Source organism: Marinobacter manganoxydans MnI7-9, from assembly GCF_000235625.1.
Taxonomy (GTDB): Bacteria; Pseudomonadota; Gammaproteobacteria; order Pseudomonadales; family Oleiphilaceae; genus Marinobacter; species Marinobacter manganoxydans.
Genome location: NZ_AGTR01000085.1, coordinates 399,852 through 451,260 on the forward strand (window position 1 = coordinate 399,852; position 51,409 = coordinate 451,260).

At 57.8% G+C, this 51,409-nt stretch carries 51 protein-coding genes, 2 pseudogenes and 2 riboswitches (1 of these 55 running past the window's edge); of the genes and pseudogenes, 24 read left to right on the plus strand and 29 right to left on the minus strand.

Annotated elements, in window-relative coordinates:
• Positions 1–1,820, minus strand: the 5' portion of a protein-coding gene (locus KYE_RS20405) for a methyl-accepting chemotaxis protein (RefSeq protein WP_008177264.1). 106 nt of this gene lie to the left of the window's left edge; the window shows 1,820 of its 1,926 coding nt (coding positions 1–1,820); the start codon lies at positions 1,818–1,820; the stop codon falls past the left edge of the window.
• Positions 1,821–2,093: 273 nt separating this feature from the next.
• On the opposite strand from KYE_RS20405, the gene KYE_RS20410 reads away from it, so the two are divergent.
• On the plus strand, positions 2,094–2,708 hold the full coding sequence (locus KYE_RS20410; RefSeq protein WP_008177265.1) for a hypothetical protein: 615 nt from the start codon (positions 2,094–2,096) through the stop codon (positions 2,706–2,708).
• Here the strand turns inward: KYE_RS20410 and KYE_RS20415 are convergent.
• From KYE_RS20415 to KYE_RS20460, 11 genes are all read right to left on the minus strand, one after another.
• Entirely contained in the window at positions 2,705–2,956 is a 252-nt protein-coding gene (locus KYE_RS20415; protein ID WP_008177267.1) for a hypothetical protein, read from the minus strand. The two genes, KYE_RS20410 and KYE_RS20415, sit on opposite strands and share 4 nt — an antisense overlap.
• A gap of 155 nt (positions 2,957–3,111) precedes the next feature.
• Positions 3,112–3,252, minus strand: coding sequence for a hypothetical protein (locus tag KYE_RS21590; protein ID WP_008177269.1), 141 nt, complete (start codon positions 3,250–3,252; stop codon positions 3,112–3,114).
• A 107-nt stretch (positions 3,253–3,359) separates the two neighbouring features.
• Positions 3,360–3,599: a sulfurtransferase TusA family protein gene (locus KYE_RS20420; RefSeq protein ID WP_008177271.1), complete on the minus strand. Its 240-nt coding sequence runs from the start codon at positions 3,597–3,599 to the stop codon at positions 3,360–3,362.
• Positions 3,592–3,717 carry a hypothetical protein gene (locus KYE_RS22200; RefSeq protein WP_008177273.1) on the minus strand — a complete coding sequence of 42 codons (126 nt, stop codon included), beginning with the start codon at positions 3,715–3,717 and terminating at the stop codon, positions 3,592–3,594. The genes KYE_RS20420 and KYE_RS22200 overlap by 8 nt, the downstream gene beginning before the upstream one ends.
• Positions 3,714–4,886 carry a formate dehydrogenase subunit gamma gene (locus KYE_RS20430; protein WP_008177275.1) on the minus strand — a complete coding sequence of 391 codons (1,173 nt, stop codon included), beginning with the start codon at positions 4,884–4,886 and terminating at the stop codon, positions 3,714–3,716. The genes KYE_RS22200 and KYE_RS20430 overlap by 4 nt, the downstream gene beginning before the upstream one ends.
• 87 nt (positions 4,887–4,973) lie before the next feature.
• The gene (gene fdh3B / locus KYE_RS20435; RefSeq protein WP_008177277.1) at positions 4,974–5,582 is read right to left on the minus strand and encodes a formate dehydrogenase FDH3 subunit beta; all 609 of its coding nucleotides are present in this window, start codon (positions 5,580–5,582) and stop codon (positions 4,974–4,976) included.
• 15 nt (positions 5,583–5,597) lie between these two features.
• On the minus strand, positions 5,598–8,483 hold the full coding sequence (locus KYE_RS20440; RefSeq protein ID WP_008177280.1) for a formate dehydrogenase subunit alpha: 2,886 nt from the start codon (positions 8,481–8,483) through the stop codon (positions 5,598–5,600).
• Positions 8,484–8,573: 90 nt separating this feature from the next.
• Positions 8,574–8,765 (minus strand): twin-arginine translocation signal domain-containing protein, encoded by a 192-nt coding sequence (locus KYE_RS20445; RefSeq protein WP_008177284.1) that lies wholly within the window; start codon positions 8,763–8,765, stop codon positions 8,574–8,576.
• Positions 8,766–8,806: 41 nt separating this feature from the next.
• Positions 8,807–9,418: a molecular chaperone gene (locus KYE_RS20450; protein ID WP_008177286.1), complete on the minus strand. Its 612-nt coding sequence runs from the start codon at positions 9,416–9,418 to the stop codon at positions 8,807–8,809.
• 109 nt (positions 9,419–9,527) lie between these two features.
• Complete coding sequence (locus KYE_RS20455; RefSeq protein ID WP_008177287.1) at positions 9,528–10,154, minus strand: DUF3306 domain-containing protein; 627 nt, start codon at positions 10,152–10,154, stop codon at positions 9,528–9,530.
• Positions 10,154–10,732, minus strand: a complete 579-nt coding sequence (locus tag KYE_RS20460; protein ID WP_039882167.1) for a DUF3305 domain-containing protein — start codon at positions 10,730–10,732, stop codon at positions 10,154–10,156. Before KYE_RS20460 ends, KYE_RS20455 begins: the two co-directional genes overlap by 1 nt.
• Before the next feature lie 143 nt (positions 10,733–10,875).
• On the opposite strand from KYE_RS20460, the gene KYE_RS20465 reads away from it, so the two are divergent.
• The 4 genes from KYE_RS20465 to KYE_RS20480 are packed head-to-tail and all read left to right on the plus strand — an operon-like array spanning position 10,876 to position 14,895.
• Positions 10,876–12,855, plus strand: a complete 1,980-nt coding sequence (locus KYE_RS20465; protein WP_008177289.1) for a 4Fe-4S binding protein — start codon at positions 10,876–10,878, stop codon at positions 12,853–12,855.
• Positions 12,856–12,872: 17 nt separating this feature from the next.
• Positions 12,873–13,721 (plus strand): Mrp/NBP35 family ATP-binding protein, encoded by an 849-nt coding sequence (locus KYE_RS20470; RefSeq protein WP_008177290.1) that lies wholly within the window; start codon positions 12,873–12,875, stop codon positions 13,719–13,721.
• Entirely contained in the window at positions 13,718–14,422 is a 705-nt protein-coding gene (locus KYE_RS20475; protein WP_008177292.1) for a biotin/lipoate--protein ligase family protein, read from the plus strand. Before KYE_RS20470 ends, KYE_RS20475 begins: the two co-directional genes overlap by 4 nt.
• The gene (locus KYE_RS20480) at positions 14,419–14,895 is read left to right on the plus strand and encodes a DUF6505 family protein (RefSeq protein ID WP_008177294.1); all 477 of its coding nucleotides are present in this window, start codon (positions 14,419–14,421) and stop codon (positions 14,893–14,895) included. The genes KYE_RS20475 and KYE_RS20480 overlap by 4 nt, the downstream gene beginning before the upstream one ends.
• On the opposite strand, the gene KYE_RS20485 is transcribed toward KYE_RS20480, so the two are convergent.
• From KYE_RS20485 to KYE_RS20515, 7 genes are all read right to left on the minus strand, one after another.
• The gene (locus tag KYE_RS20485) at positions 14,896–16,143 is read right to left on the minus strand and encodes a molybdopterin-binding protein (protein ID WP_008177301.1); all 1,248 of its coding nucleotides are present in this window, start codon (positions 16,141–16,143) and stop codon (positions 14,896–14,898) included. It lies immediately after the preceding gene.
• A 26-nt stretch (positions 16,144–16,169) separates the two neighbouring features.
• Positions 16,170–16,661, minus strand: coding sequence for a molybdopterin-guanine dinucleotide biosynthesis protein B (gene mobB, locus KYE_RS20490; protein WP_008177303.1), 492 nt, complete (start codon positions 16,659–16,661; stop codon positions 16,170–16,172).
• Positions 16,658–17,245, minus strand: a complete 588-nt coding sequence (gene mobA / locus KYE_RS20495; protein WP_008177304.1) for a molybdenum cofactor guanylyltransferase MobA — start codon at positions 17,243–17,245, stop codon at positions 16,658–16,660. Before mobA ends, mobB begins: the two co-directional genes overlap by 4 nt.
• Positions 17,246–17,257: 12 nt before the next feature.
• Positions 17,258–18,127: a formate dehydrogenase accessory sulfurtransferase FdhD gene (locus KYE_RS20500; protein WP_008177305.1), complete on the minus strand. Its 870-nt coding sequence runs from the start codon at positions 18,125–18,127 to the stop codon at positions 17,258–17,260.
• A 182-nt stretch (positions 18,128–18,309) separates the two neighbouring features.
• A complete protein-coding gene (locus KYE_RS20505) occupies positions 18,310–19,116 on the minus strand; it encodes a substrate-binding domain-containing protein (protein ID WP_008177306.1) in 807 nt (268 codons plus the stop codon).
• Positions 19,117–19,184: 68 nt separating this feature from the next.
• Positions 19,185–19,928: an ATP-binding cassette domain-containing protein gene (locus KYE_RS20510; RefSeq protein WP_008177307.1), complete on the minus strand. Its 744-nt coding sequence runs from the start codon at positions 19,926–19,928 to the stop codon at positions 19,185–19,187.
• A complete protein-coding gene (locus KYE_RS20515) occupies positions 19,925–20,623 on the minus strand; it encodes an ABC transporter permease (protein WP_008177308.1) in 699 nt (232 codons plus the stop codon). Before KYE_RS20515 ends, KYE_RS20510 begins: the two co-directional genes overlap by 4 nt.
• A 118-nt stretch (positions 20,624–20,741) precedes the next feature.
• On the opposite strand from KYE_RS20515, the gene KYE_RS20520 reads away from it, so the two are divergent.
• Positions 20,742–21,626 (plus strand): helix-turn-helix transcriptional regulator, encoded by an 885-nt coding sequence (locus tag KYE_RS20520; protein WP_008177309.1) that lies wholly within the window; start codon positions 20,742–20,744, stop codon positions 21,624–21,626.
• A 38-nt stretch (positions 21,627–21,664) separates the two neighbouring features.
• Positions 21,665–22,834 carry a putative sulfate/molybdate transporter gene (locus tag KYE_RS20525; protein ID WP_008177310.1) on the plus strand — a complete coding sequence of 390 codons (1,170 nt, stop codon included), beginning with the start codon at positions 21,665–21,667 and terminating at the stop codon, positions 22,832–22,834.
• Here KYE_RS20525 and KYE_RS21715 read toward each other — a convergent pair.
• Both KYE_RS21715 and KYE_RS22275 read right to left on the minus strand, forming a co-directional pair.
• The gene (locus tag KYE_RS21715) at positions 22,812–23,744 is read right to left on the minus strand and encodes an FAD-binding oxidoreductase (RefSeq protein ID WP_319795866.1); all 933 of its coding nucleotides are present in this window, start codon (positions 23,742–23,744) and stop codon (positions 22,812–22,814) included. The two genes, KYE_RS20525 and KYE_RS21715, sit on opposite strands and share 23 nt — an antisense overlap.
• A 60-nt stretch (positions 23,745–23,804) precedes the next feature.
• Positions 23,805–24,539, minus strand: a pseudogene (locus KYE_RS22275) (FAD-binding oxidoreductase); the annotation flags it as partial.
• Between the two features lie 148 nt (positions 24,540–24,687).
• Between KYE_RS22275 and KYE_RS20535 the strand changes: the two are divergent.
• A complete protein-coding gene (locus KYE_RS20535) occupies positions 24,688–25,080 on the plus strand; it encodes a glutaredoxin family protein (RefSeq protein ID WP_008177321.1) in 393 nt (130 codons plus the stop codon).
• A gap of 42 nt (positions 25,081–25,122) precedes the next feature.
• Here KYE_RS20535 and KYE_RS20540 read toward each other — a convergent pair whose 3' ends face one another.
• From KYE_RS20540 to KYE_RS20565, 6 genes are all read right to left on the minus strand, one after another.
• Entirely contained in the window at positions 25,123–25,593 is a 471-nt protein-coding gene (locus KYE_RS20540; protein WP_008177322.1) for a MarR family winged helix-turn-helix transcriptional regulator, read from the minus strand.
• A 178-nt stretch (positions 25,594–25,771) separates the two neighbouring features.
• Positions 25,772–26,983: an ABC transporter substrate-binding protein gene (locus KYE_RS20545; protein WP_008177323.1), complete on the minus strand. Its 1,212-nt coding sequence runs from the start codon at positions 26,981–26,983 to the stop codon at positions 25,772–25,774.
• A 70-nt stretch (positions 26,984–27,053) separates the two neighbouring features.
• Positions 27,054–28,193, minus strand: coding sequence for a cyclohexanecarboxyl-CoA dehydrogenase (gene aliB / locus KYE_RS20550; protein ID WP_008177324.1), 1,140 nt, complete (start codon positions 28,191–28,193; stop codon positions 27,054–27,056).
• Positions 28,194–28,249: 56 nt separating this feature from the next.
• Complete coding sequence (locus tag KYE_RS20555; RefSeq protein WP_008177325.1) at positions 28,250–29,032, minus strand: enoyl-CoA hydratase-related protein; 783 nt, start codon at positions 29,030–29,032, stop codon at positions 28,250–28,252.
• 32 nt (positions 29,033–29,064) lie between these two features.
• Positions 29,065–29,832: an SDR family NAD(P)-dependent oxidoreductase gene (locus KYE_RS20560; protein WP_008177327.1), complete on the minus strand. Its 768-nt coding sequence runs from the start codon at positions 29,830–29,832 to the stop codon at positions 29,065–29,067.
• A gap of 36 nt (positions 29,833–29,868) precedes the next feature.
• Positions 29,869–31,533, minus strand: a complete 1,665-nt coding sequence (locus KYE_RS20565; protein ID WP_008177330.1) for an AMP-binding protein — start codon at positions 31,531–31,533, stop codon at positions 29,869–29,871.
• Positions 31,534–31,748: 215 nt separating this feature from the next.
• On the opposite strand from KYE_RS20565, the gene KYE_RS20570 reads away from it, so the two are divergent.
• From KYE_RS20570 to codA, 7 genes are all read left to right on the plus strand, one after another.
• Positions 31,749–32,525: an enoyl-CoA hydratase gene (locus KYE_RS20570; protein WP_008177331.1), complete on the plus strand. Its 777-nt coding sequence runs from the start codon at positions 31,749–31,751 to the stop codon at positions 32,523–32,525.
• A 23-nt stretch (positions 32,526–32,548) separates the two neighbouring features.
• Positions 32,549–33,745 (plus strand): acyl-CoA dehydrogenase family protein, encoded by a 1,197-nt coding sequence (locus KYE_RS20575; RefSeq protein WP_008177332.1) that lies wholly within the window; start codon positions 32,549–32,551, stop codon positions 33,743–33,745.
• Between the two features lie 9 nt (positions 33,746–33,754).
• On the plus strand, positions 33,755–34,909 hold the full coding sequence (locus tag KYE_RS20580; protein WP_008177333.1) for an acyl-CoA dehydrogenase family protein: 1,155 nt from the start codon (positions 33,755–33,757) through the stop codon (positions 34,907–34,909).
• A 43-nt stretch (positions 34,910–34,952) separates the two neighbouring features.
• The gene (locus KYE_RS20585; protein ID WP_008177334.1) at positions 34,953–36,134 is read left to right on the plus strand and encodes an acyl-CoA dehydrogenase; all 1,182 of its coding nucleotides are present in this window, start codon (positions 34,953–34,955) and stop codon (positions 36,132–36,134) included.
• Between the two features lie 250 nt (positions 36,135–36,384).
• On the plus strand, positions 36,385–37,668 hold the full coding sequence (gene codB, locus KYE_RS20590) for a cytosine permease (protein WP_008177335.1): 1,284 nt from the start codon (positions 36,385–36,387) through the stop codon (positions 37,666–37,668).
• Positions 37,669–38,373, plus strand: coding sequence for a PucR family transcriptional regulator (locus KYE_RS20595; protein ID WP_008177347.1), 705 nt, complete (start codon positions 37,669–37,671; stop codon positions 38,371–38,373).
• Between the two features lie 33 nt (positions 38,374–38,406).
• A complete protein-coding gene (codA, locus tag KYE_RS20600; protein WP_008177348.1) occupies positions 38,407–39,636 on the plus strand; it encodes a cytosine deaminase in 1,230 nt (409 codons plus the stop codon).
• Positions 39,637–39,706: 70 nt separating this feature from the next.
• Here the strand turns inward: codA and KYE_RS20605 are convergent, their stop codons facing one another.
• Positions 39,707–40,264, minus strand: coding sequence for an NADPH-dependent FMN reductase (locus KYE_RS20605; RefSeq protein WP_008177349.1), 558 nt, complete (start codon positions 40,262–40,264; stop codon positions 39,707–39,709).
• A 195-nt stretch (positions 40,265–40,459) separates the two neighbouring features.
• Positions 40,460–40,545, plus strand: a riboswitch (glycine riboswitch).
• Positions 40,546–40,644, plus strand: a riboswitch (glycine riboswitch).
• 40 nt (positions 40,645–40,684) lie between these two features.
• On the opposite strand from KYE_RS20605, the gene KYE_RS20610 reads away from it, so the two are divergent.
• The 5 genes from KYE_RS20610 to KYE_RS20630 all read left to right on the plus strand — a co-directional run bounded on the left by KYE_RS20610 (position 40,685) and on the right by KYE_RS20630 (position 44,776).
• Entirely contained in the window at positions 40,685–41,284 is a 600-nt protein-coding gene (locus tag KYE_RS20610) for a trimeric intracellular cation channel family protein (RefSeq protein ID WP_227497903.1), read from the plus strand.
• A gap of 318 nt (positions 41,285–41,602) precedes the next feature.
• Positions 41,603–41,989 (plus strand): nucleoside diphosphate kinase regulator, encoded by a 387-nt coding sequence (rnk, locus tag KYE_RS20615; RefSeq protein ID WP_008177352.1) that lies wholly within the window; start codon positions 41,603–41,605, stop codon positions 41,987–41,989.
• A 13-nt stretch (positions 41,990–42,002) separates the two neighbouring features.
• On the plus strand, positions 42,003–43,349 hold the full coding sequence (gdhA, locus tag KYE_RS20620) for an NADP-specific glutamate dehydrogenase (protein ID WP_008177353.1): 1,347 nt from the start codon (positions 42,003–42,005) through the stop codon (positions 43,347–43,349).
• Positions 43,350–43,439: 90 nt separating this feature from the next.
• A complete protein-coding gene (locus tag KYE_RS20625; protein ID WP_050898359.1) occupies positions 43,440–44,375 on the plus strand; it encodes an EamA family transporter in 936 nt (311 codons plus the stop codon).
• Positions 44,376–44,473: 98 nt separating this feature from the next.
• Positions 44,474–44,776, plus strand: coding sequence for a monooxygenase (locus tag KYE_RS20630; protein WP_008177357.1), 303 nt, complete (start codon positions 44,474–44,476; stop codon positions 44,774–44,776).
• Between the two features lie 66 nt (positions 44,777–44,842).
• On the opposite strand, the gene KYE_RS20635 is transcribed toward KYE_RS20630, so the two are convergent.
• Entirely contained in the window at positions 44,843–45,739 is an 897-nt protein-coding gene (locus KYE_RS20635; protein WP_008177359.1) for a LysR family transcriptional regulator, read from the minus strand.
• A 144-nt stretch (positions 45,740–45,883) separates the two neighbouring features.
• On the opposite strand from KYE_RS20635, the gene KYE_RS20640 reads away from it, so the two are divergent.
• From KYE_RS20640 to KYE_RS20660, 4 genes and pseudogenes are all read left to right on the plus strand, one after another.
• The gene (locus tag KYE_RS20640; protein WP_008177360.1) at positions 45,884–47,863 is read left to right on the plus strand and encodes an alkyl/aryl-sulfatase; all 1,980 of its coding nucleotides are present in this window, start codon (positions 45,884–45,886) and stop codon (positions 47,861–47,863) included.
• Positions 47,860–48,798, plus strand: a complete 939-nt coding sequence (locus tag KYE_RS20645) for a GMC family oxidoreductase (protein WP_008177363.1) — start codon at positions 47,860–47,862, stop codon at positions 48,796–48,798. Before KYE_RS20640 ends, KYE_RS20645 begins: the two co-directional genes overlap by 4 nt.
• 47 nt (positions 48,799–48,845) lie before the next feature.
• Positions 48,846–50,416: pseudogene (locus KYE_RS20655) on the plus strand (IS3 family transposase).
• A gap of 93 nt (positions 50,417–50,509) precedes the next feature.
• Positions 50,510–51,172, plus strand: coding sequence for a GMC family oxidoreductase (locus KYE_RS20660; protein WP_008177369.1), 663 nt, complete (start codon positions 50,510–50,512; stop codon positions 51,170–51,172).
• Positions 51,173–51,409 lie beyond the last annotated feature (237 nt).

The window sequence follows — 51,409 nt, forward strand, 5'->3', positions numbered from 1 at the left end:
ATTTGCCGAATGTGCTCAAGGCGCTGGTTGATGTCCTCAGAAACCTGGCTCTGCTGCTCGGCGGCGCTTGCCATTTCAATGTTGGTGTCCCGAATGGTTCGAACGCCCTCGCGCAGTGCCTCGATCGCGTTGCCGGTTTCGCGGATCATGTCGTTGGTTTCAGTTGCTAGCTGACTGCCCACCTCAATAACGTCGGTAACACCGGCAACGCCTTCCTGCAGGTGATTGATCTGGTCCTGGATCTCTTTGATGGACTCCTGGGTCCGACGGGCCAGGTTTCTGACTTCGTCTGACACCACCGCAAAACCTCTGCCGTGTTCTCCGGCTCGCGCTGCCTCAATCGCTGCATTAAGCGCCAGGAGATTAGTCTGTTCCGAAATGTTTTCTATGACGGAAAGAATATTGCCGATGTTATCCGATGCAGCTCTCAGCGAAGCACTGGTTTGCACTGAGCTCTGGTTGTTGTCGAGCTGGCTCTGTATTTTCGCCGTGGTTTTGGCAATGAGCGATTGGCCACTTTCGGCCAGACCATCCGCCTCTTTGGCAATGTTTTCAGCCCTGGAGGCGCTTTCGGCAACAGTTTGAGCGGTTGCTGTCATCTCATTCATGGCGGTTGCAACCTGCTCGGTCTCCTCGGTTTGTTGCGAGACGACGGTGGCGGAGTCTGATGCTATGCCCCTTAGACTCGACGAGGCCTCAAGCAGGCTTTCCGAGGATCTTTTGGTTTCTGAAATTGTAGTTTGTAACCGGTCTAGCAAGCGATCGAAGCCTTGGGCCATGACGTCCAATTCGCTCTTGCCGGTTGCATTGAACCTCACCGTCAGGTCGCCTTCGCCGCTGGCAATGTCGTTGATGGCATCGATCATTTTTTGGAGAGGTCGAGCCACAACCAGTTGTGCCAGGGCACTCAGGCAGCCGATCAGCACCAGTCCGCCGATCAAAATTGCCATGACCGTCTTGATGGTCTGATTGCGAACCATGGCTGCCACTTCGTCTTCCGAGTAGCCGGTGATAATCTGGTACCCCCAGGCATCGAACGCAGTACGTGCAAGGTTCCAGTCTTCCGGCTCAGATTCCAGCAGGTTTTGCAGTGGATCGGACTCAATGGAGCTGGAGTGCATGCGCAGTCGATTCTTGTCGTCCACCAGGGCGAGAAATCCTCTTTCCAGCAGGCTGGATGAGGTGATGGCCGCTTCAAGTTCTTCAAGGTCCGCTGAATAGCCCACATACCAGATGCCGATAATCTGGTTTGAGGCGTTACGGATAGGGCTGTAAGCGGTGAGGTAGGGATTGCCGAGAATATCGACCTGTCCGAAGTAGGCTTCGCCCCGGCTAATGGCCTGCCCGGCCGCGCCCGCCATATTCAGTTTGGTGCCGATGGCACGGGATCCATCGTCTTTCTTTACGTTTGTGGAAACCCTGACAAAGTCCTGTCCATCCCTGACGAATAGAGTGGCTGTGCCGTCCATGATCCCGGTTATGCCATCCACCAGGTCAAAGTTGTTGTTGATCATGGTGTCGCCGAGAAACAGTGCCGGAACGGGTTTGCCTGCGACCGGTTCGGTTCCCTGGATCCTGGCGGCTCCGAGTTGCTGGCCGCGTTCAATGAGCAGATTCAGCGAATTCTTCACCCGTTTTGACATGAGCTCGTCGGTGATGGAGAGCATTCCGGTGATCTCCTCGACAAGATCACTCTGCCTTTCAGCGACATCTGCCGTGATCGTTTTCTGCGTGTTTAAAGCGATCACAACGCTTGCGAGTATTGCGATGACCAGCAGAACAGCGGCAATCGAGACGATGAACAGTTTTCTGATAGACATGCTGATTCCCCAGAATCTATAAGCTTTACGGACTATTGGAGCACGCAAATTACTGCGATCTTTTTTTATATCGGCCGGGATCGATGCTTCCTTAATCATTATTGCGTCATTCGTGAATCATTCCAGAGATTACGACGCATATGTGCTGCCAAAAGAGCGGAAATGTCGCTCGGCAGGCACAGGCCTGGCTGCGGATTTGTAAAACCTTCTTGCAATCACCATATTTCTGCGTCCACGAAATGATCCACCGATGGGGCTCGAGCCTATCGTTCAATGGCCATTGCTGGACGACCCGTGCAAGAAGTGAAAACCGGAAAAGACCGAGGCAAAGAATTGGATTGTGAAAAAAAAGGCGCCTTCCTGGCTAGAAGGAAAAAGCATTCGACCCTGACCGCTGGGGTTTATTACCCGAAACCCGAAGCCATTGCGGCCGACTACTGGGGTGTCTTTGTTGATAATACGCCCTACATACTATTGGTGCCTGACGAAGATCGCAGTGCTCGCGAAAAGGCCGAGCGGCTGGCTGAATCAGCTAACTTCCGAACGTTGCTTGAAGCAACCCTGACAGCCTGTGAGCGGATTGAGGCGAAACCTGTTGATGGCCGCGCTGTGGATTGGGCCGAAAAGCTCACCGTGATCAGCGCCAGTCGCTCCGGAGACGTTGAGACGGGAACAAGAGAAATCGGCGAGATCAGGGCAATCCTGATGCCCGGTTGTCATCAGGCCGTGGCAGACACCCTGTGCATCGACGATACGCTGGCGACTGTGATCGATTCGAAATTTCCGCGAGTTTCGAATTTTGACGATCTTCCAGAACTTTCGGATCGAGACGTGAAAATGTCGCTGGGTAACCTGGAAGCCCGCAAGCATCCACGAGGTGGTCACTAGGGGCAGGTGCTCGCCGGGATTTCCGGAGTTTCCTGGAGGGGAATTGCGCAATCTTCCGGCAATGCGTCGGTCAGCTGCATCAGCAGATCTGTTGTGTGGCTCATCTGCTCGCTGAGTTGACTGTAATCAGTGCTCTGCTGATTCTCTGACTGCTGAGCGGCAAGCTGGTACTGCTTTTCGAGGATCAGGTCCTGCAGGAATCTTATTTGCCGGGCAGTCAGAATTACCGGTCGACTGTTGTCGCTCATTGTTTGGCCTTTTAGTCTGTATTAAATAGAAATGAGGGTAGGCTTACGGTGGTTTGCTTGCTATGGATCTGACGTTCCCGTGTTACATCAATGATCACGCTATTCCAGCATATGTCTCCGTTTTCACGCTGTTTGGGAGTGCCGGTACCACTCAGTCATTTCACAACACCGGATGCTGACTTGATCCGCCACTCGTGCCTCCAGAAGGTCATGGTTTCCGCAGCACCAGGAATCGACCGGGCCAGTCCCTCGACATTTTCAGGCATCATCATTTCCCACAGTGGGTCTGAACTCATCGGAATTCCAATTATTAGGAGTCCTAATTTAAGATAGGGGGTTGGCGCCTGATTTTCCAAGAGGGCGTGGTGAAGTGTAGGAAAGGATTGACGATTTCGATGCCGTTTTATGCCAGGGAAATGCGGTAACGAGTGACGCCAGCTTCTTCTTCTCTGGTCCATTCAATCCGGTGGCCGGTGATATCACAGAGGGCCTGAAGGTCCTTTCGGCCGGTGGGGTCATCTGCCAGGAAATCGACGAGTGTTCCGCTGGGCAGGTCTTTGGTCCGTTTTTTGAAGCGCAAGATGGGGAGAGGACATACCAGACCGACAGCGTCGATCTGGTATACCCCGGACTGATCAGTCAAGGCGAACGCTCTCAGAGCTGGTTTGCGCTGCCGAGGACCAACCAAATTGGTTCAGCACCATTGGTGCAGCCGTGGCAATGAGCAGGGCCGCGATAAAAGCCGAAATCATTACCTTCACGACGAACCTCCTTTGCCTTGTTTGGCTTCAACCTCAGCGACCCACAGATCGTGGTGTTGACGAGCCCATTCGAGATCAACCTGGCCGTTACCCATAGCGTCGAAGGCACCTTCCATGCCGACCGAGCCGATGTAGATGTGGGCAATGATGGCCAGCATCATCACGAACGCCACGATAGAGTGCCAGATGTTGGCATACTGCATCTCTTCGTGCGGCGTCAGCACTGTCGGCAAATCCGTTCCCAAAACAGTGTTCACGACGCCAAACGTCTTGGCAAACATTGGAATTTCAAACGGAAACAACAATGACAGGCCCGACAACGAGACTGAAAAACCCAGCAACATCACGGTCCAGAAAACAATTTTCTGACCGGCGTTGAACTTCCTCGCTGACGGATGGGCGTTGGTGAAGATGCCGCCGCCCACTTTGAGCCACTGCCAATCGAGCTTGTTGGGGATGTTGTGCGCCACCCACATGAAGAAGGTCATCACCAGCCCCAACATAAAGGCCCACGCAATGTTGTTGTGAAGCCATTTGGAGCCGGCAGCCAGAGTGGCAAAGGCCTCGGGCCCCATAACCGGAATGAGGAAACTGCGACCCATCAAGGTGATTAACCCCGTTATAGCTAATGCGACAAACGAGCCCGCCAACAGCCAGTGACCAAATCGTTCGATGGCTTTGAATCGTTCAACCGTGGTGCCCGCAGGGCCGCCTGTGATTTTGATTCTTCCGCGCACAAAATAGAACACTGCCAGTAGCGCAATGATAGCCAGGATTGCACTGCCACCGTAAGTGATGACCGGCCCCTCTCGTAACTTGTACCAGGGTATGCCTCCGTCCTGGATCAGGACGTCAGCGGCAGGCCCCCGGGCCTGGGTACTGGGGTCAATCTTGTTGTATCGAATGGCACGATAGATGTCGGAATCCGAGCGCCCTCCCAGGGTGCCGAGTCGACCACTGATCGGTGCCGCATTGGCAGGATTACCCAGGTTTTCCGAGCGAAAAGACTCGTCAATTTCCAACTGTTTTTGACGAGCCAGGATGTCTTCCAGGGTTTGAGCACCCCCGGTAGACGTGCGATCAACCGCGGGGGCCTCTTGCGCCCAGACAGGATTAAACACCAGTGTCGCCAGTGCAAGGACGACAGCACCTAACAACTTACGCTTCATGCGAGCACCCCAAAAGAATCAAGAAGAAGAGTTCGTTGCCGCCATGAGTTTTGCGGGGCCCGGGGGGCCCCGAAACTCATGGCGGGCTTAAGGGACCTTCTTCCCATAGGCCGTGCCCCATCCCCAGGCGCCGGAACCGAAACCACGGCTCACCACACGCTGGCGATAGATGTCTGCCACCTCGCTGCCATCACCGGCCAGCAGCGCTTTGGTCGAGCACATTTCGGCACAGATTGGCAGCTTGCCCTCGGCAATGCGGTTGCGGCCGTACTTGGTGAACTCAGCTGTTGAATTGTCTTCTTCAGGGCCGCCTGCACAGAACGTGCATTTGTCCATCTTGCCCCGGCTGCCAAAGTTGCCCGCCTGGGGGAACTGAGGCGCACCGAAGGGGCAGGCATAAAAACAATACCCACAACCAATACACAGATCCTTGGAGTGCAACACGATACCGTCTTCGGTCTGGTAGAAGACATCCACAGGGCAAACGGCCATACAAGGCGCGTCTGAACAGTGCATGCAAGCTACCGAGATCGAGCGTTCGCCAGGCTTACCATCTCCGATGGTCACCACGCGCCGGCGGTTGATACCCCAGGGGACTTCATTCTCATTCTTACAGGCCGTTACGCAAGCATTACATTCGATGCAGCGTTCGGCATCGACCAGGAATTTTGCGCGTGCTTTTCCCTCAAGTGCCATGATTTACACCTCTTGTTATGCCGGCATAATCGAACACAGGGTGGCTTTGGTCTCTTGCATCTGCGTGACCGAGTCATACCCGTATGTTTGAACCGTGTTGGTGGATTCGCCCAGAACGATGGGGTCTGCGCCCTTGGGATACTTGTCCCTCAGGTCCTTGCCTTGATAGTGCCCGCCAAAGTGGAATGGCATGAAGGCCACCCCCTCTCCGACACGTTCGGTCACCATGGCCTTGACCTTGATCCGCGCGCCTTCGGGGCCGGAAACCCAGACATCATTGCCGTCACGGATGTTCAGGTTGTTGGCATCGCGTGGGTTAACCTCGATGAACATTTCCTGTTGCAATTCAGCCAGCCAGGGGTTTGAGCGAGTCTCATCACCACCACCCTCATATTCGACCAGACGGCCGGAGGTAAGGATGATCGGGAACTCCTTGCTGAAGTCGTTCTTCTGAATGGACTCGTACAGGGTAGGCACCCGCCAGAAAGTCTTGTCTTCGTATGTCGGGTAATCCTTAACCAAATCACGACGGTTGGTATATAGCGGTTCGCGATGCAGCGGTATCGGATCCGGGAAGTTCCAGACCACGGTGCGGGCCTTGGCATTACCGAAAGGTGCGCACTCGTGCTTGATTGCCACACGTTGAATGCCGCCAGACAGGTCTGTCTTCCAGTTGGTTTCCGGGCCGGCCACGGCTTCAATACTGGCCCGCTCCTCAGCCGTCAGATCGCCATCCCAGCCCAGATCCATTAGCATCTGCATGGTGAATTCCGGGTAGCCGTCCTTGATCTCGGAGTTCTTCGAGTAGACGCCATCTGCCAACAGGCTTTCGCCATCACGCTCGACTCCGAAGCGGGCCCGGAACGTCAGGCCGCCTTCGGAAACCGGCAACGACATGTCGTACAGGTTGGCAGTGCCCGGATGGTTCATCTCCGGTGTGCCCCATGAAGGCCACGGTAAGCCGTAGAAATCACCATCACAAGGTCCACCGACTGCACGCAGCGTAGTCTTGTCGAAGTGGTGCTGATATTTCATGTGCTTCTTGAGGCGCTCAGGGGACTGGCCGGTGTAGCCAATGGTCCACATGCCACGGTTGAACTCGCGGGTGATGTCCTCAATCGACGGTTCGTCTCCATCAATGGCAATGTTGCGGAACATGCGATCGGTGAAGCCGAACTTGTCCGCAAACAGCTTCATGATTTCATGATCGACCTTGGAGTCGAACAGCGGCTCTACTACTTTTTCTCGCCACTGCAGAGAACGGTTCGACGCGGTTACCGAGCCGTAGGTTTCGAACTGGGTGGTCGTGGGCAGCAGGTAGGCACCCTCTTTGCGATCGTGGAGTACGGCAGAAACGGTCGGGAAGGGATCCACTACAACCAACAGGTCGAGCTTTTCCATCGCTTCCTTCATTTCCGTCATACGGGTCTGGGAGTTGGGCGCGTGGCCCCACAGCACCATGGCCCGGGTGTTGTCTGGCTGCTCCAGGTTCTCTTTGGCTTCCAGGACACCGTCAATCCATCGGGATACCGTAATGCCTTTCTCGTTCATCATGGCTTTGGATTTGCCGTTCTTGTCCCACACGGCAAAGCGGCCTTTCAGGTAGTCCAGATCCTCTTCCCAGACTCTTGACCAGTGGGCCCAGGCGCCAGCGGACAGACCATAATAGCCGGGCAGAGTGTCGGCGAGCACGCCCAAGTCGGTAGCACCCTGAACGTTGTCGTGCCCCCGGAAGATGTTGGTGCCACCGCCAGCAACGCCCATGTTGCCCAGTGCCAGTTGGAGAATGCAGTAGGCCCGGGTGTTGTTGTTACCATTGGTGTGCTGGGTACCACCCATGCACCAAATAACGGTACCCGGGCGGTTGTTGACCAGAGTGCGGGCCACACGCTCGAGTTGAGCGCCCGGAGCGCCGGTTACACGCTCGACTTCTTCCGGATTCCAGCGTTTTACTTCCTCACGAATCTCATCCATGCCCCACACCCGGGTGCGGATGAACTCTTTGTCTTCCCAACCGTTTTCGAAAATGTGCCAAAGTATGCCCCAGACCAGCGCAACGTCGGAGCCCGGACGAAAACGGACGAACTCATCGGCGTGCGCGGCAGTGCGTGTGAAACGCGGATCGCAGACGATGAGAGGTGCGTTATTCTCTTCCTTCGCCTTAAGCACATGTAACAGCGAGACCGGGTGCGCTTCGGCAGGGTTACCCCCGATGATGAAGATGGCTTTGGAGTTGTGGATGTCGTTGTAGGAATTGGTCATTGCGCCGTAGCCCCAGGTATTGGCTACGCCGGCGACGGTGGTGGAGTGGCAGATACGAGCCTGGTGGTCCACGTTGTTGGTGCCCCAGTAGGCCGCAAACTTACGGAACAGGTAGGCCTGCTCGTTGTTGAACTTTGCGCTGCCCAGCCAGTAGACCGAATCGGGACCGCTTTGCTCACGAATTTCGAGCATCTTGTCGCCGATTTCGTTGATGGCGGTATCCCAGGAAATCTTCTGCCACTGGCCGTTGACCATTTTCATGGGCGACTTGAGACGACGCTCGCCGTGGGCATGCTCCCGTACGGAAGCGCCTTTGGCGCAGTGAGCACCCAGATTGAAGGGGCTGTCCCAGCCTGGTTCCTGCCCGATCCATGTTCCATTCTGCACTTCAGCCTCGACCGTGCAGCCTACCGAACAGTGCGTACAAACGGATTTTTTGACGACGACTTCGCCACCCCCGGTCGTTGGGGCCGCAGCTTCAACCCGTCCCGATGACAGCGACAGTGCGGCCAGACCACCCACTGCCACGCCAGACGTTGTCAGGAACTGACGACGGTCCAGAGTCTTGGCAGCGAGAGAAGAAAGCAAAGAGCCTGCACGGGAGCCTTTCGCTACCCCGTTGGTCTTCTTCCTTAACATGTCGTTTACCTCTCTCTTTATTATTCTCGTTTTTTCGGAAAGCTGAATCTCTCAAGGGCCTTTCGCAACCTCGATCAACTCAAATCCCCGTTAAAAGCGAGCCGATTCGAAATACTTACGTGTGTGTTCGGTATCACGTAAACCGCGGCTTTTCGGCGCGTCTTGTCTGACGACCTCCGCTGCGGCGTTCGGTGCAACCGTCATTGCCACCGCAGCCGGTGCTGCAGCAGCGGCCATTTGCAGGAAACGGCGACGGCTGTTTTCACGCTTCGGGTTGTCCATTGGACACCTCCCCCTGGGTTTATGGGACCTTGAGATCCCGGTTACTGAATTGCAAAGGCGTCGGCTTCTACCGCCATGAAGGCTCGACCGAGCGAACCCACTGGTGCGTAAAAAATGGCGCTTTGCGCTTCTTCCAAGTCGGTAAAAAACAAGGCTGCCCACTTTGCCAGGTGGGCATCAAAAAATGCTTTTTGCGACGGCAGTCCGCTGTCGCATGGAAATTCCCCGGTGATGATGCCCGCCATGATTTCGCAGAGGGTGCCGATGTGATCTTCCGGCTCCTTTACGTCGCTGCGGGATTTGATACCGCGGGTCATGAGATCCGTACGCAGCTCCGCCAGGGGCTTCTCATTCAGGAAGCCAGTGAGGTAGTAGCTGGCATAGGGGAGCAGTTCTCCGCGACCGAGTCCGACAAACAGATTGTTGAACTCTCTCTCGGCGTCATATGGGTTGGTGCGTTCGGCGAGGGCTGCCAAGTTTTTGCAGGCCGAACCGAGGGGCGTCTCGTCGCCTTGTAATGAAGCCAGCCCCTTCAGCAATTCACTGGAGGGCGGGTCTACAAGCAGGACGCCAAGCAGCTGATAGATCTGGGCCCTGGCACGATCTTCTTCAGAGATCGAACGCGGGCACTGGATTTCCGCAGTGTTACTCAATTCCTGTTCCTTCTAATTATTATGTGCGGCCTGTCACGCTATTCTAGTACACAATCCAGAATATTGGCCTGACCGACCTTTAATTTGCTAATAGCTGAAACGTATTCTGCTAATAGTCAAAACGCATACGAGGACGGAATCGTGGTTCCGGCTCCTCTTCCGAGTAGGTCGCCTCTTCTTGGGCAAGCTGCTGCTCGGGAAGTTCCGTCGGCGTTGCCATATCTTCCAGTTCGGGACTGTCCTCAGAATCCGGTTCCTCGGCGGTTGTGGAATCAGACTCTGCCAACGATGAGACTGCCTGCTTTTCCGACTGATCGTCCACGACGTCCGCGGCTTTTTTGGCTTTGTCGACGAGCCCCTCTCCAACCTTGTATAAAGTTTTCACCGTCTGTCCGGCCGTCGAGGCCAGTGTGTAGTCCTCATCGTAATCATTGAGGCCGTCCAGAACGGCCAGTACCGGGTTGGATTTCCAGAGTCCCCTCAGGGCCTTGCGGCGGAGGAACTCCGGAATTTCCTTGCGCATGAAACCGGTGATGTCCGTACCCAGTTCAATGTTTTCCGGGTCAGGCAGGCCATACTTCTCTAGCAGCTCGTGTTCCGGCAATGCTTCATTGATTGCCAGTTCCTGCTCCTCCGGGGCTGGCTCAGTCTCGATAACCGGAGGAGGGGATGGTTCCGGGCGCTTGGCGGCTTCGGCCTTCTTGCGAGCCCAACGCTGGAGTCTTGATTCGGCCATTACTGAATTCTCGGCTTTTTGATGTTCGCAGGGGCACGGTAAACGTCGCTTTCCTGGCGAATGCGCGGGTCGCCCTTGGCGTCCTCAACGCCATCCACGCGGACTTCGTCGCGACGACGTTTTTTGAACGGCTCCTCGATATAGTGCATATCGATAAACTCTTTTATCCAGGCTGCAAGGGATTCAGGAATAGGAACCGCCTCGACAATGCTTTCGCCACTGTCGAGGGCATCCAGAGCCTCATGGGCGCTGGCTGTGACGGTGCTGACAACCCACCCGGACGGCGACTGGCTCGTTACATCTTTGTCCAGGATGATCCAGACCGAAGGGGCAGCCATGTTCAGGGAGACCAGATAGCCTTCAACATCGGCCCGGAACAGCTCCATCGTAACCGTGCCCGCGTGGTAATCGACCACGTCGCCCTCGCGAACCATTTCTTTCCAGAACGCCTCAGGCGCCCCCGGTATGACGGCAACAGGCTTCCAGATAACCTTTGCCCAACGAGTGACCCCCGGAGACCGGCGAACGACGGCGCCGACCTTCAATTCGCGTTGCCATTGATCTGTACGACTACTCATGGTGCTTCTCATTTTTTGTAATAGCGTAAAAATAGCAGGGCACAAACGATTATCCAATTGTCCAAAAGATAATGCCTGTGGCATGCTCGAAAAGCGATACGGAAACGTACACGTATAAAAACAACGAAAGAGTCAAACTCCTGATGACGGCATCCAAGACCCTATTACTATGTAGCTGCGACAAATCACAGACCTTCGATTCAGAGGCCCTGCGCAAAGCCGCGGCCGCGGATCAGGTCATCGCAGTGGATCAACTGTGCGGCAACGAAATGAGTATTGCCGCCGAGCACCTGGGCGCCAGCAGTGACGTGCTTATTGCCTGTGGCCAGCAGGCGGCTTTTTTCGAGCGCCTTGCGGAGGACGTTTACGCCGAGACCCAGCACTCAGCGCCGCTCCAATCCATTGATATCCGGGATCGCGCCGGCTGGAGTGCCCCCGACGCGAAGCCCGAACGGTTGCACGCCAAGCAGGCCGCCCTGGTTGCCGCTGCCCAGCTGCCGGCACCAATGGCGCCGGCAAAAACCATCCAGTCCAGCGGCGTGTGCTGCATTGTGGGTCCCACCGAACAGGCCATAAGGATGGCCGGACTGGTGCAGGACGAACTGGGCGTGACCTGCATTGTTAATGATGCCGGCCCGATCCAGCTGCCATCTGCTGCCTACGACGTGGCCAAAGGGCAGTTGACGGGCGCCTACGGCGCACTGGGCAATTTCAAGCTGGAATTTGCGCACCTGCAACCCCTGCATCCGGCCGGTCGCGGTGAGCTGGGTTATGAGGCAGCCAAGCCCACCGCCCGCAGCGAATGCGACGTGTTCATCGATCTGCGTGGCGGTGCCCCGGCATTTCCCAGCCACGAGAAGCGCAACGGTTACTTCTGGGCCGACCCGAAGAAGACCGGCGAGCTGGAGCGCATTGCCCTGACGGCCAGGGAAATGGTGGGTGAGTTCGAAAAAACCGTGTACTTCAGGCTCGAAGAGTCGCTCTGCGCGCACTCCCGGGCCAACAAGCCCGGTTGTACCCGTTGCCTGGATGTATGCCCGACGGAAGCCATTTTCTCCTTTGGCGACCATATTCAGATCGATTCGGACATTTGCGCCGGCTGTGGCTCCTGCGCCGCCGTTTGTCCCACCTCTGCGGTGACCATGAATGAGACGCCATTCGAGGCGATCACCAAGGCTGTTGAAGTGATGGCCAAGGTCTATCGCGAGCATACTCACGAATCGCCACGCCTGGTGTTCCATACCCTGGAGGCTGGCACAGAGGCCATTGCCAACCTGGCCCGCTACGATAATGGCCTCGCGGATGATCTGATCCCGATGGGGCTCGAGCATGTCGACCGGATTGGGCACGCTGAAATCATGGCGGCGTTCGGCGCCGGCTACGCCGAGGTTCTGATCCTTGCGGACAATGAGCTGGATCGCCGGGCGGTGACTGCGGAAGTGGAACTGGCCCAGGCCATGCTCAAAGGCACCCACAACTCGCCGAGCCGGGTGCGGGTCATTTCCGCCATCGAACTCTGCGATGCGGGTGACAATGCCGGGCGAGTGAGCGATCCGGTTCTGCTGGTTGGCGGTCGCCGGGATATCACACGGGTGACAGTGGCTGCGATGTCGGACAAGATCGAAGAGCCGATTCCGCTCCCTGTAGGCGCGCCATACGGTGCGATCGAAATTGATTCCGATAAATGCACGCTCTGCCTTGCCTGTGTATCACTCTGCCCGACGGGCGCCCTTGGTGACCACCCGGATCGCCCCGAGGTCCAGTTCACGGAAAACGCCTGTGTCCAGTGTGGTATCTGCGAGAGTACCTGCCCTGAGACCGCCATCACCCTGAAGCCCCAGCTGGATGTGTCCAAGGCGGCGCTGAGTGCCCGGGCATTGCACGGTGAGGAGCCATTCGAATGCATCAAGTGCGGAACCCCGTTCGGCGTTGCCAGCACCATTAACCGGATCGTCGAGAAACTGGAAAACCAGCACTGGATGTACAAGAACTCTGATAACGTGCAGCTGATCAAGATGTGCGACGACTGTCGGGTCAAATCCCAGTTCCATGGTGACAACGCACCCATGGCGGCCGGTGAACGCCCCAGGGTCCGCACCAGTGATGATTATCTGGACAGCTAAAAACAACAGGACACATCATGGTTGAGTACACCGAAGTAGGAAAAAAACCGAACCTGATCGGAACCGACGCTCCCCGGCCTCAGGACAAAAACCCCAGGGGCGTTGATCGGATCATCGCCATCGCCTCGGGCAAGGGTGGCGTTGGCAAATCCACCGTGTCGTCCAACCTGGCGGTTGCCCTGGCCTCGAAAGGTCTCAAGGTCGGCCTGCTGGACGCCGACGTCTACGGCCCGAGCCAGCCCCGCATGCTGGGGGTTTCCGGTCGGCCGTCCAGCCCGGATGGAAGCACCATCCTGCCGCTGAGAAACCACGGCGTAACGCTGATGTCCCTGGGCCTGATGGCCCCGGAAGACGAAGCCATCGTTTGGCGCGGGCCGATGCTGATGGGCGCCTTGCAACAGATGATGAACCAGGTGGAATGGGGACGGCTGGATGTGCTGCTGGTGGATCTGCCGCCGGGCACGGGCGATGTCCAGATGACCCTGAGCCAGAAGTTCTTTGTTGCAGGAGCGGTTATCGTCTCGACGCCCCAGGACATCGCCCTGATGGATGCCCGCAAGGGTATTGATATGTTCAAGCGGATGGATGTGCCGCTGTTCGGGTTGATTGAAAACATGGCCTCGTTTATCTGCGATGGCTGCGGCAAAGAGCACCATCCGTTCGGACACGGTGGCGCGCGGGCGGAAGCCGAGAAACTCGGTTCGCCGTTCCTGGGAGAGATTCCGCTGGATCTCGATATCCGGGTGGGATCGGATGGCGGAGTGCCGATTGTGGTATCCAAGCCGGATAGTCCCCAGGCGCAAGCGTTCCAGCGCATCGCCGATGAAATTGTTGCCTCTGACGTCTACGCCCGGGCCATCCAATGATCGATACACCCCAGTTCCCACCGTTACTGACCGGGGAGGTGGTACCCAGGCACACCGACCCTTTTGACAAGGCCGTGAGCCGGGCCATTGCGGGCGTTGACTCCGGCACGGTGTTCTACTCCGAGCAAGGCGACAGCCTGCGTGCGGCCCTGGTGCTGGCGCCGGAAACACCCCTGGAAGAGGCCATTCAGGCGGTCTATGTCGCCCAGATAGGTCTGGCCGAGAGTCTGGGTGCTCTGGCCCCGCCCGAAGTCCCCGTACACTTTGTATGGCCCGACCGCATCAAGGTCAACGGAGCTGTCTGCGGAAGCGTCCGGTTTGCTGCGGACGTGTCTGATCCGAAAGCGCATCCTAACTGGTTGGTCATTGGCGTTGAGGTGCCCTTTATCCCGATGACCGACGAGCCGGGAGAAAATCCGAACGAAACCTGTCTGTACGAAGAAGGCTGCGTTGAAATCACGCCCATGGCCCTGTTGGAAAGCTGGTCCAAACACACGCTGTTGTGGCTGACCTACTTTATGGACAGTGGCTTCGAGCGGGTGCACAACGAATGGCGGCCCCGCTGTGACACGTTGGGCAAGACAATCGAACGGCCCCGGCCCGGACTTTTTGTTGGCCTGGATGAGAAAGGCCGGATGCTGTTGCGTCAGGATGTGATGACCGAGACATTGAGCTTGATTGAATTCGCGGAGCACGTATGAAGCTGGCCCGAACCCTGCAATTGGATATATCGGACGAGAACGTATTTGAAAAGCCTGCGCCCAGCGGCGAATGGGCGATCTCCGGTGGCTTCGAGTTTTCCAACTGGACCGAAGCAGACCTGAAAGGGAAAGCCCGCCAGGCGTTCACTAATGGCTGGTACAGCATTGAGTCTGGCGGCCGCGCCAGTTTCGTGGGTGTATGCAATATCACCGAGCCGGAACTGGAGCAGGTGCGACGAACCCTCGCCCAGACATTTGTTGACCATTATGGCGCGCCGAGTATTGATGCTGCCTATCCGGTGGCCTGTGCAGAAATCGATCAGATGCGCAACATGTGTGAAGACTTCGAGGACAACACCTTGCTGATGGTCAGCCGCACGCTGACCGAGCTGGGTGTCGAGGAAACCTACCGTTCCCGGGGGCCGCAGGATGCTTCACTGGAGGCCTTTGCGGTGCACGGCAGCGTTGACTGATTACAGCCCGAAGCTGCCGTAGGGAATAAACCGCACGGGGGTGCCCGGCTCTATCTGCTGGGCGCTTTCATCCAGTTCCATCAGTCCGTCGGACCAGGCCAGGCCGGTCACCCGGCCGGAGCCTTCCGAACCGAACACCTCAACCTGCCCATCCCGAACCCGTGCCCGCAGCATCTCGCTGCGCCCGGGTTTTTTGTTCTTGGAAAAATTGGCCGGCATCACATAGGCCTGTGGCTCAAACCATTCCGCGCCTGCCAACAACGCCATGGCCGGAGCACCAAACCGCAGGGCACAGACCCAGGCGGCCACCGGATTACCCGGCAGCCCAACGACCGGCGTGCCCTGGAACATGGCGAGCGCCAGAGGCCGGCCGGGTTTAATGGCGATGCGCCAGTTGCTGATGTCGCCATGGGCTTTCAGTGTTTTTGACACGTGGTCTTCGTCGCCGGCAGACACGCCACCGCTGGTCAGGATCAGGTCGCAGTGTTCCGCGCCGCGCTCAAGCGCTGCTTTCACCTCTTCGGCCCGGTCCAGCGCATGGCCTAGATCCACGAGCTCGTAGCCCAGTTGCGAAACCAGGGCGCTGAGCATAGGGCGGTTGGCGTCGTAAATCTGCCAGTCGGTAACAGTTGCCCCGACCGGTTTCACTTCATCACCAGTGGACAGCACACCAACTCGCAGTCGTTGATAGATGTCGACGGATTCCACGCCCACGCTGGCTAGTACCGAAATCTGGGTCGGGCTCAGGCGGGTTCCGGTTGTGAGGATCTTGTCCTTTGCCTTTATGTCTTCTCCGGCTTTGCGGGCATTGGCGCCTGCTTTTAGCGTGCCGTTCAGGTGCAGATGGCCATCCGCGACATCGCAGTCTTCTTCCAGAACCACGGTATCTGTGCCGGCTGGAATGACCGCTCCGGTCAGAATCCGGATTGCGTGGCCTTCGGGCACCTGGCCTGTGTATGGCTCACCGGCGGCACTGCGACCTTCGACCAGGGGTAGGGTGCAGGGCACGTCCGTCACCGGTCCGGCCAGGGCATAGCCGTCGACGGCGGAATTGTTGCTTGGGGGATGAGCCCGGGGCGCATGGACATCGTTTGCCAGGATGCGGCCGTTTACCTGGGAGAGGGGAACGGCGCGCTCAATCTCCACCACAGGATGTAACCGTGAACGCAAACGCTCAAGGGCCTCTTCAACCGGGGTCCAGTTGACGCCGGGGGGTAGGGCAAAGCAGTCGTTGCGAAGCGGTTTCATGGATCTTCGGCTCCTGGTTGGGCTGTTCAGGCTGGCTGACGGTTGAGAATAAAATCAGCGATGGCGGGGATATCGTTGATGTCGAACACGGGTCCCGAGAACTCGGCAGCGTAGTCCGACGCCACGGCAACAATGCTCGGATCCTCGGTGAACAGCGGTGACCGCGAACCCTCCCGCCGGTGCACCTCGATCTTGGCGTGGGAGTGGGTCTTGAAACCCTCCACCACCACCCAGTCGCAGGGGCCCAGCCGGGACAGTAATTCGTCCAGCGTTGGCTCTGTTGCCCCCCGGAGTTCGTGCATGATCGCGAAGCGCTGACCACCGGCCAGTATGACCTCACGGGCACCGGCGTCCCGGTGCTTGTAGCTGTCTGTTCCGGGCTGATCCACATCCACCATGTGGTGGGCATGCTTGATCGAGTTGACCGTTAGCCCTCTGCTGGAGAGCTCCCGAATCAGAGCCGCGGCCAGTGTGGTCTTTCCGGAGTTTTTCCAACCTACGATGCCTATTACGTTCACTTCAGGTGCTGCTCCGCCCAGGCCAGATCGTCCGGCGTATTGATGTTGAAAAAGTCGCCCTCGTCGAACACTACCAGGGTTTCGCCCTGGGCCTGTGTCCACTGGCGGATCTTGCGCACGCCATCGTTCAGGGCGGCTCGCAGATCATGCCGCAAAGCGACCTGCCAGCGGCCGAAGGTCGGCTGGGGCAGCCGGCCCCGTTCGGGGTCCGGCGTGGCCGCCAGCACCACCGGGGTGTCATGTTCAGCCAGCCTGACAGCCAGATCCCTGGGAAAGGACGGAGTATCGGCCGCAACGCTGATCAGCCAGTCATGGCCCTGTTCGGCGGCCCAGTCCATGCCCGCGAGCACGCCTGCCAGCGGCCCCGGAAAACCCTCGATGGAATCGGCCACTACCGGCAACCCCAGGTCGTCAAACCGGCTTGAATCGCCGTTGGCATTCAACACCACGGCGTCGACCTGAGGCGTGATCCGCTCAATTACCCGCTGGATCAGTGACTGGTCGCCGAGCATGAGCCGGCCTTTGTCGCCGCCGCCCATGCGGTTTGCCTGGCCGCCCGCCAGGATGACTGCACAATCAGTCATGCAGTGCCTCCATTAATCATTCTGAGCGCCTTTGCGACGCAGCTTCTTGTCTTCATCGGGTACCTGCGACAAGTCCTGATCGAACACCAGACGATGCTGGCCGCTCAGGCAGGTGAATTTCTTGCCTCGCATCCGTCCGATCAGAGTCAGTCCGACCTGCCGGGCGATATCAACGCCCCAGGCGGTGAAACCCGAGCGGCTGATCAGCGTGGGAATGCCCATCAGCGATGTCTTGATCACCATTTCCGAGGTCAGTCGTCCGGTGGTGTAGAGGACCTTGTCGGCCGCAGAAATGTTGTTCAGGTGCATCCAGCCGGCAATTTTATCGACCGCGTTGTGCCGTCCAACGTCCTCCATGTAGGCCAGGATTGTCTGGCCCTGGCAAAGCGCGGTGCCATGAATGGCGCCGGTTTCCATGTACAGGCTGGGCGTGTGGTTGATCTGATAGGAGAGATCGTAAAAGCTGCTGGTGTGTACCGGGGTGTCCGGTAGCGACAGCCCTTCGAGGCCCGCCATCATGTCGCCGAAGACCGTGCCCACGGCGCAGCCGGAGGTACGGGTTTTCTTCTCCAGCTTGTCCTCAACATCGGTAACGCCCGCCGTGCGCACCACCGCGACCTCAAGTTCCTCGTCGAAATCGATCCCGGTGACCTGATCGCTCTCTTTCAGCATGCCCTGGTTCAACAGGAAGCCAAGGGCCAGATACTCCGGGTGATCGCCAATGGTCATGGCGGTGACGATTTCCTGACTGTTCAGGTAGATCGTCAGGGGGCGTTCCTCGATCACGCTGATCGATTTGGCCTCGCCGTTTTCGTCAACACCCTCCACCGGCCGGGACAGTCGGGGATCTTTGGGATCGGGAAGTATGGGATCAATCGTCATTTTTGTTGTAGCCGTTTCGTGAATGCCGCGGAATGGAATATCTACGGAGATTGCCAGAGATTAGCCTATTTGGCATTGGGGAAAAACAGCTGCCTTACACCAATAAAAAACCCCGGCAGCGCCGGGGTTCAGGTAATACAGGGTTAGACAGGGTGAGGCCAGTGACCCTTGGCCCTGCTGAATTACTTGGCGTTCGGGAAAAACAGTTGCTGTCCATCCACCTTGAAGTCGGCAATCGCTTGCTGACCTTCTTCGGAGATTAGCCAGTTGTGCCATTTCGCGGCCATCTCATGCTTGAGGTGCGGGTGCTTCTCTTCAGAAAGCAGCAGGCTGCCGTACTGGTTGAACAGCACTTTGTCACCTTCGAAGAGCAGCTTCAGGTTCTGGCGGTTTTCAAACGCGACCCAGGTTGCGCGGTCTGACATCACATAGGCATCCATGGCGGCGGCAGTGTTCAGGGTCGGGCCCATGCCGCTGCCCAGTTCGCGATACCAGCTGCCGCCCGGTTCAACACCGGCACTTTCCCACAGGCGAAGTTCTGCACGGTTGGTGCCACTGTCGTCACCACGAGAGGCAAACGGTGCCTCTGCTTCGGCAATGGCAGACAGCGCTTCAGCGGCGGTTTTCGCTGCGCTGATGTTGGCCGGATCATCGGCAGGGCCAATTAATACAAAGTCGTTGTACATCACGTCGGCCCGCTCTGTGGCGTAGCCGTTCTCCACAAAACGTTTTTCGCCGGCGGTGTCGTGCACCAGAAGGCTGTCGGCATCACCACGGCGGGCGATTTCGAAGGCCTGGCCGGTACCAACGGCGACAACGCGCACTTCGATGCCAGTGGCGTCCTCGAACTTTGGCAGGATCGAATCAAACAGGCCCGAGTTCTCGGTTGAGGTTGTCGAGGCCAGCGTTATGTAATCTTCGGCGTGGGCGCTGAAGGCCAGGCCCACGGTAGTGACGGCTGCAAGAACCAGGTTAAGGGTCTTTTTCATTTTGTTTTCTCCTTTTGGTATTCATTCACCAAGAAATCGGTGGTCCGATGCGGTTTCTTATTGGTGGGTCAGGCTACGAGCTCGCCGTTGAGATAGGCCTGTGCCTGCCGCGAGACCGGGGCACGGAAAAACATGTCCGCTGGTGTGTGTTCCTGTACCTTGCCTTCCGAAAGAAACAGGACATCGCCGGCCAGTCGCCGGGCCTGGTGGAGATCGTGGGTGGTCATTACGACGCGTGTACCCTGCTTGTGAAATTCCTGTACGGCGAGTTCCACGGCCTTAATCGCGGCAGGATCCAGTGCGGAGGTGGGTTCATCCAGAAACAACACTGCCGGTGAAAGCGACCAGGCACGTGCCAGTGCCAGGCGTTGTTTCTCGCCGCCGGACAGCACCCGCGCAGGCGTGTCGGCGCAGGAGGAGAGGCCAAACCGGGCCAGGGCTTCGAGAGCCAGCTCTGTGCGCAACTTGCGTGGCACATTGTTGACCGCCAGTGCGTGCCGGAGGTTGGCCAGCGCCGAACGGCGCAAAAGGATCGGCGTCTGGAAAACCATGGCCTGGCGGGGCGCGCTGGCGCCTGACCAGCTCACGGCGCCCTCCGTCGGTGTGAGCAGTCCGTGCGCCAGTCGCAGCATGAGGCTTTTGCCGGCGCCATTGGGGCCCATCACCAGCGTGGGGCCGGGTCCGTCAAGCTTGAACGAACAGGGGCCAAAAAGCCGGTGGCCGAAAGGGTTGAACTCGACGCTCTCGAATTGCAGCGACGGCGGTGCACTGAGTTCGATCGGGTTGTTAACGGGCACGTTCAGTGAAGTCATCCCATGCGCCTTTTAGCCGTTTCACTCAAAATGTAGGCCGTGGCGTTGATCACCATGACCAGTGTCAGAAGGACAATGCCCAGGCCCAACGCCAGGGGCAGGGCACCCTTGCTTGTCTCCAGCACAATGGCCGTGGTCATGACCCGGGTCACGCCATCAATATTGCCGCCTACCATCATGACAGCGCCCACTTCTGCGCTGGCCCGGCCGAACCCTGCGAGCAGAACAGTCAGCAAGGCAAAGCGGGCGTCCCACAACAGGGTGGGCATCATCCGCGCCCGGGACATGCCCAGCGATACGAACTGTTCCCGGTACTCACCCAGTAACTCCTCCACTTTCTGGCGCGAGAGCGCGGCGAGAATGGGCAATACCAGTATCACCTGCGCAATCACCATGGCGCTGGGCGTGAACAGAAGGCCCAGTTCACCCAGAGGTCCGGCCCGCGATAACAGCAGGTAAACGCCGAGCCCGGCCACAACCGGAGGCAACCCCATCAAGGCATTCAGCGCAACAACCACACCGCCGCGCCCGGGGAATTGCCACAATGCAACTGCCGCACCCAGGGGAAACCCCAAAAACGCCGCTATCAGGACCGCCAGAAGCGAAACCTGTAGCGAAAGCACCACGATCTGGTACAGCGAAGCGTCGAGGTTCACCAGTAGCGACAGCGCCACGTAAAACGCATTTTCTTCCACAGCTGCGTCTCCTTTAATGTTGAGCATCGTGGCGTTTTTAACTACGCTTTGCACAGCATGCTGAAAAATATGCAGTCAAAAACAGCCTGATGCTTTACCTGATCCTCCGGAGATTCTGATGCCCCTTCCCGCCTACCTCACTACGGCCGAGGCTGCTGAGTATCTGCGCCTGAAAGAACGCAAGGTCTATGATCTCGTCAGCCAGGGTGTTATTCCCTGCGTTCGGGTCACAGGAAAGCTATTGTTCCCGCGCCAGCGTATTGATTTGTGGTTGATGAACCACCTTGAAGGTGACGATGCGATCAGTGCTCCAACGCTGCCGGTGCTAGTGGGTAGCCAGGACCCGCTGCTGGAGTGGGCGGTAAAGGAGAGCAACGCCGAGCTTGCCATGTTGTGCCAGGGTAGCGGCGATGGGGTTCAGCGCCTGGTGGACGGGCGCGCGATGGTCGCTGGCATGCACATCTGGCACGCGGAGAGTGAGCGATACAACGATCCGGCCACCCTGGGTTTGACTGGCATGAGGGACCTGGTGCTGATTCGCTGGGCCAAGCGCCAGCAGGGGCTCCTCCTGGCGCCCGGCAACCCTCACGGACTCACGCGGCTTGAGGATATCGCCCGACCAGGCCTTCGCCTTGCCCACCGCCAGCCCGATGCCGGTGTCAGCCATCTGCTGCAGGGGCTGCTTGCCCGCCATCGTATAGATGGCAGTCAGCTTACCTGGGCCGCCCATCCCTCGCTCAGTGAGGACGATCTGGCACTGGCCATTCGCCAGGGGGAGGCGGATGTGGGCGTGGGTATTGAAGCGGCTGCCAGGCGCCAGGGGCTGGCATTTATTCCCCTGCAGCAGGAGCACTTTGACCTGGCCATGCGCAGGCGCCATTACTTCGAGCCGGCCATGCAGCGTTTGCTGGAGTTCGCCCGTTGCGAGCGTTTTGTTCAGCGCGCCGAGGCGTTGGGGGGGTATGATATAAGTGAGCTTGGTAAAGTGATGTATAACGCTTGAACCACAACAATAAACAGACCAATCAGGCAGGAGCCCGCATGGGTTCGACCGGAATGCAAGGTTCGAACGGACACAAGCGTTCGGCCGGAAAGAATCTTATTCACGAACTCAGTGGTGCGCTGGGGGATATCGGCACCTTGCTGCCGCTGAGTCTCGGGGCCATTGGCGTGGCAGGACTGGCGCCGGTACCGGTGCTGCTGGGGTTTGCCGTCTTCTATATCGCGACCGGGCTTTATTATCGCCTGCCAGTACCCGTGCAGCCCATGAAAGCGGTGGCCGCGCTCCTGCTTACCACCCAGGTCAGTGCCCAGAGCCTTATCGCCAGTGGCGTTCTGATCGGTGCCATTCTCTTGCTTCTGGGTTCAACCGGGTGGATCAACCGGGCGGCCCGCCTGGTGCCGGGGTCGGTGCTGAGCGGCCTTCAGCTGGGGCTGGGTTTGTTGTTAGCCAGCATGAGCCTGGAACTGATGGCCACTTCTCTGCCGTTGGGCCTCGTTATCCTTGCGTTGCTGGCCATCACCCTGAAACTTTTCCCCAGTTGGCCTGCGGCACTGCTGGGCCTTGCTCTGGCCATGGTTCTCGGGGCCCTGCTAGGTTCGCCCGGGCTGCCGTTGCCGGCTGATCCGGCGATCTTTTCTATGCCCCAGTTGCCGTCAATGGATGAATGGCAGCAAGGCTTTTCCATCCTGGTGCTGCCACAACTGGCGCTGACCATCACCAACGCCATCGTTCTGACGGCCCTGGTGGTTGGGGATTATTTCGGGGATCAGTCACACCGGGTCTCGCCAGCACGTCTGTCGGTGACAACAGGCCTGGCCAATCTCTTCCTGGTACCGTTCGGTGCGCTGCCCATGTGCCACGGCGCGGGTGGTGTGGCGGCTCATTACCGCTTCGGCGCCAGGACTGGCCTGGCGCCGGTTCTGTTGGGCACCGGTTTGCTCCTGATCGCATTCGTGCCCGGCGGTCTGTCGTTCATCGCCGCCGTTCCCGCGGCCGGTCTCGGTGCCCTGCTAATGGTGGCGGCTGTCGAGCTTGGCCTGACCAAGCGTCTCTGGGTCGCCAAACCTTCCTGTTGGCCAGTGATCGGGATAACGGCACTGGTCACCTTCTGGGCCGATCCGTTTTTCGGATTCCTGGCCGGGGTTGCTTCGGAGACTTTCAGGGCCGCCTGGGTGCGGGGAAGGATTAGCGGTGCTCATCAGGACTGAGAGCATCGTCCGAATCGGATAACACACCCCGAATGCCAACGTTTTTATCCTGCGGATCAAACAAAGCGCCCGGATTCAGGATGCCCTGAGGATCCAGGAAGTGCTTGCCCGCCGCCAGGGTCTGACGAAACAGCGGTGATGTCTGCTGCTCATAGCCAAAGCGATGATCCCGGCCAACGGCGTGGTGATGTGTGACGGTAGCGCCTTGCTCGGCCAGCACTTCCATGGAGATGCGCTTGAGCTGTTTCCACTTTTCCAGGGCCTTGCCCAGATCGCCGGTAGTGTCGCCCACGCAATAAAACGTGAAATAGGGCGCAGGCCCGTCCGGGTAAACATGGGTAAAGCGGCAGGAGAATGAAAATGGTCGTTGCGTGATCTCGCGAAGCGCGGACTCCATGGTTGATCTTACTGCCTTGTAAAGGCTCGGGAACCTGTCCCAGGTGATCGCGGTTTCGAAGGTGTCGGCAATCATGCCCATGGCGGTTAATCGATTGCGCCAGTAGGGCATTCGGATAAAGGCATTTCTCCAGGACTCGGCTTCGCTGGACCCTTTTTCTGCATGATCCGGGTTATAGCTAATGCCATCTTTTTGCAGAACACCGCCATGTTCTTCGGCAATGGCGACGGCCCGCTCGATTTTCTGGTCTTGCGGATGATCTGCGGATTCGAAACCAAGAACCAGAATGGCGCAGGGTTTGTCAGCGATCCGGTTGATCACCACTTCGGCCTCATCCAGTAGACGGCAATTCGACGGGAATAAACCCGATTGCGCGATCTGTCTGACAGCATCGACACCGTTCATGAAGCGATCAAAGCGGACGGACGCCGTGGCCCGCCACTTTGGTCGATGCTGTAATCGCATGGTGGCTTCGGTAATGATCCCCAGCGTACCTTCTGAGCCACAGATCATGCGGTCTGCCGAAGGGCCCGCGCCTGAGCCGGGCAGAGCGCGGGTCTCGATGATGCCTTTTGGCGTGACCAGCCGGGTTGCTTCCACCATGTCTTCGATGTGCGTGTATACGGTCGCAAAATGGCCGCCAGCGCGGGTTGCCAGCATGCCGCCCAGACTCACGAACGGAAAGCTCTGTGGCTAATGGCGCAGTGTCAAACCATGTTGCTTCAGTTGCCGCTCGAGATCCGGGCCTTTGATTCCTGCCTGGATCCGGGCGCGACGACTGATAGGATCAATCTCCAGAATCTGGTTCAGGTTTTCCATATCGACACTGATCGTCGCCTGGTAGGTGTCGCCAACATCGGGCTCAACGCCGCCGCAGACACTGGTGCCGCCACCGAACGGGATCAGTGCAATATTGTCTTCGGCCGCATAGCGAAACAGTTGCTGGATATCGTCTTCCGTCTTGGGAAAGGCGACGGCATCGGGCGGGTTGGGCACTTTCCGCATCAGCATCCTGGCCATGTCGGCGTAGGACTTCCCGTAGCTGTGCACCAGGCGGTCGTAGTTCGTAGTGGAAATGATGTCTGAGAGATGCTCGGGAACAGAAAGCAACCGGGATGCTGGGAGGTCAAAGTCTTCAACCTTTGGTGGCTCAATCTCCACCAGGCCTTCCGGCACCAACATTTTCGTAACGGTCTCGATCATGGCGTGTTCTTCGGGATGCAGATCCTCATCCGCATAGCCCCAACCCCAGAATCGCAGGGGTTTGCGCAGAGATTTGGTGCCGGACTCAGACATCGGATTCTCCATCAATGAGGGGTCTGCCCCCGTTACTCTGAACACTTCATCTGTTGAAATGATATCCTCGTACACCGCTATCAAGTACGCAAATCAATCCTGAATGCCGACATCGTTCAGGCCGACTTTTACCAAGAAACCCGGAGTTTGAGTCTTACTCATGAGAGTTATTATTCGCTATTTTTTTCGCACCCTGCGTCTGGTACTGACGCCCTTCATGCTGCTCAGTGAAAAGCTCAGCACGCCTGAAAGCGTGACCCGCAGTGCTGAAGAGCAAGCCCGCGCCGACGAGGCCAGCAAAAATCTCGCCCTGTACCAGTTCAAGGCCTGCCCGTTCTGCATCAAGGTAAGAAAGGAAATCGCACGGCTCGGTCTGAACATTGAAACCCGCGACGCCCAGCATGACCCGGAACATCGTGCGGCGCTGGAAGCCGGCGGCGGCCAAATCAAGGTGCCCTGCCTGAAGATTCATCAGGAGGATGGCAGTGATCGTTGGCTGTATGAGTCTGGCGAGATCAAGGCGTGGCTACAGGAGCGGTTTGAGCCGGCCTGATTGCCGTTGCTGATTTTTGGAGAGGGCGTTAGCTAGTCACGATCATTCCCCTGGGATGTTCGATTCCAGGGATATGTCGATGAGTTCATGCTGAAGCTTTTTCAGAAGGTGAAGCAGGCTGACGCCGTCATCAAAACTCATCCCCTGCATGGCCTGTCTGTAAAATTCGGCAATAGTGTCCTGAAGTCGATTCCAGAAAGTGCGGCCAGATTCGGTAAGAACCACGAGTCGAGCTCGGCGATCCTGGGGATCCGGTATCCGAACAACATGCCCGTCTCGTTCCATTCGTTTGAGCACGCCATCGAGGTTTTGGCGACTGACGTAGAGGTACTCTTTCAGTTGGTTGAATGAGGTGCCATCTTCGAATCCTTCTCGAGATAATGCACCCAGTACTGCCCACTGCACGGCGCTGATGCCCATTTCATTCTGAACCTGGCGTTGCAGGATGTTTCCTGTCTGGAACAGACGGAAAAACAGGCGGTTGGGGATGCCTCCGGATTCGTTGACGATCATTTCGTATCCCGTTGGTAAAGAATGGTTCGCAAGACGTTTGAGTCTATTCATCAACGATATCTTCACATAGATCCGGGGTGATCTTCCGCATTTTCTTGGGTCACGCCGGAGGAGCAGGGCACTGTGAATCCGGAGTTTCCTGAGATCTCGCAGGAAACTCCGTAGTCGCAGTCTTCACTCAGTTGGTGATCAGCTTGCACTTGCTCTCGGAAAGCGGTCGGAACGCTTCGTCGCCGGGAATAGTTCGAACGATCTTGTACAGATCCCACTCGCCGGTAGATTCTTCCGGAGTTTTCACCTGAGCCAGAAACATGTCATGAACCATGCGGCCGTCCTCACGGATACGACCGTTTTTGGCAAACATGTCGTTGATCGGAGTCTCTATCAGATGCTGGCGGACAGTTTGGGAGTCATCCGAGCCAGTAGCTTCCACCGCCTTCAGGTATTGCATCGTGCTGGAGTAGATGCCCGCATGCACCATGGTTGGACGGGTGCCGGTCTCTTCCATGAAACGATCAGACCATTCACGAGTCTCGTCGTTCATGTCCCAGTACCAACCGGTAGTAAGCTGCAGCCCCTGAGCCGCCTGGGGACCGAGAGCGTGTATGTCACTGATAAATACGACAAGCCCGGCAATGGTCTGGCCTGACTGGGTAATACCGAATTCTGCCGCAGTGGTGATCGCATTGGTGGTATCTGCACCGGCGTTTGCCAGAGCGATGACATCGGCGCCAGAAGCCTGGGCCTGCAAAATAAATGAAGAGAAGTCAGGAGTCGGGAATGGATGGCGGATGCTTCCCAGAATCTTACCACCATTGGCTTCTACAACCCGTGTGACGTCCGCCTCCATGGCATGACCGAAGGCATAGTCTGCGGTCAATATGTACCAGGATTTGCCGCCTTCCTGAACGATTGCGGTTGGAGTGCCAATGGACAGTGCGTAGGTGTCATAGACGTACTGAATATGATTTGGGGTGCAGTGTTCGTTGGTGATGCTTGAGGCTGCGGAGCCGGAGATCAGTCCCAGTTTGTTGTTCTCCTCAAGGATCTTCGTGGTGGCGATTGTCACAGAAGAGGCCACCAACCCGCCAACCATGTCGACTCCGTCATTCTCTACCCAGCGTCGCACGGTGCTGGAGGCAACGTCCGGGCTGTTGCGGTCGTCAGCACTGACTACCTCAATCGCGGCATTGTTGACCTTGCCACCAAAATCAGCAACCGCCATTTCCATCGCCGTCAAACCATTCGGGCCGGCAAGGTCACGGTACGTGCCGGACATGTCAGCGAGATACCCAAGCTTAACCGTATCTCCAGATATGGCAGCCTGGGCACTGCCTGCCATAAGAATTGAGGCAACGACTGAGGGCAGAATCTTTTTTGTATTTTTCATTGTTCCATCTCCGCTACGAAACTTGTTTTGGTTTGGGTTCTTGTTGCTTTTGTCAGGTTGATCAGTTTGATTACTTCGGTAGGTATTCCTTCGCGATGATGTTTTTCATGATCTGGGCTGTGCCATCGCCAATCTGAAGACCAAGAACATCTCTCAGGCGCTGGGCAAACGGCAGGTCCTCACCCCAACCGGTGTGACCGTGGGCCAGCAGGCACTGTTTAACCACATCAAAGGCCAATTTCGGCCCCCACCATTTATTCATGGCGGCTTCGGCGTTATGGGGCAGGTTGTTGTCCTTGAGCCATAGTGCGTGGTAGCACTGCATGCGGGCCGCATGAACATAGGTCTGGTATTCCGCCAGCGGATGGGTCAGGCCCTGGAACGCGGACAGGTTCTGGCCGAAGGCGGTTCGCTCGGTCAGCCACTGCCAGGTTTCATCCAGGGATTGTTGCGCGACGGCCAGGCACTGCAGGCCGATCAGGGCACGGCTGTAATCAAAACCCTGCATGACCTGTTTGAAGCCTTTACCCTCGTCGCCCATCATGTTGACGGCGGGCACTTCCACGTTATCGAAGAAAATCGAGCCGCGACCGATGGCGCGCTGGCCGTTGTCCTCGAACCGGGTGGTGGTGATGCCCGGGCTGTCCATGGGCACCAGGAACGCACTGATGCCGGAGGCGCGCTGCTCTACCGTGCCGGTGCGGGCGAACACCACCGCCACGTCGGCCTGGTCGGCCATGGAGATGGAGGTTTTCTCGCCGTTGAGCACGTACACGTCGCCCTTCTTCTCCGCCTTCAGGCGCAAGTTGGCAGCGTCGGAACCGCCGTGGGGTTCAGTCAGGGCAATGCACGCCACCTTCTGGCCGGAGGTCATGCCGTGCAGCCACTCCTTCGCCAGGTCCGGCGCGGCGTGGCTGGCAATGATCTGTCCGTTCAGGGAAGTCAGCAGGGGGATGTAGCCAACGTTGAAATCTCCTTTGGAGATTTCCTCGATGATCAGGCCACTGGTAACACAGTCCATGCCGCTGCCGCCGAACTCTTCCGGCAGTTCGCCACCAAGCAGCCCCATCTCGCCGAGCTGGCGGATGACATCCTTTTCGATGACGCCTTCCTGATCCCGCTTGCGATAGCCCGGAGCCAGCACCTCGGCGCTGAAGCGGGCCACAACGTCGCGAATCGCGTTCTGTTCTTCATTGAATCCGAAATTCATGGTGTTCTCCGGGAGTGTCTATGCCCCGGTGACGGGTGGCCACCGGGTCGGTCTGCTTACTTGTAGAATTTCCGGAAGTCCGGCTTGCGCTTTTCCTTGAAGGCTTTCACGCCTTCTTTGGACTCTTCGGTGTCGTAATACAGGCTCAATGCCTGCATCCCAAGGGCACCGATGCCGGCAATGTTGTCGCTGTCGGCATTGAACGAGCGCTTGGCGATGGTGAGAGCGGTGGGGCTCTTCTCAAGGATTTCCTCACACCACTTCTGCACTTCCTCATCCAGCTGCTCCGGTGGCACCACGGCGTTGACCAGGCCCCAATCCAGTGCCTGCTGTGCACTGTACTTGCGGCACAGGTACCAGATTTCCCGGGCGCGCTTCTCACCCACGACCCGCGCCAGGTAGGCGGTACCGAAGCCGGGATCGACGGAGCCGACCTTGGGGCCGACCTGGCCGAAAATGGCCGTTTCCGAGGCGATGCTCAGGTCACAGATCACGTGCAGCACGTGGCCACCGCCGATGGCGAAGCCGTTGACCCGGGCAATCACCGGCTTGGGTACTTCCCGGATGGTGCGTTGCAGCTCTTCCACGGGCAGGCCAATTAGACCGCGGCCGTCGTACTGGCCTTCGTGGGCGCCCTGGTCGCCGCCGGTGCAGAAGGCTTTTTCACCAGCCCCGGTGAACACGATGACGCCGATGTCCTTGTTCCAGCCGGCGCGGTTGAAGGCGTCTAGAAGCTCCATGCAGGTCTGGCCACGGAAGGCGTTGTAGCGCTCCGGACGGTTGATGGTGATGGTGGCAATGCCGTCGGTTTCGTCGTACAGGATATCTTCGTAATTCATGATCTGTTCTCCGTGTTCGTGAAAATGGGCGCTTAGCCGGCCATGGTCAGGCCGCCGGACACGCTGATCACCTGGCCGGTGATGAAGTTGGCGTCGTCACTGGCCAGCAGGGCGATGATGCCGGGGTAGTCTTCCGGTTGGGCCAGGCGCTTCATGGGCACCGCGTTGCGGAAGGCTTCCAGTAGCTTCTCGGGATTTGGGGCGGTTTCCGCCACGCCCTTGAGCAGCGCGGTGTCGGTGGGGCCGGGGCAGACCACGTTCAGGCACACGTTCTTGGTGGCCAGTTCCCGGGCCACGGTTTTGCTGAAGCCCACCAGGCCGGCCTTGCAGGCGGCGTAGACGGATTCACCGGAGGAGCCGACCCGGGCGGCGTCAGAGGCCACGTTGATGACCTTGCCACCACCGGCAGCGATCATTTTCGGCAGCACCACGTGGTGCATGTTGAGGGCGCCGGTGAGGTTCACTGCAATCAGCTGGTCCCAGAGCTTGGGCTCGGTTTTCAGGAACGGCATGAAGCGGTCGAAACCGGCGTTGTTGACCAGCACCGTGGGCACGCCCAGATCGCTTTCGATAGCCGCCACCGTCTCGGTAATAGCCGCATAATTGGTGATATCGGCGGCGTAGGCGCGGGCCTTGCCACCGGCTTCGGTGATCAGGTCCACCGTGGCCTGGGCTGTGGCTTCGTCACGGTCCAGAACCGCAACCAGGCTGCCTTCTTCGGCGAAGCGCAGGGATACGGCGCGGCCGATGCCGCCACCACCACCGGTAACAATGACTGTTTTTCCGTTAAGACCTTTCATCGGTTGTTCTCCTGTTGCTCAGAGTAATGGGTCGGGTCAGGCGCGTTTGGCCGGCTCCAGGCGCACTTCTTTCGCCTGTTCCCGCAGTTTGAATTTCTGGATCTTGCCGGATGCGGTGCGAGGCATGGCCTCGATCACTTCCAGGTACTCGGGCAGGTAGTTTTTGGACAGTTGCTGCTCGGTCAGATAGGTCTTGACCTGGTCCAGGGTAAGGTCGGTGGCGTTCTCGTCGAGGGTGACGTAGGCGCACAGGCGCTCACCCAGGCGCTCGTCCGGGCAACCCACCAGGGCTACATCGACAATGCCGGGGAACTTGTAGAGCAGGTTCTCCACCTCCACGACCGGAATGTTCTCGCCGCCGCGGATGACCACATCCTTGGTGCGGCCGGTGATGCGGATGTAGCCGTCCTTGTCTATGCGTGCAAGGTCCCCGGTATTGAACCAACCGGCTTCGTCCACGCCATAGAGTTCGGGGCGCTTGAGGTAGCCGACAAACAGGCTGGAGCCCCGAACCAGCAGGCTGCCTTCCTCACCGGCAGGCAGTTCGTTGCCCTGGAAGTCGGTGACTTTCACGTCCATGTAGGGCAGGGCCTTGCCGTCGGACTGGCTGGCCCGCTCGGCGGGATCTTCCGGGCAGGTCATGGTGACCGCGCCGTTCTCGGTCATGCCCCAGGCCGAGACAATCTTTGCCTTCAGAACCTTGCCGGCCTGTTCCACCACGGCACTGGGGATGGGGGCGCCGGCTGAGACAAAGATCCGCAGGGAATCCAGTTCGCCCTCGTGCTTGGGTGCGGTTTTCACCAGATCCGCCAGGAACGGTGTGGCGGCCATGGTGAAGGCCGGCTTCTCGGCGGCAATCACCTTGCAGACGTAGTCTGCGTCCCAGATGTCCTGGAGGATGGCGGTGGTGCCCAGGTAAATGGGCATCATGATGCCGTACATGAAGCCGGTCTGGTGGGCCACCGGGGAGGCCATTAACACCTTGTCGTCCGAGCTCAGGTGCAGGCGGTCGGCGTAAGGACGCACATTGGAAAACAGGGTGTTGGAGGAGTGCATGACCCCCTTGGGTTCGCCGGTGGTACCGGAGGTGTAAAGGATCTGGATGGCGTCGTCGGCGGTGAGTTGGCGCTCGGCAAACAGGGCCTTGGTGTCTTGCTTTTCTTCCCAGGGGGTCTCCGTGAGACGTTGTTCAAAGCTACGCTCGCCCTCTCCCCCGATGACCAGCAGGGTTTCGAGATCCGGCAGCTCCCCCCGAATACCGTCAATCATGGCCTCGTAGTCAAAGCCACGAAAGACCTTTGGTATTACCAGCAGTTTGGCCTCGCCATGCTTGAGCATGAAGCGCAGTTCCCGCTCCCGGAAAATAGGCATGAGCGGATTCAGAATCGCGCCGATGCGCATGCAGGCCAGATGCAGGGCGGTGGTCTGCCACCAGTTCGGTAGCTGGCAGGCCACCACGTCGCCTTTACCGATGCCCATGCCGGCCAGGCCGGCCGCCATGCGGGTGACTTTGTTATTGAGTTGCCGATAAGTGAGGGCGGTGCGGGTGTCGCTGGTGACCTGGTAGCCGACGATGGCTTCCCGGTCTGGAGTGCTGGCGACTGCCTGATCCAGGTAGTCGGTAATGAGTTTGTCGTTCCAGGCGCCGCTTTCCAGCATGGCGTCACGGCGTTCCGGATTGAGAGTGATGCCTGTATCCATCTGATTCACCTGTTGTGTCCGGTTTGTTTTTGTTGGGTGGCCAGCCCGCATAAGCAGGTCGTTGCCTTGTCAGTTTCAACATACGCCTTCTCAAAATATTATGTCAACATGTTGCCTTAAAAAATATTCGGGTGTAGCCTCTGAAAATCGGACAAATAAGCTTCCATAGCTTTTATAAAGAAGTAATAAGAAAAAATCTGTTAGTGGAGGTGGTTATGGAGTACAGCAACATATTGCTTGAAAAGCACGACGCTGTGGCCCTGGTCAGACTCAACCGACCAGAGGTCTACAACGCGTTGAACAACGCGCTGATGAACGAACTGACTTCCGCTCTGGAAGTCCTGGAAGCGGATGAGGCCATCCGCGCCGTTGTCATTACCGGCAACGAGAAAGCCTTTGCCGCCGGCGCGGATATTGCCGAAGTCCATGCCCTGGACTTTTCCCGGGCCTACCGTGAGCGCTTCATCTCCGCCAATTGGGAAACCGTGACCCGATGCCGAAAGCCGGTGATTGCCGCGGTGGCCGGCCTGGCACTCGGCGGTGGCTGTGAACTGGCGATGATGTGTGACCTGCTGATAGCCGCCGATAACGCCCGCTTCGGCCAGCCGGAAGTGAAGATTGGCACCCTGCCCGGAGCCGGTGGTACCCAGCGGCTGGCCCGGGCCATTGGCAAGGCCAAGACTATGGACCTGTGCCTGACCGGTCGAATGATGGATGCGCAGGAAGCTGAGCGCAGTGGTCTGGTCAGCCGGGTCGTGCCAACTGACGATCTGCTTGATACGGCCATGGCGGTAGCAGGGGAAATCGCCGGCTATTCGCAGATGGCCACCATGATCAACAAGGATGCGGTTAATCAGGCGTTCGAGACCCCTTTGAGAGCGGGCGTTGAATACGAACGCCGGCTGCTGTGGTCCAGTTTTTCCAGCGAGGATCGAAGCGAGGGTATGACTGCTTTTCTCGAGAAACGTCAGCCCCAGTGGAAGCACCGTTAACCTTTACAAGCTCAGGAGCGATTATGGATATTCATTTCACCCCCGAAGAGCTGGCTTTCCGCAGTGAGGTGCGGGCGTTTCTGGGACAGAATCTGCCGGCCGACCTTGCAGAGAATGTCCGTCTGGGCCGTCGACTTGCCAAAGAGGATCATCAGCGCTGGCAGAAGATTCTTAACCAGAAGGGTTGGTATGCCGTCAACTGGCCGGTCGAGCATGGCGGTACCGACTGGTCCGTGGTGCAGAAGCACATTTTTGACGAGGAGTGCGCCGCCGCTGGAGCGCCCAGATTGGTGGCGTTCGGCGTCAACATGGTGGCACCGGTAATCATCAAGTTCGGCACCCAGACCCAGAAGGATTACTACCTGCCGCGGATTCTGCGCAGCGAGGACTGGTGGTGCCAGGGCTATTCCGAGCCCGGCGCCGGCTCCGACCTGGCCAGCCTGAAAACCCGCGCCGAGCGGGATGGCGATCATTACCTAGTCAACGGTCAAAAGACCTGGACCACCCTGGGCCAACATGCCAACCGGATCTTCTGCCTGGTTCGCACCGATCCTTCCGCCAAGAAGCAGGAGGGCATCTCCTTCCTGCTGATCGACATGGATACGCCAGGCATTACTGTGCGCCCGATCATCACCCTCGATGGTGAACACGAGGTCAACGAGGTGTTCTTCGACAACGTTCGGGTGCCGGTGGAAAACCTGGTTGGTGAGGAGAACAAGGGCTGGACCTGTGCCAAGTATCTGCTCACCCACGAGCGTACTGGCCAGGCCGGTATCGGCCAGTCAAAAGCGGCGCTGTCACACCTCAAGCAGATTGCCAGTGCCGAGACGGTGGCCGGCCAATCACTGATTGACGATCCCCTGTTCCGCGCCCGGATTGCCGAGTTGGAAATGCGCCTGCTGGCGGTGGGGATGAGCACCCTTCGCATTCTGGCCGCCACCCGCGATGGTGGGGTGCCAGGGGCGGAGAGCTCGTTGCTGAAGATTCAGGGCTCGGAGATCCGTCAGGCGATCACCGATCTGATGCGCAAGGCGCTCGGGCCGAACGCGCTGCCGTTCCTGGAGCCGGAGCTGGAACCCGACTTCCATGGCGAGCCGTTGTATCAGGATTACGGCGCGTCGCCGGCCAGCCAGTACTTCAATCTGCGCAAGCTGTCTATCTACGGCGGGTCCAACGAAATTCAGAAGAACATCATCGCCAAGCTGGTTCTGGAGCTGTAGGAGGGGACTATGAATTTTGAACTGAACGAAGAGCAACAGATGCTGGCTGATACGGTCGAGCGTCTGGTCCGCAACACCTACAGTTTTGAGCAGCGGGAGGCATTCTACCAGAGCCCCCGGGGTTACAGCCCGGAGTTCTGGCGCCAGTTGTCAGAGCTGGGCATTACCTCGGTGCCAATCGCTGCCGAGTACGAAGGCTTCGGCGGCACAGGCGTGGAAAACATGCTGGTGATGAAGGAGCTCGGCCGGGGCCTGTGTCTTGAGCCGTACCTGCATTCCCAGATCTATGCTGCCGGCCTGTTTGAGCAACTGGGTTCCGCCGAACAGCGGCAGTCGATTCTGCCAGCGGTGGCGGCAGGCGAGCGTCTGTTGACGGTGGCCGACGAGGAAGCAGGTAGCCATTACCATCCGGAGGCGATTGAATGCCAGGCGGTGCCCTGTGAACGGGGCTGGCGTCTGAGCGGCCGCAAACGGGTAGTGATCGGCGGCGAGCTTGCCCACACCATCCTGGTCACTGCCCGGATGAGTGATGGTGAAGGTGTAAGCCTGTTTCTGCTGGACCCGGCGGCTGAGGGTGTTTCGCGCACCAGCTACCCCTGCATAGACGGCCCAAGGGCCTGTGATCTTGCACTGGCGGATGTCTACGTCGAGGCGGACAGCCTGCTCGGACCGGCGGGTAAGGCCGCGCCGGCGCTGGCCTATCAGCGTGGCCGTGCGGTTGCCGCGCAGTGCGCCGAGGCGGTAGGCAGTATGGAGGAGGCCTTCCGGCTGACTCTGGACTACCTGAAAACGCGCCAGCAGTTCGGCTCACCGATTGGCCGCTTCCAGGCGCTTCAGCACCGGATGGCGGAAATGCGCGGCGAACTCGAGCTGGCGCGCTCCATGACCATTCTTGCAGCCTGTGTGGCAGACGACCCGGATTCGGAAAGTCGCAGCCGACGGCTTGCTGCTGCCAAGTTCACCGTGGCCCGGGCGTCGCAGCTGATTGCCGAGCAGTCTGTCCAGTTGCACGGCGGTATTGGTATGACCTGGGAATATTCACTGGCCCACCACGCCAAGCGCCTGGTGATGCTGACTCATCAGTTCGGGGATGACGACTTCCACCTCGGACAGTATTCGGCCCTGCTGGAGATACCCCGGCAGGCTTCACAGCAGGTGGCCTGACCACCCGCCATCAAGACAAGATCAACAATCGGAGACAACCGACATGGCCAACCAAGCAAGTTTCAATTGGGAAGACCCGCTGTTGCTGGACCAGCAACTGACCGAAGACGAGCGTATGGTGCGCGAGAGTGCTCGCCAGTTTGCCGAAAGTAAGCTCCGGCCCCGGGTGCTGGAAGCCTTCCGCAACGAACAGACCGACCCGGAGATCTTCCGGGAGATGGGCGAGACAGGCCTGCTGGGATGTACCATTCCCGAGCAATACGGCGGTAGCGGCCTGAATTACGTGTGTTATGGCCTGATCGCTCGCGAGGTGGAGCGGGTGGATTCCGGTTACCGGTCCATGATGAGTGTGCAGTCATCTCTGGTGATGGTGCCCATCTACGAATTCGGTAATGAGGAAACCCGCCAGAAGTATCTGCCCAAACTCGCTTCCGGAGAATGGATCGGGTGTTTCGGGTTGACCGAACCAGACCATGGCTCCGATCCCGGCAACATGGCGGCCCGCGCCCGCAAGGTGGACGGCGGTTACCGTCTGACCGGCAGCAAGATGTGGATCACTAACAGCCCGATCGCTGACGTGTTCGTGGTCTGGGCCAAGGACGACGACGGCGCAATTCGCGGCTTTGTGCTTGAGAAAGGCTGGGAGGGCCTGAGTGCCCCGGCTATTCACGGCAAGGTAGGGCTGCGGGCCTCGATCACCGGTGAAATCGTGATGGACGGCGTGTTTGTGCCGGAAGAAAATGCCTTCCCGGACGTGCGGGGGCTGAAGGGGCCGTTCACCTGTCTGAACTCCGCCCGCTACGGTATTTCCTGGGGTTCCCTCGGAGCTGCCGAAGACTGCTGGCACACCGCTCGTCAGTATGTGCTGGACCGCAAGCAGTTCGGCCGGCCCCTGGCCGCCAACCAGCTGATCCAGAAAAAGCTGGCAGATATGCAGACCGACATCACCCTGGCCCTGCAAGGCTGCCTGCGTCTTGGTCGGATGAAGGATGAGGGCACGGCTGCCGTCGAGATCACTTCCATCATGAAGCGCAATTCCTGCGGCAAGGCCCTGGATGTTGCCCGCCTGGCCAGGGATATGCTCGGGGGGAACGGAATCAGTGATGAATTCGGGGTGGCGCGACATCTGGTGAATCTGGAAGTGGTGAATACCTATGAAGGCACTCACGATGTGCACGCTCTGATTCTGGGTCGAGCCCAGACCGGTATTCAGGCGTTCTTTTGATCATTCCCATCCAGGATTGCCGGTATTGCAGGGTCTGGTCTTTGGGCAGTCCTGCACTGAAATGAGCGTTGGCCTGCTTTTTTGCACCAGGTCAGGGCGAACCCGGGATGCGACTACATCCTGACCTGGCGTGATTGTGCAAAGTGCACAGGTCAGGTGTCATCCACTCTCTCAAATCATGGCCGTGAGGACCACATGGCACAGACGTTGCCATCTTTCTCTCGTGTTTTCATCAAAGAGAGACAAGGCAATGACCTCACAAGTGACTCCTCAGGAACAGGACTACCCGCTCAGCCCGGTGCCCATGGATCAGCGTCGCAGTATCTGGTCCATGGGCCTGGTTCTGCTTGGCTTCACCTTTTTCACCGCCACCATGTGGGCGGGCGGCAGTATCGGTGTTGCATTCGATTTTTCAACGATGCTGCTGGTGCTGGCAGCCGGTAACCTTCTTCTGGGTACCTACGCCGCCATTCTTGGCTACATCGCTGCAAAATCGGGGCTGAATACGGCCCTGATGTCCCGTTTTACCTTCGGTGAGCTGGGTAGCAAACTCTCCGACTTCATCCTGGGCTTTACCCAGATCGGCTGGTACGCCTGGGGCACGGCGACCATGGCCATTCTCCTGGTCAAGCTGACGGGCTTGCCCGAGAGCTGGACCACGCCGCTGATGGTGGTGTTCGGTTTCGGCTTCTGTATCACCGCGTTCATTGGCTACAAGGGGCTGGAAATGCTGTCCCGCTTTGCGGTGCCGGCGATGATTATTTTGGTAGCGGTGAGTATGACAATCGCCACCTCGGACGCCGGTGGATTTTCGGGATTACTCGCCATTACCCCCTCAGACGAAATGACCGTAGCTGCGGCCATTACCATGGTGTTCGGCACTTTCGTCAGTGGAGGCACCCAGGCTACCAACTGGACCCGTTTTGCCAAATCCGGAAAAACGGCGGTCATTGCGACCCTACTGGCGTTCTTCCTCGGTAATGGACTGATGACGCTGATTGGCGCCTTTGGTGCTCTGGTTTACCAGCAGGCGGATATCGTCGATATCATGGTGGCGCAGGGGCTGGCGACCCTGGGTATTCTCATGCTCTTCCTGAATCTTTGGACAACGCAGGATAATACCGTATACAACTTCGCCGTGGCCGGCTGCAATATGATTCGAACCCGCCGGCGCAAGCTGGTGACAGTGGGCGGTGCCGCCATCGGCACAGTGCTGGCTGTTCTGGGTATGTATGAGTGGCTTATCCCGTTCCTGGTGTTGCTTGGAACCTTCATTCCGCCCATTGGCGGCGTCATCATGGCCAGCTATTTCATTGGCTATAAGCGCGAGTACCCGTCACTCGAAACGGCGACCTTGCCCGCGTTCAATATTCCCGGGCTGGCGGCCTATGCCATAGGCTCGGCAGCGGCCTATACCTCGCCATGGATCGCGCCGATTGTTGGCGTACTGGTTGCCGCGGCCAGTTATGGTGTAGTGCTTGTGGTCAGTGAGGCCGTTCGTGATCGCCGGGCCCAGGTTCTGGGAGCGGTGTAAATGGCCCTGACGTGCCGTGACATTCCGGAGCTCCCTGGCCTTGGGGCCATCCATCTGCGGGGTGGGAGTTCCGGCGCAGACAACACGGTGCGCTGGCCTTATCTGGCGGAGAACCGGTCTTTCACCAACTGGGTCAGGGGTGGCGAGCTGGTATTTGTCACCGGTATCAGCCGCCACCGCAGCCCGGCCAATCTGGCCGAGTGCCTCTATGAAGGTCGGGACTGCGGTATATCGGGGCTGGTTGTGCTGACCGGCGATGCCTACATCGGGCAGCTACCGGCCATGTTAAGTCGTCTGGCGGATGAGCTGGCCATGCCGTTGTTTGAGCAGCCTTACTCGCTGCCAATGGTGGATGTGACCGAAACCATCGCCCGGGCGATTGTCGCATCGGAGCGGTCGCAAGAGCCCCGGGAAGGCGGGCTGGCGGAGGCGCTGATAGCCGGTATCGGCAGTCATCAGCTCGAAGGACTTATCCGGCAGTACCTGCCTGAGGTGGAAGCCGGGTTGCTGGACAGTAGTCGAGATCTCCTGGAGGTATGGCTTCAGGAGCGTGGAAACCAGTGCGCCATGGCTGAAGCCCTTGGCTGCCATAGAAATACCATCCGGAACCGGATGAATCGGTTGGTCGCGGAGATGCCTCCGGAGTCTGAACCGAATGAATATTTCAAAACCCTGGTGCTGGCCCATCTGTTGTCGCGGCCATGATTCAAGCCAGCGGAAAATCTGTGTGGAGATGTTATGAGTGAAAATCTGAACGCTATTACCAATGCTCGGTTGCAGGGCCGTGAGGGGTTATTCCGGCTGACCATCACCGATGGAAAATTCAGCAGTGTCACGGCGCAGGATGCGACTGAAAGCGTTGCCGAGAACCAGCTGGACGCCGGCGGAAATCTGGTCGCTCCTCCTTTCGTGGAGCCGCACATCCACCTGGATGCGGCCATGACCGCCGGCGAGCCACGCTGGAACCAGAGTGGTACCTTGTTTGAAGGTATCGAGTGTTGGTCTGAGCGCAAAGCCAGCCTGACTCACGACGACGTGATCGGTCGGGCCGAACAGACGTTGAAGCTGTTTGCCGATAACGGCATTCAGCACGTCCGCACCCACGTGGACGTGACGGACCCCAAGCTGACAGGGCTGAAGGCCATGCTGGAAGTGCGTGAGCGTATGGCTGACACAGTAGACCTGCAGATTGTCGCTTTTCCCCAGGAAGGTCTCTGGTCATTTCCCCAGGGCAAGGAGCTGATGGAAGAGGCGGTTCGTCTGGGGGCCGATGTGGTCGGTGGCATTCCCCATTTCGAATTCACTCGAGATTACGGCGTTGAATCGGTTCAATGGCTGGTGGCGTTGGCCCACAAAAACGACCTTCTCGTAGACGTGCATTGCGACGAGATCGACGATCCCGAATCCCGATTCCTGGAAGTGCTCGCTGCCGAGGCGCTCAAGCTGGATTATGGCTCACGGGTCACCGCCAGCCATACCTGTGCCATGGGCTCGTACAACGACCATTACTGCAGCCGGCTGTTCCGCCTGTTGAAGAAATCCGGCCTGCGCTTCCTGTCGATGCCCACCGAAAGCCTGCACCTGCAGGGCCGCTTCGATGGTTATCCGAAACGTCGTGGCCTGACCCGGGTTCCGGAACTGCTGGATGCGGGACTGAAGGTGGCCTTCGGCCAGGATTCCATCCGCGATCCCTGGTATCCACTGGGCAACGGCAACATGCTCCGTACCCTGGACGTAGGCCTGCACGCCTGCCACATGCTGGGCATGGGTTGGATTGATCGGTCGCTGGAGCTGATCACCGACAACGGTGCTGCAGCATTGGATCTGGACGAATACGGCATCGAGGAGGGACTTCCGGCTCGCTGTGTTGTTCTGCAGGGGCAGTCGCCCTACGAGGTGCTGTTGGGCCAGTTGCCGGTTGCCGCGTCTATTCGTGATGGCCGTGTTCTGATAAACCGGCAGGGTTGATGCCCGTTGAAGTAGAAGCTACAGATTCCCCGGTTTGCTAACCGGGGAATCTGCTCAACTACTCTGGTGTTCAGCGTAGCGACTTCAGGGCCGTTGCCCATTTCGCCATTTCGTCCAGCATGGCATTGGCAGAGCCGGTGTGATGCTCGGCAGGGAGGAAGTTGCGCTGGTCATCCAGTTTCTCCCACGGCATCTGCACCATTACTCCTTCCACCATCGGCATCATTTTCAGCGTAGTAACCAGCTGCTTGGCAACCTGGGCTGAACGGAGTCCACCGGAAACACCGCCGTAGCTGACAAACCCGCAAGGCTTATAGTTCCACTCGTTGTATACGTAGTTCAACGCGTTCGTGAACGATGGCGGCGGGCAAAAATTGTACTCGGGAATGACGAAGACGTAGGCATCTGCCTTATTTACGCTCGCTGACCAGGCTTTGGTGTGCTCATGCTCATATTTCTGCATGCGAGGATGGTTGGCCTCGTCGTAAACCGGAAGCTTGAACTCAGCTAGATCGACCAGTTCGCTGGAAAACGTTCCCTGGTCATTGACCAGAGAATTGAACCAGTGGGCAATGGAAGGGCCGATTCGGCCGGGGCGCGTGCTGCAGATGATGGTTTGTAGTTTCATGGGGTGTCCTTAGATAGCGGCCACAAGCCGTCGAAGGCTGCTTAGTGAATCCGTGTAGGAATGTCTGCTTGGAAAAGCAGCATAAAGGGCGCCTCTTCAAAAAGATAACGGAGTAACCAGTAAGAATTAGTCAAAAATTCTGAGCCTATCAGCCCGCCGCCTCGCTCGACGTTAGCTTCCTATCTCTCTATAATGCCCGGTCTCGCAGGAGAGTGGGCCGTTGGCCCCGCCGAAGGCGCAAACTCCCATAAACGCTCAGGCACAGGTACTGCGAGCATCATCTAACGCCGTCTGGAGAGCGACTGCCACCGCAGTCCACCGAAGGGGCAAGCAGAGCCAGGCTCTGTAAACTCTCAGGTATCAGGGACAGGGGGAGAGGCCACAGAAACTCAGGAGTCCTGTGTGCTGACCTCTATCTATATGATTGCCATTACCGCCGAAGCCATGTCGGGAGCCCTCACCGCCGGGCGGAGGAACATGGATCTGTTTGGTGTCGCTGTAATTGCGTTTTTTACCGCCCTTGGTGGCGGAACTGTCCGGGACATTCTTCTGGGTAATTTCCCAGTCACCTGGACCCAGCACCCTCGCTATATCTACATGACCATTACCGGTGGCCTGGTCACCATCGTGATTGCGCGCTTCATGCGGCATCTGCATCAGTTGTTTCTGGTTCTGGATGCCATAGGTCTGGTGGCTTTTACGGTTATTGGCTGCAATGTCGCGCTCAAGCTGGGCTATGACACCGTGGTGGTGGTCATGGCCGGCATCACAACAGGGATCTTTGGCGGTATCATCCGGGATATCTTATGTAACCGCACCCCGCAGGTGCTGCGCCACGAACTCTACGCCAGCGTTTCACTGATGGTGGCTTTCCTGTACCTGACCTTGCTTCGCCAAGGGGTGGGCGAGAATGTCACTCTTTTGGCCGCTTTCAGTCTCGGGCTGCTTCTGCGTATGGCGGCCATTCGCTGGGGGTTGTCGTTGCCAGTATTCAGCTATTCGCAGACACGCTGGGAATGAGCGCGATGTGGGTTTGAGAAAGCCCTCGAATTGTGGGCATGGTCTAGCCTCAGACCTTTTCATCGTTTCATTTCCTCGTGAACTGAGCTAACGTAGCTTGCTAAGATTTTTCCTTTTTCAGAGTCGCTGAGTTTCAAAATGAAAACCGGTTTTTACTTCATCCATTCCGTTTTATCAGCGGCGGCATTTCTGGCTGCCGGGCCTCGCCGTATTTGCCATTCCTTTCGCTGAATTCGTCGAATCCCTCGTCGAATTCGGCGAAACCCTCTGAACACATCCCCTAACTGAACCTTGCCTTGCGGGCCTATAGGAGTCGGTATGTCCGAACGTCCAGCTATTTATGTCTTAGAACAGGATTTTGATCGTTTATCTGCGATGTTGGAGAAACAGCTACATGGCACTGAAACAGCCGAAGCGCTTGCGCTCGAGCTTGATAGAGCAACTCTGGTTGATGCCGAAAAGCTGCCTTCCGGCACCGTCACCATGAATTCTCTGGTCCATTTTAAAAATGAGAGTAACGACGCCGAGTACACGAAGAGACTCGTGTACTCGACCCCGCGAGACGGAAGCGAGGAGTGTGTATCCGTCCTGGCTCCGGCGGGTGCAGCCTTGCTGGGTCTTCGGGTAGGCGATCGTATTGATTGGCCTTTGGCTGGAAAGAACCAGCTGCGTCTGAAAATTATCCATGTGACTCACGCAAACTGAACGAGGAAGATGCATGCACCAGAAAGCCCCCCTTGACCAGCTGTATGAGCAGGTCGTCCTGAGAAATCCCGCGGAACCTGAATTTCATCAGGCCGTTCTGGAAGTTCTCGACTCGCTGGCGCCGGTGATTGCCAAGCATCCCGAGTATAAGGAAGCGAAGCTCCTTGAGCGTATTTGCGAACCAGAGCGGCAAATCATTTTCAGGGTCCCCTGGGTGGATGACTCTGGTACCGTGCAGATCAACCGGGGGTTTCGCGTTGAATTCAACTCGGCCCTTGGGCCCTACAAGGGGGGCTTGCGGTTCCATCCTTCCGTCAATCTGGGCGTGGTGAAATTTCTGGGTTTCGAGCAGATCTTCAAGAACTCTCTGAGCGGTATGCCGATCGGCGGAGGCAAGGGTGGTTCCGACTTTGATCCCAAGGGCCGATCTGACAATGAGATCATGCGGTTTTGCCAATCCTTCATGACCGAACTGTATCGGCATATTGGCGAGTACACCGACGTGCCAGCAGGCGACATCGGCGTAGGAGCCAGGGAGATTGGTTTTCTGTTCGGGCAATACAAGCGCCTCACCAACCGTTACGAATCTGGCGTGCTGACTGGTAAGGGCCTCGGATGGGGCGGTGCTCGTGTGCGCAAGGAAGCGACAGGTTACGGAACGGTTTATTTTGTCCGGGAGATGCTGGCGGCTCAAGGTTCCGATCTGGAGGGCAAGGACGTGGTAGTTTCCGGCTCCGGGAACGTCGCAATTTATGCGATGGAGAAGGTTCAGCAGTTTGGGGGCAGGGTGATCGCCTGCTCCGATTCCAGTGGCTACGTTTACGACCCGGCCGGAATCGATGTTGGGCTGGTTCGCCAGATCAAAGAGACGGAACGCGGCCGAATCAGCGATTATGCCGCCCGGCGGCAGAATGGAAGCGATTACGTGCGCGGGGCGTCCATTTGGGAACTGTCCTGTCAGGTAGCCCTGCCGTGCGCCACTCAGAACGAGGTGACCGGGGGCGACGCGAAGGCGTTGATTCGCAATGGCGTCCTGGCGGTTGCTGAAGGTGCCAATATGCCGTGCACTCCAGACGCGGTGAAGTTGTTCCGCGACGCCGGCATTTTATTTGGTCCTGCAAAAGCGGCTAATGCCGGTGGCGTGGCTACCAGCGCGCTGGAAATGCAGCAGAACGCCTCCCGGGACTCCTGGAGTTTCGATTACAGCGAACACCGCCTTAAGGACATCATGATCGAAATTCACCGCTCCTGTTTTGAAACCGCTGAAGAATACGGCCGGCCGGGAGACTACGTATTTGGCGCCAATACCACAGGCTTTTGCCGGGTTGCTGATGCGATGCTGGCGTTTGGGGTTATTTAAATAGTCTGGAGGCGCCTTCTGTTCGTGTAGCGCAGGCCTGCCCTTTGCCGAGGCGGGACTAAACGGGGTATTCATTAATTCAGAGGTAGCATGACTTCAGTATCGAGATCCGGAGTCTTTTTACTATCCGCAGCGTTCTCCGCAGTTTTTATGGGAACGATCGGTGCCATTTCGGTCTATGCGGGGGTGGGGGCCGAGACGGTTACCTTCTATAGGCTCTTCATTGGGGCCGTTTTGGTGGCGGTTTATCTGCTGGCAACCAGGCAACACAGCAAGATCTTTATGTGGCCCGGTATGAAGGTGTTGGTAACCGGTGCTTTCCTGGCGGGTTTCGTGATGTTTTACATCCTGGCAATGGATTACACCAGTATGGCGAACGCTGTTTTGGTGCTTTATCTGGCACCAGTGACGGCCTCTGTGGCGGCTCATTTCTTTCTCGGAGAGCGCCTCACCTCGGCCAGTGTTGGATTGGTCGGATTCGCGCTGCTGGGCTTCGCCATGATGATGGAATTCAACTTCAACCTGAGTGGACGGGCAGAAGAAGCCATCGGTCTGGCCTATGCTTTCTGCGCCATGCTCTGTTACTCGGCGTTTATGTTAACCAATCGTTCCATGGATGACCGTGTTCATGTGTTCAGCCGCAGTGGTTACCAGATGCTCGCTGGTGCTTTGTGCATGTTGCCGCTGGTGCTGCTGGAGAGCGAAGTCATTTCCGGCGCGCAGTGGGGGTGGTTGATTGCTGCCGGTATTCTGCCGGGTTTCCTGGCCATCCTGTTGGCCGTTATCGCTCTGAGGTCTCTGCCCGCGGCCACGTTCGGCACCCTGGCTTATCTGGAGCCCATTACCGTTGTGGCGCTTGCGTGGATACTGTTTGATCAGGGCCTGAATAGCCTCCAGCTGGCCGGCTGCGCCCTGATCATTCTGGCGGGTATTGCGCAGGCGTTGCTGCTGAACCGACGTTCAGAAGCTGAGGAGATACCGGGAGTGCTTGCGGATCTGGATTCCACGGTGTCGGGAGAGAGTTGAAGTTCCGGGAAATGGCTTGTGGGCCAGAAAATGACGCCTGCCTGCACTAGTGTGGGTTAGGGCTATGATGCATTGATGAACTCAGGAGGACGTGAACGATGAGAACCCTGCTACAGTTGGATTTTCCTTACGACGGCCCGTTTGGCGATGAGATGGCGAGTGCGATGGCCGAGCTTGCCGAGTCTATTGCCAGGGAGCCGGGGTTTCTCTGGAAGATTTGGACAGAAAATCCCGACTCCTGCGAGGCGGGCGGTATCTATCTCTTCGAAGATGAGAGCAGTGCAAGGGCCTATCTGAACAAGCATACGGCCCGGCTGAAAGAATTCGGTGTGCCGAAGGTCAACGGCAAAGTGTTCCAGGTGAACGAGGCCCTTTCCGCCATTGATCACGGTCCGGTCTGAATCATGTTGGCCCCTGCTTCACAAACCTGGCTTTCTGGAATGCGCCTTAAATGCCATGTTCCTGGTTCATTTCAGTTTTGCGAATTCCAGAACCATGGAATGGAACTTGGCTGCCGCCGGTGAAAGCGGCCTCCCGCAACGCTGCAAGACACCATAGCGGGTCCGAAGAGTCTCAATCCCGGATACAGAAACGGTTGTCACCTTTCCGCTATCAAGCAAATCGGCCACTATAGGTCTGGGTGCGATACTGATGGCCTTGCTGCCAGTAACAATGGCCGCAAGCATGGCAATATTGTCGCACTCGATTCTTCGTTTCAGCCCCCCTTGTTGCGCGCTCATGGCCTGAATATTCCGTTCCATATCTTCAGGAACACGTGTCATGGCTATTGGATAATCGAGTAAATCTCCCCATACCACCCCCGTCGCCTGAGCCAACGGGTGATCATGACGACAAAACACAACAACTTCGGGCTGCGGCAAGTGGGTTATTTCCAGATCGGGATCGCCAGACAACTCGCCGGTATCGGCCACAAAGAGCTCTATCTCATGGTCCAACAGCGCAAGGCGTAAATCCTGCCAGTTATCTGTCCGAATGTTGAGGCGGATTCCCGGATACTGATCCACAAACCGGGCACAGACCTTATCCATCAGTGCCAGCGCCGGGTAGGGGCCGGTTCCGATATTCAATTCGCCTGTCTCAAGCTCGTCGATGGCCTCGACTTCCTGTCTTAAAGATTCTGCCGCTGCCAGCAGGCCCCGGACGTGGGGTAGAGCGGCTCGCCCGTGCGCGGTCAAAACCACCCCGAAGCGCCCCCGATCGAACAGTCTGGCCCCGAGTTGGCGCTCCAGTTCCTGGATGCTGCGACTTAAAGCCGGTTGAGACAGGTGCACGACTTCCGAGGCGCGGGCAAAACTGCCGCACTCAACTAACGCCATGAAATGCCGGATGTGTCGTGTGTCCATGGCACTATATCTATGCGTTTTGCGCATATTAAGTCAAGAAACATTGCATTGGATGAACGGAACACCTCGCTTCAAACTGCAGTTACGTGGCGCACGATTCGAAACCAACAAAACCCAGGTGCCGCCAAAAAGAGGAGATTCCGCATGCTACCCCTATTCAAGAAGGCCATGCTGACAGCGTTCGGTGCCGGTTTACTGTTCCCGATGATCGCTCAGGCCGAAACCTCCAAGCCGGCAACGGACGTGACGGCACAGTTAAACCAGGCGGTACTGAATGAGCTGCCGTTTTCCGATACCCGTTCGTTTGAGGACGCTCGCCGTGGCTTCTTGGGTGCGTTGCCTGATGGCAGGGTGCTGGATAATGAAGGTCACGTGGCCTGGGACATGGCGCCCTACGCCTTCCTGCAGGCCGATGCCGCTCCGGATTCAGTCAATCCAAGCCTGTGGCGCATGGCGCAACTGAATGCGATCCATGGGCTGTTCGAAGTGGTCGAAGGCATGTACCAGGTCCGCAACATGGATCTGTCCAATATGACCATCATTGAGGGTGACAGCGGCCTGATCATCATCGACCCCCTTCTGACTCCCGCGACGGCGAGCGCCGGTCTGGAACTCTATTACCAGCATCGAAGCAGAAAGCCCGTGGTGGCAGTGCTTTACACACACAACCATGCGGATCATTTCGGGGGTGTGAAGGGTGTCGTTAATGAGGAGGATGTTCGAGCCGGGAAGGTCCGGATCTATGCTCCAGAGGGGTTTATGGAGCATGCAATTGCAGAGAATGTGATTGCCGGCAACGCCATGACCCGTCGCGCCACCTACCAGTTCGGCGCTGGTTTGACTCCGGGCGTGAGAGGTCATGTCGACACCGGGCTTGGCAAGGCACTGGGTAGCGGTGGGCTCAGCCTTATTGCTCCCACCGATACCGTGCCTGACAACGCCAACCTGACCATCGATGGTATCGAGATTGACTTCCAGATGGCGCACGGCACCGAAGCCGAATCTGAGATGATGATGTATTTCCCTCAGTTCCGTGTGCTCAACACCGCCGAGATCACAAGTCAGCACCTGCATAACATCTACACCATCCGCGGAGCCGCCATTCGCGACGCCAGTTCCTGGTCCAGGTTTATCGACAAGGTACTGGTTCGCTTCGCTGATCGCACGGACATTCTGGTGGCCCAGCATCACTGGCCGATCTGGAACCCGGAAGACATCACGCATTTTCTGGAAGTTCAAAGGGACCTGTACAAGTATATCCATGATCAGACGGTTCGTATGATGAACCGTGGCATGTTGCCAGGCGATATTGCTGAAAACCTGCAGTTACCTGAAAGCCTGAACCAGGAATGGTCAGCGCGCGGTTATTACGGAACCGTCAGCCACAATGCCCGCGGTGTATATCAGCGCTACATGGGTTGGTATGACGCCAATCCCGCCAACCTTAACCCTTTGCCACCTCGTGAAGAATCGAGACGCACCATCGACTACATGGGCGGTGAGGCAGAAGTGCTCCGAAAGGCCCGCGAAGATTTTGCGGACGGCGACTATCGCTGGGTTGCATCAGTGATGCGAGATCTCGTGTATGCCAACCCTGAAAACCGTGAAGCGCGCGAACTGGGCGCGGACGCTCTGGAGCAGCTTGGTTACCAGGCCGAGGCGGGCACCTGGCGTAGCGCCTACCTCGTTGGTGCGCACGAATTGCGCCACGGCCTAATCACGCCGAAACATGTGGGGCTGCAGCCAGACCTGATGCAGGCACTGCAAATCAGTATGTTTTTTGATTCGATGGCAGTAAGGATTGACCCGGAAAAAGCCGCCGGAGAGCATCTGGTGATCAACTGGTCTATTACCGACCAGGGTGAGGATTATCGGCTGAACCTTCAGAACGCCACGCTGACCCATCGGTCGGGGGAGCTGGACGAGCGTGCCCACGCCAGTGTGAGTATGCACCGAGCGGTACTGGATAATATCCTTCTTCAAAAAACCAGCTTCCCGGAGGCGGTGGAGTCTGGCGAGATCCAGGTCGAGGGGGCAGTGGATGCCTTCTTTGGCCTGCTGCAAATGCTGGAAAAACCACCAGCAAACTTCTCCATCATTGAACCGGTGGGGGAAAAACCGTGAACGAGAATTTTGATTACATCGTGGTCGGTGCCGGCTCTGCCGGTAGCGTACTGGCGGATCGGCTTTCAGCCGATGGCAGATACTCGGTCTGCATACTGGAGGCGGGGCCGGGTGGGGATTCGTTCACGATCCGGACGCCGGGCGCCTTTGCCGCCCACATGTTTCTCAAGAAGTACAACTGGGCATTCAACGCCAGGCCCGACCAGAAACTGCGAGATGGTGAGCCCTTGTTTACCCCCAGGGGAAAAGGGCTTGGTGGTAGTTCGTCAATAAACGGCATGCTCTACGTGCGCGGTCAGAAAGAGGACTACGACGAGTGGGAGGCACTCGGTAATGAAGGCTGGGGCTATCGGGAGATGTTGCCTTACTTCATAAAATCGGAACACCACGAGACGCTTTCCGGAACCCCTTATCACGGCAAAGGTGGCAACCTTCACATCAGTGCACCGGAAACAGCGGAGTACCCGATGTCCGAAGCTTTCGTAGATGCGGCACGGCAGGCCGGTTTTCCCTGCAACAGCGATTTTAACGGCGCCAACCAGGAAGGCGTGGGCTATTTCCACCTGAACATCAAGAATGGCCGTCGATTCGGTGCCGCCGACGCCTATTTGAAGCCGGCCATGACTCGCCAGAACCTGACTGTATTCACCGACGCACAGGCGAAAAAAGTGGTGTTCGAGGGCAAACGGTCTGTTGCGGTAGAGCTCCGCCACAAGGGCAGAGATCGGGTGTTGCGGGCAAACCGGGAAATCATTCTAAGCGGTGGAGCGATCAACTCGCCCCAGTTGCTTCAGCTTTCCGGCATCGGAGACCGCGACATCCTGGAAAACCTGGGTATTCGGGGCCTGCACGAATTACCGGGAGTGGGTAAGAATCTTCAGGAGCATGTGGACGCCTGCGTCCTGGCCCCCTCTGTCAGCCTAGTTGTCCAGTAGGCGGTTTCGTCTGAATTTAACCAATCAGGGGCGGCATGGGAGCATTCATGCCACGTTATTCCGAAGAACGAAAAGCCGCAGTGTTGAAGAAACTATTACCTCCGCAGAACCGAAGTGTCGTGTCGGTGGCGGCGGAGGAAGGCATATCGGATGTGACTCTGTATAGTTGGTTAAAACAGTGTCGACAACAAGGAATGCCCGTGCCAGGTAATCGCAATACCGGGGAAGACTGGTCCCCCGAAGCCAAGCTGGCCGTTGTAGTGGAAACGGCCTCGATGTCTGAAGCCGAACTTAGCGCCTATTGCCGCGAGAAAGGCTTGTATCCAGAACAGGTACAGCGCTGGAAAGAAGCCTGCCTCCAGGGTGCTGGCATGCAGGAAGACCGGGATAAAGCGGCTCAGAAGCAGAAACGAGAGTCCCGGAAAACCATCAAAAAACTGAAGGCGGAAGTGCGCCGCAAAGACAAGGCTCTGGCTGAGACCACCTCATTGCTGGTGCTGTCAAAAAAGCTCGAAGCCTTGTACGGCGAAGATCCGGACAGCAGCGAGGACGACTGACGCCGCTGGACGAACGTGCAAGGCTCCTGGAGCTGTTTGATGAAGCCGTTGCCGGTGGTGCAGCCCGATATAAGGTCGCAGAGCTGGTGGATATCAGCGAGCGCACATTGAAGCGCTGGCGCAGTCCCGGCGGTCGGGTGGCTGAAGATCGCCGTCCTGATGCGGAGCGGGTTGAACAGCCCCATAAACTCACCCAGGCCGAGGAGTTGGCCATTCTGAGTGCTTGCAATCAACCTCAGTACCGGAGTTCGCCACCGTCACAGATCGTGCCGTCACTGGCTGACAAAGGGGTCTATCTGGCCTCTGAGTCGTCGTTTTATCGGGTACTGAAAAAGCACCAGCAACAGAATTATAGGGGGCGCATGAAGCCGCCTCGCAAGGTACCGGAGCCAACGAGCTTCACCGCGACAGGCCCGAATCAGGTGTGGAGTTGGGACATCAGTTACTGTCCGTCCGCGGTGCGTGGCCAACATTGGTATCTGTACCTGATCATGGACATCTACAGCCGCAAGATCGTTGCCTGGGAAGTCCATGAAGCGGAATCCGGTGATCTGGCCCGAAGGCTGGTTGAACGTGCCCTGTTGCGGGAAGGGTGTTGGCTTGACCCACCGGTCCTGCACTCTGATAACGGCGCACCAATGACGTCCTATACACTCAAGGCTCGCCTGGCAGATCTGGGCATGTTGATGTCCCACAGCAGGCCGAGAGTCAGCAACGATAATCCATACTCGGAGTCGTTGTTCCGGACGGTCAAATACTGCCCCGAGTGGCCGTCAAAGGGCTTTCAGTCGCTCACGGCCGTGCGTGACTGGATGCTCGCGTTCGAGGATGCCTATAACGAACAGCACCTGCACAGCGGTATCCGGTTCGTGACACCGGCGGATCGCCACCGTGGCACTGATTACGAACGCCTGGCACACCGGAAAATGGTTTATGAAAGAGCAAAGCGCCGGAATCCACGGCGCTGGTCTGGCCCCACCCGAAACTGGGAAGTGACCGGACCGGTATCGCTTAACCCTGGCAAGTTGCAGGAAATTGAGCGCAATAAACTGGCCGCTTAAACGTGGTCATTTGGACAACTGGGTTGAAAATCGCCGCTGGTCTCAAGCAGGAAGAACAGTGGCTTCACTGCCTCGTTCGGTGGCCTGCTGAAAATGCTCCCGGATACCATCCGATACTTCCTCAGTAAACGGGGCAAGCTCGCTAAATCCATCACCGAGGCTGGCGGTTTTATCAAATCCAGTGACAGCGTTAATCGCCCGGATGTTCAGCTCCACATGCTGCCGCTGCTGTTTGATGATAGCGGTCGGGACCTGAAACTCATGTCCAACCCCGGTTATTCAGTGCATGTCTGTGTGCTGCGGCCGAAGAGCTCAGGCAACGTAACCATAACGTCGGCCGATCCGTTTGCGGCGCCGGAAATCGACTACAACTTCTTTGCCGATCCCGATGACTGCAAAGCCATGGTCGATGGTATCCGCCAGGCCCGCCGGATTCTCGCGGCGAAGGCCTTTGACGATTATCGGGGTGAGGAACTCCACCCGGGTGCAGATCGCCAGTCCGATGAGCAGATCATCGAAAAGGTGAAGGAAAAGGTGGGCCTGGTATACCACCCGGTGGGCACCTGCAAAATGGGAACTGACAGGATGGCGGTCGTGGACCCACAACTCAGGGTGCACGGACTCGAAGGCCTCCGTGTGGTGGACGCGTCCATCATGCCACGGCTGATTAGCGGCAATACCAACGCGCCTACGATTGCCATTGCCGAAAAGGCTGCTGACATGATTCTCGAAAAGGCGGAGGGCTGCGATATCTGATTGTCAGCTTATAAACAAAAGCGAACATTCGAGTCAGAGCTTTCCTCCAGAGCCTCCAGTCATTCAGTAATCCTCTTCAAGCAGGCCAACAAGGTCCTGCCGAATGGATTGAGCGCTTAAATCTTCCGGCCGGATAAGCAGGCGAGGATTACCATCACGATCAAACACATAGACTGCACCGCTGTGAGTAACGGCATAGTCACCTTCTGCGTCCGGTTCTTCATGCCCGAACGTCTA

Bases quoted from the DNA above. Each gene is read 5' to 3' on its own strand.
- KYE_RS20410 (WP_008177265.1), top strand. From the start codon at position 2,094: ATGGCCATTGCTGGACGACCCGTGCAAGAAGTGAAAACCGGAAAAGAC.
- KYE_RS20415 (WP_008177267.1), bottom strand. From the start codon at position 2,956: ATGAGCGACAACAGTCGACCGGTAATTCTGACTGCCCGGCAAATAAGA.
- KYE_RS21590 (WP_008177269.1), bottom strand. From the start codon at position 3,252: ATGAGTTCAGACCCACTGTGGGAAATGATGATGCCTGAAAATGTCGAG.
- KYE_RS20430 (WP_008177275.1), bottom strand. From the start codon at position 4,886: ATGAAGCGTAAGTTGTTAGGTGCTGTCGTCCTTGCACTGGCGACACTG.
- fdh3B (WP_008177277.1), bottom strand. From the start codon at position 5,582: ATGGCACTTGAGGGAAAAGCACGCGCAAAATTCCTGGTCGATGCCGAA.
- KYE_RS20440 (WP_008177280.1), bottom strand. From the start codon at position 8,483: ATGTTAAGGAAGAAGACCAACGGGGTAGCGAAAGGCTCCCGTGCAGGC.
- KYE_RS20445 (WP_008177284.1), bottom strand. From the start codon at position 8,765: ATGGACAACCCGAAGCGTGAAAACAGCCGTCGCCGTTTCCTGCAAATG.
- KYE_RS20455 (WP_008177287.1), bottom strand. From the start codon at position 10,154: ATGGCCGAATCAAGACTCCAGCGTTGGGCTCGCAAGAAGGCCGAAGCC.
- KYE_RS20460 (WP_039882167.1), bottom strand. From the start codon at position 10,732: ATGAGTAGTCGTACAGATCAATGGCAACGCGAATTGAAGGTCGGCGCC.
- KYE_RS20465 (WP_008177289.1), top strand. From the start codon at position 10,876: ATGACGGCATCCAAGACCCTATTACTATGTAGCTGCGACAAATCACAG.
- KYE_RS20470 (WP_008177290.1), top strand. From the start codon at position 12,873: ATGGTTGAGTACACCGAAGTAGGAAAAAAACCGAACCTGATCGGAACC.
- KYE_RS20475 (WP_008177292.1), top strand. From the start codon at position 13,718: ATGATCGATACACCCCAGTTCCCACCGTTACTGACCGGGGAGGTGGTA.
- KYE_RS20480 (WP_008177294.1), top strand. From the start codon at position 14,419: ATGAAGCTGGCCCGAACCCTGCAATTGGATATATCGGACGAGAACGTA.
- KYE_RS20485 (WP_008177301.1), bottom strand. From the start codon at position 16,143: ATGAAACCGCTTCGCAACGACTGCTTTGCCCTACCCCCCGGCGTCAAC.
- mobA (WP_008177304.1), bottom strand. From the start codon at position 17,245: ATGACTGATTGTGCAGTCATCCTGGCGGGCGGCCAGGCAAACCGCATG.
- KYE_RS20500 (WP_008177305.1), bottom strand. From the start codon at position 18,127: ATGACGATTGATCCCATACTTCCCGATCCCAAAGATCCCCGACTGTCC.
- KYE_RS20505 (WP_008177306.1), bottom strand. From the start codon at position 19,116: ATGAAAAAGACCCTTAACCTGGTTCTTGCAGCCGTCACTACCGTGGGC.
- KYE_RS20510 (WP_008177307.1), bottom strand. From the start codon at position 19,928: ATGACTTCACTGAACGTGCCCGTTAACAACCCGATCGAACTCAGTGCA.
- KYE_RS20520 (WP_008177309.1), top strand. From the start codon at position 20,742: ATGCCCCTTCCCGCCTACCTCACTACGGCCGAGGCTGCTGAGTATCTG.
- KYE_RS20525 (WP_008177310.1), top strand. From the start codon at position 21,665: ATGGGTTCGACCGGAATGCAAGGTTCGAACGGACACAAGCGTTCGGCC.
- KYE_RS21715 (WP_319795866.1), bottom strand. From the start codon at position 23,744: ATGATCTGTGGCTCAGAAGGTACGCTGGGGATCATTACCGAAGCCACC.
- KYE_RS20535 (WP_008177321.1), top strand. From the start codon at position 24,688: ATGAGAGTTATTATTCGCTATTTTTTTCGCACCCTGCGTCTGGTACTG.
- KYE_RS20540 (WP_008177322.1), bottom strand. From the start codon at position 25,593: ATGATCGTCAACGAATCCGGAGGCATCCCCAACCGCCTGTTTTTCCGT.
- KYE_RS20545 (WP_008177323.1), bottom strand. From the start codon at position 26,983: ATGAAAAATACAAAAAAGATTCTGCCCTCAGTCGTTGCCTCAATTCTT.
- aliB (WP_008177324.1), bottom strand. From the start codon at position 28,193: ATGAATTTCGGATTCAATGAAGAACAGAACGCGATTCGCGACGTTGTG.
- KYE_RS20555 (WP_008177325.1), bottom strand. From the start codon at position 29,032: ATGAATTACGAAGATATCCTGTACGACGAAACCGACGGCATTGCCACC.
- KYE_RS20560 (WP_008177327.1), bottom strand. From the start codon at position 29,832: ATGAAAGGTCTTAACGGAAAAACAGTCATTGTTACCGGTGGTGGTGGC.
- KYE_RS20565 (WP_008177330.1), bottom strand. From the start codon at position 31,533: ATGGATACAGGCATCACTCTCAATCCGGAACGCCGTGACGCCATGCTG.
- KYE_RS20570 (WP_008177331.1), top strand. From the start codon at position 31,749: ATGGAGTACAGCAACATATTGCTTGAAAAGCACGACGCTGTGGCCCTG.
- KYE_RS20575 (WP_008177332.1), top strand. From the start codon at position 32,549: ATGGATATTCATTTCACCCCCGAAGAGCTGGCTTTCCGCAGTGAGGTG.
- KYE_RS20580 (WP_008177333.1), top strand. From the start codon at position 33,755: ATGAATTTTGAACTGAACGAAGAGCAACAGATGCTGGCTGATACGGTC.
- KYE_RS20585 (WP_008177334.1), top strand. From the start codon at position 34,953: ATGGCCAACCAAGCAAGTTTCAATTGGGAAGACCCGCTGTTGCTGGAC.
- codB (WP_008177335.1), top strand. From the start codon at position 36,385: ATGACCTCACAAGTGACTCCTCAGGAACAGGACTACCCGCTCAGCCCG.
- KYE_RS20595 (WP_008177347.1), top strand. From the start codon at position 37,669: ATGGCCCTGACGTGCCGTGACATTCCGGAGCTCCCTGGCCTTGGGGCC.
- codA (WP_008177348.1), top strand. From the start codon at position 38,407: ATGAGTGAAAATCTGAACGCTATTACCAATGCTCGGTTGCAGGGCCGT.
- KYE_RS20605 (WP_008177349.1), bottom strand. From the start codon at position 40,264: ATGAAACTACAAACCATCATCTGCAGCACGCGCCCCGGCCGAATCGGC.
- KYE_RS20610 (WP_227497903.1), top strand. From the start codon at position 40,685: ATGATTGCCATTACCGCCGAAGCCATGTCGGGAGCCCTCACCGCCGGG.
- rnk (WP_008177352.1), top strand. From the start codon at position 41,603: ATGTCCGAACGTCCAGCTATTTATGTCTTAGAACAGGATTTTGATCGT.
- gdhA (WP_008177353.1), top strand. From the start codon at position 42,003: ATGCACCAGAAAGCCCCCCTTGACCAGCTGTATGAGCAGGTCGTCCTG.
- KYE_RS20625 (WP_050898359.1), top strand. From the start codon at position 43,440: ATGACTTCAGTATCGAGATCCGGAGTCTTTTTACTATCCGCAGCGTTC.
- KYE_RS20630 (WP_008177357.1), top strand. From the start codon at position 44,474: ATGAGAACCCTGCTACAGTTGGATTTTCCTTACGACGGCCCGTTTGGC.
- KYE_RS20635 (WP_008177359.1), bottom strand. From the start codon at position 45,739: ATGGACACACGACACATCCGGCATTTCATGGCGTTAGTTGAGTGCGGC.
- KYE_RS20640 (WP_008177360.1), top strand. From the start codon at position 45,884: ATGCTACCCCTATTCAAGAAGGCCATGCTGACAGCGTTCGGTGCCGGT.
- KYE_RS20660 (WP_008177369.1), top strand. From the start codon at position 50,510: ATGCTCCCGGATACCATCCGATACTTCCTCAGTAAACGGGGCAAGCTC.